53 protein-coding genes (2 of these 53 cut by a window edge) are annotated in these 57,019 nt (G+C 72.8%); 21 read left to right on the top strand and 32 right to left on the bottom strand.

Annotation, left to right across the window (positions count from 1 at the left end):
- From OG440_RS17775 to OG440_RS17760, 4 genes are all read left to right on the top strand, one after another.
- Positions 1 to 304: the 3' portion of a lysyl oxidase family protein gene (locus OG440_RS17775; protein WP_406007805.1), read on the top strand. It extends 1,409 nt beyond the left edge of the window; only the last 304 of its 1,713 coding nucleotides appear in the window; the start codon falls outside the window, past its left edge; it ends in the stop codon at positions 302 to 304.
- Positions 305 to 860: 556 nt separating this feature from the next.
- Positions 861 to 2,153 (top strand): LCP family protein, encoded by a 1,293-nt coding sequence (locus tag OG440_RS17770; RefSeq protein WP_406007804.1) that lies wholly within the window; start codon positions 861 to 863, stop codon positions 2,151 to 2,153.
- A 426-nt stretch (positions 2,154 to 2,579) separates the two neighbouring features.
- Positions 2,580 to 2,948, top strand: coding sequence for a DoxX family protein (locus OG440_RS17765; RefSeq protein WP_406007803.1), 369 nt, complete (start codon positions 2,580 to 2,582; stop codon positions 2,946 to 2,948).
- A gap of 30 nt (positions 2,949 to 2,978) precedes the next feature.
- Positions 2,979 to 3,902, top strand: a complete 924-nt coding sequence (locus OG440_RS17760) for an RNA polymerase sigma-70 factor (protein ID WP_406007802.1) — start codon at positions 2,979 to 2,981, stop codon at positions 3,900 to 3,902.
- An 81-nt stretch (positions 3,903 to 3,983) separates the two neighbouring features.
- Here OG440_RS17760 and OG440_RS17755 read toward each other — a convergent pair whose 3' ends face one another.
- The 9 genes from OG440_RS17755 to OG440_RS17715 form a co-directional block, all read right to left on the bottom strand.
- Positions 3,984 to 4,568, bottom strand: a complete 585-nt coding sequence (locus tag OG440_RS17755; protein ID WP_406007801.1) for a hypothetical protein — start codon at positions 4,566 to 4,568, stop codon at positions 3,984 to 3,986.
- Positions 4,569 to 4,880: 312 nt separating this feature from the next.
- Positions 4,881 to 6,536, bottom strand: coding sequence for an NADase-type glycan-binding domain-containing protein (locus OG440_RS17750; RefSeq protein ID WP_406007800.1), 1,656 nt, complete (start codon positions 6,534 to 6,536; stop codon positions 4,881 to 4,883).
- Positions 6,533 to 7,102: a phage tail protein gene (locus OG440_RS17745; RefSeq protein WP_406007799.1), complete on the bottom strand. Its 570-nt coding sequence runs from the start codon at positions 7,100 to 7,102 to the stop codon at positions 6,533 to 6,535. The genes OG440_RS17750 and OG440_RS17745 overlap by 4 nt, the downstream gene beginning before the upstream one ends.
- 31 nt (positions 7,103 to 7,133) lie before the next feature.
- Positions 7,134 to 9,092, bottom strand: coding sequence for a putative baseplate assembly protein (locus tag OG440_RS17740; protein ID WP_406007798.1), 1,959 nt, complete (start codon positions 9,090 to 9,092; stop codon positions 7,134 to 7,136).
- Positions 9,092 to 9,535 (bottom strand): GPW/gp25 family protein, encoded by a 444-nt coding sequence (locus tag OG440_RS17735; RefSeq protein ID WP_020132881.1) that lies wholly within the window; start codon positions 9,533 to 9,535, stop codon positions 9,092 to 9,094. Before OG440_RS17735 ends, OG440_RS17740 begins: the two co-directional genes overlap by 1 nt.
- A 49-nt stretch (positions 9,536 to 9,584) precedes the next feature.
- Positions 9,585 to 11,486: a VgrG-related protein gene (locus OG440_RS17730; protein WP_406007797.1), complete on the bottom strand. Its 1,902-nt coding sequence runs from the start codon at positions 11,484 to 11,486 to the stop codon at positions 9,585 to 9,587.
- Entirely contained in the window at positions 11,486 to 12,211 is a 726-nt protein-coding gene (locus OG440_RS17725; RefSeq protein WP_362530467.1) for a peptidase M23, read from the bottom strand. Before OG440_RS17725 ends, OG440_RS17730 begins: the two co-directional genes overlap by 1 nt.
- 50 nt (positions 12,212 to 12,261) lie before the next feature.
- Entirely contained in the window at positions 12,262 to 12,687 is a 426-nt protein-coding gene (locus tag OG440_RS17720; RefSeq protein ID WP_020132884.1) for a phage tail protein, read from the bottom strand.
- Positions 12,688 to 12,755: 68 nt separating this feature from the next.
- On the bottom strand, positions 12,756 to 13,838 hold the full coding sequence (locus tag OG440_RS17715) for a hypothetical protein (protein ID WP_406007796.1): 1,083 nt from the start codon (positions 13,836 to 13,838) through the stop codon (positions 12,756 to 12,758).
- Between the two features lie 1,999 nt (positions 13,839 to 15,837).
- Here OG440_RS17715 and OG440_RS17710 point away from each other — a divergent pair.
- Positions 15,838 to 16,179 carry a hypothetical protein gene (locus OG440_RS17710; RefSeq protein ID WP_406007795.1) on the top strand — a complete coding sequence of 114 codons (342 nt, stop codon included), beginning with the start codon at positions 15,838 to 15,840 and terminating at the stop codon, positions 16,177 to 16,179.
- 407 nt (positions 16,180 to 16,586) lie between these two features.
- On the opposite strand, the gene OG440_RS17705 is transcribed toward OG440_RS17710, so the two are convergent.
- The 4 genes from OG440_RS17705 to OG440_RS17690 all read right to left on the bottom strand — a co-directional run bounded on the left by OG440_RS17705 (position 16,587) and on the right by OG440_RS17690 (position 19,383).
- Positions 16,587 to 16,745: a DUF6760 family protein gene (locus OG440_RS17705; protein ID WP_020132885.1), complete on the bottom strand. Its 159-nt coding sequence runs from the start codon at positions 16,743 to 16,745 to the stop codon at positions 16,587 to 16,589.
- Positions 16,742 to 17,281, bottom strand: coding sequence for a hypothetical protein (locus tag OG440_RS17700; protein WP_406007794.1), 540 nt, complete (start codon positions 17,279 to 17,281; stop codon positions 16,742 to 16,744). Before OG440_RS17700 ends, OG440_RS17705 begins: the two co-directional genes overlap by 4 nt.
- On the bottom strand, positions 17,281 to 17,724 hold the full coding sequence (locus OG440_RS17695; protein ID WP_020132887.1) for a phage tail protein: 444 nt from the start codon (positions 17,722 to 17,724) through the stop codon (positions 17,281 to 17,283). Before OG440_RS17695 ends, OG440_RS17700 begins: the two co-directional genes overlap by 1 nt.
- 66 nt (positions 17,725 to 17,790) lie before the next feature.
- Entirely contained in the window at positions 17,791 to 19,383 is a 1,593-nt protein-coding gene (locus OG440_RS17690) for a phage tail sheath family protein (RefSeq protein WP_406007793.1), read from the bottom strand.
- Positions 19,384 to 19,694: 311 nt separating this feature from the next.
- On the opposite strand from OG440_RS17690, the gene OG440_RS17685 reads away from it, so the two are divergent.
- Both OG440_RS17685 and OG440_RS17680 read left to right on the top strand, forming a co-directional pair.
- A complete protein-coding gene (locus OG440_RS17685) occupies positions 19,695 to 21,104 on the top strand; it encodes a hydrolase (protein WP_406007792.1) in 1,410 nt (469 codons plus the stop codon).
- 109 nt (positions 21,105 to 21,213) lie between these two features.
- Entirely contained in the window at positions 21,214 to 22,593 is a 1,380-nt protein-coding gene (locus OG440_RS17680; protein ID WP_406007791.1) for a ricin-type beta-trefoil lectin domain protein, read from the top strand.
- An 84-nt stretch (positions 22,594 to 22,677) separates the two neighbouring features.
- Here the strand turns inward: OG440_RS17680 and OG440_RS17675 are convergent, their stop codons facing one another.
- The 3 genes from OG440_RS17675 to OG440_RS17665 all read right to left on the bottom strand — a co-directional run bounded on the left by OG440_RS17675 (position 22,678) and on the right by OG440_RS17665 (position 26,388).
- Positions 22,678 to 24,879, bottom strand: coding sequence for an ATP-binding protein (locus OG440_RS17675; RefSeq protein ID WP_406007790.1), 2,202 nt, complete (start codon positions 24,877 to 24,879; stop codon positions 22,678 to 22,680).
- Positions 24,876 to 25,547: a DUF4255 domain-containing protein gene (locus OG440_RS17670; protein ID WP_406007789.1), complete on the bottom strand. Its 672-nt coding sequence runs from the start codon at positions 25,545 to 25,547 to the stop codon at positions 24,876 to 24,878. The genes OG440_RS17675 and OG440_RS17670 overlap by 4 nt, the downstream gene beginning before the upstream one ends.
- A gap of 139 nt (positions 25,548 to 25,686) precedes the next feature.
- Entirely contained in the window at positions 25,687 to 26,388 is a 702-nt protein-coding gene (locus tag OG440_RS17665) for a LuxR C-terminal-related transcriptional regulator (protein ID WP_406007788.1), read from the bottom strand.
- A 297-nt stretch (positions 26,389 to 26,685) separates the two neighbouring features.
- Here OG440_RS17665 and OG440_RS17660 point away from each other — a divergent pair, with 297 nt between their 5' ends.
- Positions 26,686 to 29,700 (top strand): AAA family ATPase, encoded by a 3,015-nt coding sequence (locus OG440_RS17660; protein ID WP_406007787.1) that lies wholly within the window; start codon positions 26,686 to 26,688, stop codon positions 29,698 to 29,700.
- A 55-nt stretch (positions 29,701 to 29,755) separates the two neighbouring features.
- Positions 29,756 to 30,097, top strand: coding sequence for a VOC family protein (locus OG440_RS17655; protein WP_406007786.1), 342 nt, complete (start codon positions 29,756 to 29,758; stop codon positions 30,095 to 30,097).
- An 84-nt stretch (positions 30,098 to 30,181) separates the two neighbouring features.
- On the opposite strand, the gene OG440_RS17650 is transcribed toward OG440_RS17655, so the two are convergent.
- Complete coding sequence (locus OG440_RS17650) at positions 30,182 to 31,693, bottom strand: DEAD/DEAH box helicase (protein WP_406007785.1); 1,512 nt, start codon at positions 31,691 to 31,693, stop codon at positions 30,182 to 30,184.
- Between the two features lie 130 nt (positions 31,694 to 31,823).
- Entirely contained in the window at positions 31,824 to 32,027 is a 204-nt protein-coding gene (locus OG440_RS17645; protein WP_020133270.1) for a cold-shock protein, read from the bottom strand.
- A 336-nt stretch (positions 32,028 to 32,363) separates the two neighbouring features.
- Here OG440_RS17645 and OG440_RS17640 point away from each other — a divergent pair, with 336 nt between their 5' ends.
- Positions 32,364 to 32,726 (top strand): DUF952 domain-containing protein, encoded by a 363-nt coding sequence (locus tag OG440_RS17640; RefSeq protein WP_406007784.1) that lies wholly within the window; start codon positions 32,364 to 32,366, stop codon positions 32,724 to 32,726.
- A gap of 69 nt (positions 32,727 to 32,795) precedes the next feature.
- On the opposite strand, the gene OG440_RS17635 is transcribed toward OG440_RS17640, so the two are convergent.
- Entirely contained in the window at positions 32,796 to 33,251 is a 456-nt protein-coding gene (locus tag OG440_RS17635; RefSeq protein ID WP_406007783.1) for a tellurite resistance TerB family protein, read from the bottom strand.
- 53 nt (positions 33,252 to 33,304) lie between these two features.
- Between OG440_RS17635 and OG440_RS17630 the strand changes: the two genes are divergently transcribed.
- Together OG440_RS17630 and OG440_RS17625 are read left to right on the top strand one after the other, a co-directional pair.
- The gene (locus OG440_RS17630) at positions 33,305 to 34,228 is read left to right on the top strand and encodes a hypothetical protein (RefSeq protein WP_406007782.1); all 924 of its coding nucleotides are present in this window, start codon (positions 33,305 to 33,307) and stop codon (positions 34,226 to 34,228) included.
- A 327-nt stretch (positions 34,229 to 34,555) separates the two neighbouring features.
- Complete coding sequence (locus OG440_RS17625; RefSeq protein ID WP_406007781.1) at positions 34,556 to 36,139, top strand: carbohydrate-binding protein; 1,584 nt, start codon at positions 34,556 to 34,558, stop codon at positions 36,137 to 36,139.
- A gap of 115 nt (positions 36,140 to 36,254) precedes the next feature.
- Here OG440_RS17625 and OG440_RS17620 read toward each other — a convergent pair whose 3' ends face one another.
- Entirely contained in the window at positions 36,255 to 36,713 is a 459-nt protein-coding gene (locus tag OG440_RS17620; protein ID WP_406007780.1) for a pyridoxamine 5'-phosphate oxidase family protein, read from the bottom strand.
- 64 nt (positions 36,714 to 36,777) lie between these two features.
- The gene (locus OG440_RS17615; protein WP_406007779.1) at positions 36,778 to 37,449 is read right to left on the bottom strand and encodes a TetR/AcrR family transcriptional regulator; all 672 of its coding nucleotides are present in this window, start codon (positions 37,447 to 37,449) and stop codon (positions 36,778 to 36,780) included.
- A gap of 182 nt (positions 37,450 to 37,631) precedes the next feature.
- Here OG440_RS17615 and OG440_RS17610 point away from each other — a divergent pair, with 182 nt between their 5' ends.
- The 7 genes from OG440_RS17610 to OG440_RS17580 all read left to right on the top strand — a co-directional run bounded on the left by OG440_RS17610 (position 37,632) and on the right by OG440_RS17580 (position 45,017).
- The gene (locus OG440_RS17610; RefSeq protein WP_406007778.1) at positions 37,632 to 38,663 is read left to right on the top strand and encodes a medium chain dehydrogenase/reductase family protein; all 1,032 of its coding nucleotides are present in this window, start codon (positions 37,632 to 37,634) and stop codon (positions 38,661 to 38,663) included.
- 95 nt (positions 38,664 to 38,758) lie between these two features.
- Entirely contained in the window at positions 38,759 to 39,400 is a 642-nt protein-coding gene (locus OG440_RS17605; protein ID WP_406007777.1) for an SRPBCC family protein, read from the top strand.
- A 111-nt stretch (positions 39,401 to 39,511) separates the two neighbouring features.
- Positions 39,512 to 40,246, top strand: a complete 735-nt coding sequence (locus OG440_RS17600; protein WP_406007776.1) for an RNA polymerase sigma factor — start codon at positions 39,512 to 39,514, stop codon at positions 40,244 to 40,246.
- A complete protein-coding gene (locus tag OG440_RS17595; RefSeq protein WP_406007775.1) occupies positions 40,243 to 41,337 on the top strand; it encodes a CU044_5270 family protein in 1,095 nt (364 codons plus the stop codon). The genes OG440_RS17600 and OG440_RS17595 overlap by 4 nt, the downstream gene beginning before the upstream one ends.
- A gap of 192 nt (positions 41,338 to 41,529) precedes the next feature.
- Positions 41,530 to 43,881 (top strand): histidine kinase, encoded by a 2,352-nt coding sequence (locus OG440_RS17590; RefSeq protein WP_406007774.1) that lies wholly within the window; start codon positions 41,530 to 41,532, stop codon positions 43,879 to 43,881.
- Positions 43,878 to 44,561 carry a response regulator gene (locus tag OG440_RS17585; protein ID WP_406007773.1) on the top strand — a complete coding sequence of 228 codons (684 nt, stop codon included), beginning with the start codon at positions 43,878 to 43,880 and terminating at the stop codon, positions 44,559 to 44,561. The genes OG440_RS17590 and OG440_RS17585 overlap by 4 nt, the downstream gene beginning before the upstream one ends.
- Positions 44,562 to 44,666: 105 nt before the next feature.
- On the top strand, positions 44,667 to 45,017 hold the full coding sequence (locus OG440_RS17580; protein WP_406007772.1) for an SCO4225 family membrane protein: 351 nt from the start codon (positions 44,667 to 44,669) through the stop codon (positions 45,015 to 45,017).
- 3 nt (positions 45,018 to 45,020) lie between these two features.
- Here the strand turns inward: OG440_RS17580 and OG440_RS17575 are convergent, their stop codons facing one another.
- From OG440_RS17575 to OG440_RS17530, 10 genes are all read right to left on the bottom strand, one after another.
- On the bottom strand, positions 45,021 to 45,362 hold the full coding sequence (locus tag OG440_RS17575) for a MerR family transcriptional regulator (RefSeq protein ID WP_406007771.1): 342 nt from the start codon (positions 45,360 to 45,362) through the stop codon (positions 45,021 to 45,023).
- Positions 45,363 to 45,815: 453 nt separating this feature from the next.
- Complete coding sequence (locus tag OG440_RS17570) at positions 45,816 to 46,127, bottom strand: SCO5918 family protein (RefSeq protein WP_406007770.1); 312 nt, start codon at positions 46,125 to 46,127, stop codon at positions 45,816 to 45,818.
- Positions 46,128 to 46,177: 50 nt separating this feature from the next.
- Positions 46,178 to 47,659 carry a DEAD/DEAH box helicase gene (locus tag OG440_RS17565; RefSeq protein WP_406007769.1) on the bottom strand — a complete coding sequence of 494 codons (1,482 nt, stop codon included), beginning with the start codon at positions 47,657 to 47,659 and terminating at the stop codon, positions 46,178 to 46,180.
- Between the two features lie 218 nt (positions 47,660 to 47,877).
- Entirely contained in the window at positions 47,878 to 48,081 is a 204-nt protein-coding gene (locus tag OG440_RS17560) for a cold-shock protein (RefSeq protein WP_031141049.1), read from the bottom strand.
- A gap of 311 nt (positions 48,082 to 48,392) precedes the next feature.
- Positions 48,393 to 49,385, bottom strand: a complete 993-nt coding sequence (locus OG440_RS17555; RefSeq protein WP_406007768.1) for a polysaccharide deacetylase family protein — start codon at positions 49,383 to 49,385, stop codon at positions 48,393 to 48,395.
- Positions 49,386 to 49,421: 36 nt separating this feature from the next.
- Complete coding sequence (locus OG440_RS17550) at positions 49,422 to 50,402, bottom strand: glycoside hydrolase family 11 protein (RefSeq protein WP_406007767.1); 981 nt, start codon at positions 50,400 to 50,402, stop codon at positions 49,422 to 49,424.
- A gap of 302 nt (positions 50,403 to 50,704) precedes the next feature.
- The gene (locus OG440_RS17545; RefSeq protein WP_406007766.1) at positions 50,705 to 52,081 is read right to left on the bottom strand and encodes a sugar ABC transporter permease; all 1,377 of its coding nucleotides are present in this window, start codon (positions 52,079 to 52,081) and stop codon (positions 50,705 to 50,707) included.
- Positions 52,072 to 52,851: an ATP-binding cassette domain-containing protein gene (locus tag OG440_RS17540; RefSeq protein ID WP_406007765.1), complete on the bottom strand. Its 780-nt coding sequence runs from the start codon at positions 52,849 to 52,851 to the stop codon at positions 52,072 to 52,074. Before OG440_RS17540 ends, OG440_RS17545 begins: the two co-directional genes overlap by 10 nt.
- A 30-nt stretch (positions 52,852 to 52,881) precedes the next feature.
- On the bottom strand, positions 52,882 to 54,000 hold the full coding sequence (locus OG440_RS17535; protein WP_406007764.1) for a sugar ABC transporter substrate-binding protein: 1,119 nt from the start codon (positions 53,998 to 54,000) through the stop codon (positions 52,882 to 52,884).
- A 73-nt stretch (positions 54,001 to 54,073) separates the two neighbouring features.
- Positions 54,074 to 54,541 carry a DUF5990 family protein gene (locus tag OG440_RS17530; RefSeq protein WP_406007763.1) on the bottom strand — a complete coding sequence of 156 codons (468 nt, stop codon included), beginning with the start codon at positions 54,539 to 54,541 and terminating at the stop codon, positions 54,074 to 54,076.
- Positions 54,542 to 54,672: 131 nt separating this feature from the next.
- On the opposite strand from OG440_RS17530, the gene OG440_RS17525 reads away from it, so the two are divergent.
- A complete protein-coding gene (locus OG440_RS17525) occupies positions 54,673 to 55,527 on the top strand; it encodes a polysaccharide deacetylase family protein (protein WP_406007762.1) in 855 nt (284 codons plus the stop codon).
- A gap of 446 nt (positions 55,528 to 55,973) precedes the next feature.
- Entirely contained in the window at positions 55,974 to 56,510 is a 537-nt protein-coding gene (locus tag OG440_RS17520) for a lamin tail domain-containing protein (protein WP_406007761.1), read from the top strand.
- Positions 56,511 to 56,638: 128 nt separating this feature from the next.
- Here the strand turns inward: OG440_RS17520 and OG440_RS17515 are convergent, their stop codons facing one another.
- A protein-coding gene (locus OG440_RS17515) for a CotH kinase family protein (protein WP_406007760.1) crosses the window boundary here: on the bottom strand, positions 56,639 to 57,019 show its 3' portion. 1,287 nt of this gene lie beyond the right edge of the window; the window shows 381 of its 1,668 coding nt (coding positions 1,288-1,668); its start codon lies off the right edge, out of view; the stop codon is at positions 56,639 to 56,641.

Genomic DNA, 57,019 nt, shown 5'->3' with positions numbered 1-57,019 from the left:
CAACTGGCACCCGAACAACACCGACCTGTCGACCGCCTGCGGTCAGCAGAACTCGATCTCCGTGCGGGAGGTCCTCGACGTCGGTTCCGGTGACACGTACACCCAGTACCGTCCCGGCCAGTCCTTCGACATCACCGGCCTGCCGAACGGCACCTACTACATCCAGGTCGTCGCCAACCCGGCGAACCGCCTCCAGGAGACCAACACCAAGAACAACGTCTCGCTGCGCAAGGTCGTCCTGGGCGGCACCGAGGGCGCCCGCACGGTGTCCGTCCCGCCGGTGGACCTGGTCAACGCCCCCTGATCGAACGGAGCGTTGGCGGCTCGCCTGCCGGGTTGAAGGGTGTCATGCGGCCCTTCACCACGCTCCCGGGTGCCGCCGCCGACGCCCATGACCGGCCGCCGTACCGCGTCCCCCTGCCCCGGCCCGCCCGAGCGGGCCGGGCGCGTGGGTGGTCGACGTACTGCTGCCCTGGTCCGCGCCGAGGCCGGAGGCCGAACGGACGGCGGGATCGCCCGCGCCGACGTTCGGGCGGCCCCCGTGTCCTCGGGGGCAACCCTGAGGCGGCTCTGTGAGTCTCCTGAGTCATCTGTGCTTTCGGGACGTATTCCTGCACGCGTGTAGGGTTCCGACGTTCGGCGGCGACCAACGCCGACGATCCGAGCACGGTGTACGGGGTGAAACAGCCGAGGCGGAGGGGCGAGCGCCGGTGAGCGGGACGAGGAGGCGCGGACGTACTCCGGTGGAGGCGGCCGGCCACGGCGGCACGGGCAGGACGGGCGGACCCGTCGGCAGGACGGGCGGGGCCGGCAGGACGCGGCTCACTCGGCGGGGGCGGATCCTCGTGTGGGGCGCGGGCGTGACGTCCGTGGTCGTCCTCGGGGTGGGCGGTGTCGGGGCCTGGGTCTACAACGACCTGAACAACAACATCAACTCCGCCGACGTGGACGACAAGCTGGGCGAGAACCGGCCCGAGAACCTCAGCCCCGGCTCGAAGAACATCATGATCGTCGGATCCGACAGCCGTGACGGCGCCAACGCCAAGTACGGCAAGGACCTGACCACCATGCAGTCCGACACGCTGATGGTGCTGCACATCCCGGCCGACCGTGAATGGGCCACGGTGGTGTCCTTCCCGCGCGATTCGTGGGTGGAGATACCCAGCTGTCAGAAGGGCGACGGCAGTTCGTCCTCCCCCCACCACTTCAAGATCAACGAAGCCTTCGCGCTCGGCGGCAGCAACGGCAAGGTCGGCGAGGCCGCCGCGTGCAGCATCAAGACCGTCGAGGCCAACACCGGTCTGCGCATCGACCACTTCATGTCGGTCGACTTCTCCGGCTTCAAGGGCATGGTCGACGCGCTGGAAGGCATCGAGGTCTGCCCCAAGGAGGCCATCCACGACGAGAAGGCCCACCTGGACCTGGACGCCGGCTGTCAGACCGTCAAGGGCGAGAAGGCGCTCGGCTACGTGCGGGCCCGCTACGCCGTCGGGGACGGTTCCGACATCGGACGCATCGGACGCCAGCAGGAGTTCATGGACGCCTTGGCCAAGAAAGCCAAGTCCAAGCTCACCAGCGCCGACGCGATGTACGGCTTCCTCCAGTCGATCACCAAGTCGCTCACCACCGACCCCGACATGGCGGGCATCAAGCCCCTCTACGGGCTCGCCGACGAGCTCAAGGGGATACCGAGCGACCGGCTGAGTTTCCTCACCGTGCCCAACTACGGGCGGGAGGCGGACCAGCCCACCGACAAGGCCAACGTGGTCTGGCAGTACCCGCAGGCAGCCGACCTGTTCACCTCCCTGGCCAAGGACAAGGAGGTCACCAAGCCGCAGTTGGAGGCGGCGAAGAAGAACGTGGTGTACGCCTCCACCGTGCGGGTCCAGGTCCTCAACGGCACCGGGGTCTCCGGACGCGCCGCCGCCGTCGCGGAGAAGCTGAAGGACGCCGGCTACACCGTCACCGGCACGGGCAACGCCCCCGCGACGGTGACCAGGACGACCGTCACCTATCCGACGGGCCTCGACAGTCAGGCCGCCGTCCTCGCCTCCCGGTTGCCGGGCCGCAAGGCCACCGCCGACGCCTCGGCCGCCCCGGGCGTCGTCACCCTCGTCGTCGGACCGGAACTGAAGGTCGGCGACGTCGCCTGACGCGGCGTCCGGCCTGACGATGTACACGGTCAAGAACACCCCGGAGATGGGGTAGGCTGGATCTTGAGCCGGTCACCGGGAAAGCGAAACGGTGAACGTCCTCTGCGTTGGTCGTCCAAGGAAAGATGCCCCGCTTCCTGCGGGGAGATGCAGGTGCAAGGCCTGCCCGGCGCTCCATGCGAAAGAGTCCCATCCCGTGTCACACGGGGTGGGACTCTTTCGTTCTCCGCGCCGGGGCATGAGCCTCGCCCTCGCCGACCGGGCGCCGGACGACCTGCGTCGGCTCGCCCCCCGGTCCACCGCCTCGTCGACGACTTCGTCACGCACGCGGAGTCGTACGTTCGCCGGGCGCGGATGTCACAGGCGCAGGCCCCTGTCTCGTCCCAGGAAGCACGGGAAGGACAAGCCTCGATCAAGGAGTGCACGATGGACCTCGCGCTGTGGATCACCGCCGGGCTGCTGGCCGCCCTGGCCCTGGCCGGTGGCGTCACCAAGACGTTCGTGCGCAAGGAGACGCCGGCCGCGTTCCACGGCGGGGGATGGACCGCCGACGTCGGCGCCCCCTTCGTCAAGACCCTCGGCATCCTGGAGCTGCTGGCCGCGGCCGGCCTGATCCTGCCCGCCGCGCTCGGTATCGCGCCGATTCCGGTGCCGGTGACCACCGTCTGCTGGATCTTGCTCATGGCCGGCGCGATGATGGCACACGGCCGCCTGGGCGAGTACGGACTGGTGGTGCTCAACCTGGTCTATCTCGCCTGCGCGGCCTTCGTCGCCGTCGGCCGTTTCGGCCGCTGACCGCGCGGATGACGTCAAGGAGGAGTCGGCATGGGCAGGACCGAGGAGTTCCAGGAACTGCGACCGCTGCTGTTCTCGATCGCCTACCGGATCCTCGGCAGTGTCGGCGAGGCCGAGGACGCCGTCCAGGAGACCTGGCTGCGCTTCGAGACCTCCCCCACCTCACCCGTGTCGACCAAGGCCTACCTCTCGGCCGTGGTGACCCGGCTCTCCATCGACGTGCTGCGCTCGGCCCGCGTCCGGCGGGAGCAGTACGTCGGGCAGTGGCTCCCCGAACCGCTGCTCAGCGACCCCTACCAGGATCCGGCCCGGTCGGCGGAGCTGGCGGACTCGGTGTCGGTGGCGGCGCTGCTGCTGCTCGAACGGCTCAGCCCGCTCGAGCGGGCGGTCTTCGTGCTGCGGGAGGTGTTCGCGTTCGGGTTCCCCGAGGTCGCGGCGGCCGTGGGGCGTTCGGAGGCGGCGTGCCGCCAGCTCGCGGTGCGGGCCCGGCGCCACATGGCCGAGGGCCGGCCCCGCTTCGCGGCGGACCGCCGAGAGCGGGAGGAGCTGGCGTCCGGGTTCTTCGACGCGCTTCGCGAAGGCGACGTCGCCGGCCTCCAGAAACTGCTCGCCGCCGACGTGGCGATGGTCGGCGACGGCGGCGGCAAGGCCCCGCAGCTGGCCAGGGCCGTCGTGGGCGCCGGGAACGTGGCCCGCGTGCTTGCCGCCGCCTCCGTCCTGGTGACCCGGATCGACGTGACGTTCGAGCCGCACGAGATCAACGGCCAGCCCGGCGCGATCTACCGGGACCGGGACGGCAAGGTCCTCCAGACCCTGGTGCTCGACGTGGTCGACGGGCGTATCCAGGCGGTCCGCCTGGTGCTCAACCCCGACAAGCTCGGGCACCTGGGCCCGCTGGCGGACGTCTGGGCGGTCGACCGCGAGGCGAGGGAGGCGCGCCGGTCCGCGCGGTGAGGACAGGGCCCGGGCCACGGTCGGCCCGATCCGCTCGGGCGGGTCGGGGCCTCGGTCGGCCCGGGCGGACCCGGGCCACGGTCAGCTCGGGCTGAGGGCCGCCGTCAGGCGTGCGGCGGGGGCAGGGGTGGGGGCGGTGCTCCGCCGGGGACGGGCGATCGTCGTCGCCCTGATCGGGCTGATGGGGCTGATCGGACTGGCCGCCTTGGCCGCCTTGGCCGCCTTGGTCGTGCCGGTCGTGCCGGGCGTCTTCGGCGTCGCCGTCCCGTGGGCGGCGCCGGTCGCCGCGAAGACGAAGACGCGCAGGATCACGAAGCGGCCTGTGCCCGCGAGGCCCGACGCCGAGAGGTAGACGAGCTGCTCGGTGAGCATGCCGGGGGCGGACACGATCGCGTGCAGGGCGAGCACCGCCCCGGAGGTCGCCGCGTAGGCGGCCGCCGCCGAACCCGCCGACTGCCAGTGCCGGCGCAAGCCCGCGCGGCCGCCGGTGCGGAAGGTGTACCGGGCGTGCAGCTCGGTGCACAGCACGGTCGAGGCGAGGGTGATCAGCGCGTTCGACAGGGCCCACGGCATCAGCGCCGCCAGCAGCGGGACGGCGAGGCTGGAGAGGACTCCGGTGCCGCCGCCGAAGGCCACGAAGCGGGCGAAGGAGGTCAGCGACTTCACGGCGGTTCCCTTCCACGGCGTCCACAGCGGTGAACTAGTTTGCTTAACTCAGGCAACTATAAATAGCTTGCTTGACTTACGCAAGTACATGTCCGAGAGGAAGGGCCCCAGGTGATCGAGGAGGCGTCCCTCCCGATCACCCAGGGCCCTGAAACCACCGGGTCAGGCCACTGGACCGTCAGCCGTGAGCCGTCAGCCGTCAGCCGTCAGCCGTCAGCCGTCAGCCGTCAGCCGTCAGCCGTCAGCCGTGCGTGACGGCAGGCCGTCAGCCGCAGGGCCGTCAGGCCGTCAGGCCGTCAGGCCGTCACGTCATCACGTCGCGTTCGCGCTGGACGGACCGAAGAACTCGATCTCCGCTATCGACACCTGCTTGCTCCCGGAGGCCATGTACGACGACTCGATCGTGAAGCGGACCTTCGTGACCTCGCCCACGCGGAAGGCACGTCGCTGGCCCCCCGCGCTCTGGTCCAGGGTGATCTCCCTGGTCGTCGTCTTGCCGTCCTTCAAGGTGATCGTCGCCTTGATGCGGTGCGGGAGGGCCGACTGGTTGAGCTGGTCGGGGCGGACCGACGTGCCCGAGGTGATGATCAGGTCGAGCAGGCGGGTCGGCTCGTCGAAGCGGGCCTCGATCCACTCGCCCTCGCCCGACTGGGAGACACCGGGACCCCACCAGCTGTTGTTGATCTTGTCGAAGGCCAGCTCCGGCTTGTGGCCCGGGTAGGAGCGCGAGGCCGCGAACGAGTCGGGGGCGACCGGGGCCCGCTTGGCGAAGTGGTCGCGGGTGGCCTGGATCGCGGCCGGTGTGTTCACCCCCGCGATGATCAGCAGGGTGAGGACGAGCGCCGCCACCACCCAGCTGAGGATGCGGTCGAACGTGCGGCGCAGACGCGGGCGGTCGCCTGCCCAGGGGGTCGCGCCGTTGCGGTTGAACAGGCGGCGCCACCAGGGGAGGCGGAGGGAGGAGCGGTCCTCCAGCGTCATCGGCATCGCGCAGCGGACGCAGAAGTGCCGGTCGGGGTTGGTGGGCGTGGCGCACCAGGGGCAGGCGACGCCGAACGGCTCGCCCTGGACCTGACCGGGCGCGCGTACCTGCGGCCGGTCCGCGACCGGCCTGCCCGGCAGGACCGGGGCCACGGACGGGGGCGCGGCGGGGCGGGGCTCCGCGTCGGCGACGGGGACCAGGAGGGAGCGGGCCCGGGCGGCCATCGTGTCGCCGAGGGCGGGAGCGGGGGCGTGCGCCGCCGGTACGGGGGTGGTGGGGGCGGTCCCGTCGGCTACGGGTGCGTGCGCGGGGGTCGGTGCCGTGCCCGACGGAGCGGCGGTGCCGTCTTCCGGCGGGATGACCGGCAGGGGAGTTTCCGTGGTGTCCTCGTCGTCCGGGTCGTGGTCGTCGGTGGCCGGCGCGGCGGCCTGGGGTGTGGTCTCGGGCGTGGCGCGGGGCGCGGCGGGTGCCGGCGCGCTCGCCACCGCCGTACCGGAGGCGGCGGGTGTGGGGGCGGGGACGGGTGCGGGAGCGGAGGGAGCGGTGGTGGCCGGACGGGAGACCGCGACCGCTTCCGGCCCCGCGGCGCCCGACGGCTCCCGCGCACCCTCCGCGGAGCGGTACCCGGCCCCGGAGTCGGCACCCCCGGCCCCGGCCCCGGCGCCGGCCGCCGCCCCGGACGGGTAAGGGGATCCGGCCCCGGAACCGGACCCGGAGCCCGTTCCCGGGCCGATGCCGGAGCCCGCAGCGGACCCGGAGTCCGACCCGGACCCGGTACCGGGGGTCGACCCCGAGCCCGAACCCGCCCCGGAGGCAGGGCCTGCCCCGGCGCCCTCGCTCGACCCGGAGCCCGAGCCCGGGGCGGTGCCCGTGGCGGGGCGGGCCGGGGGGCGGTCCGTCCAGCTCAGTACGGCGCCGCAGGCGTCGCAGAACGACTGGCCGGGCTCGGCCCGCGTGCCGCACTCGGCGCAGTTCTGGGTGGTCATCTCTCCGGGGTCCTTTCGGCGGCGGTCAGGGCGGCGGTCACCTTGACCGTGTACGGCATGTGGGCGGGGCGGGCGGCGGCCACCAGGGTGTCCAGGCGGTGCTCGTCCGACGGGCCGGGGTCGGGCAGGCGGACCGTGACGTGCAGGTGCGGCCGGGGGTCGCCGGGGACCGGGCCGAGCGGCCGGGCGCTCCAGTCGGCGCCGCCGCTCTCGGAGATCTCCGGCTCCACACCGAAGGCCAGCCGGACCGTCTCCGACAGGCCGCGCCGGGTGCCGCGCACCCGGTGCAGGTAGGCGGCCGCCGCGACCGCGGCCCGCAGCCTCGCGTCCGGTTCCGTGCCGTCGGTCTCCGCGCCGACCCAGCCCGCCAGCCAGCGCGTGAAGTCGACCGGGGCGAGTGCCGGGTCGAAGTACGCGGGCAGGCAGTCGAGGACGTTGAGGATGGGGGCCATCACCTCGTCCAGACCCCCCACGAAGCGCTGTGCCAGGTCGTCGTCGGCGAAGACGGCCGGAAGCATCGCGCCGATCGGCACGGAGGAGCCGAGTCCGTCCACAGAGCCCCTCAACGCCCCGCTCCCTTCCGTGCGTTCGCGCCGCTCATGCGCCGTCCCCGATCACGCGCACCCGGTGGTCGTAGGAGAACACCAGGGCCGGGGCCGCCAGGTCGATGCGGTCGGTCGCCTCGCCGCGCTTGCCCGTCAGCGGGTCGGCGGGGTGCAGCATCACCTGGTCGACCAGCTCCACCCCCGGAACGCGTTGCAGGACGGCGAAGACCTCGCCCGACTGCACCGGGCGGCCGAAGGGCCAGCCCTTGCCGTCCGCGCCGCCGATCAGCGGGTCGAGATGCCGGTAGAGGGCGTCGTGGGCCTGCCGGCGGACGCGGTCGGTGTCGACGCCCCGGAACGCGTGGACCGTCGCCACCACCGTCACCCCCTGGTAGTACGGCGGGCCGACGGCCAGCCTGGTGCCGATCAGGCGGCGCTCGTCGAGATGGCGGGTGATGCGGTCCAGCAGGGAGTCCCCGGGCACCAGTTGCTCGAAGCGGAGCCGTCCGCCGGGATCCGGTACGGCCTGCGGGACCACCAGCACCCGCACCGCGTAGGAGCCGTGCTCGTCGGGCTGTCCTTCCAGGCAGGTGATGCGGGCGGTCTCGGGCGCGGCACGGCGGGCGAGTTCCTCGTAGTCGCGCAGGGTCACGGCCCGCTCCTGGGCGCGCAGGGTGATCGGCGCGCGGAGTTTCGCCTCCTCCACCGTCTCGCCGTCGACGCCGCCGCGCGCGGCCTCCCGGTTGACGACCTCCGAGACGTACGGGACGGAGGTGCGCAGGACCTGGACCGCGCCCCTGGCCACGTTGCCGGCGCGGCCGCCGCCGGTGCGGTAGCGGCGGGCTCGGATGACCGAGCCCTTGGGGGCGACGGCGCCGTACTGGCGGAGGGTGCCGTCGGGTTCGCGGACGGACGGGCCGAAGGCGATCTCGCCGGTGGCCGCGTCGAGGGTGACGTGGCGGTCGTCGGGGCCGGAGGCGGCGAAGTGCGGGACGACCTGCCAGTCGGACCAGCCCTCGTGCTCGGCGGTCTGGAGCAGCAGCGGCGGGTCGTCGCCGACGACGGGCGCGTGCGCGAGGGCGAGGTGCTGGCCGGGCAGACCCGTGGACTCGCCGAGGGCCTCGTCGTAGACGGTCTCGGCGTGCACGGCGGGGGCGGTGCCGCCGACCGTGAACACCTCGGCCGAGCGCACGGTCGGCGAGGTCGTGTAGAACGGCTGGCCGGGGAGGGGCTCGGTGACGCGGCAGCGCAGCCAGCCGGCCTCCTGGCCGCCGGAGCGGGACAGGACGTGGGCGCCGGTGATGTGCAGGACGACCTCGCCGGGGCGGTTGAGGCCGCCGGTGCCGTCGCGGTCGATCTCGCACTCCTGCCAGCCGTCCTCGGTCCACGCCTCCCAGACCAGCGGCGGCTGGCGCGGGTCGACGCCGACGCCGTCGACGCGGCTGTCCAGTTCCAGGACCACCGCGCAGTGCGGGACGGCCGCGCTCAGGCCGAACAGCATGCAGTCGCCGGGCTGCGGCGCCTCGGCGAAGCAGAGCAGGTCCTTGCCCTCGGTGAGGTCGCTGGTCCGGTCGGTGACCGGCTCGCCCCGGTGCTGCACCACGAGGTGGCTCAACCGGCTGGGCACGACGTCGAGTTCGCGTTCCGTCGCGAAGACGACCGCTTCCTCGCTCTCCGTGCGGACCGTCGCCACCTCGGTGCCCACCGGCAGGAGCACCGGCTCGTCCTGCGGCGCGGACAGCCAGAAGGTGACCTCGGTGCGGGCGGCGGACGGCGGGAAGAGGCGGATGCCGACCAGGTCCAGGAAGGCGAGGTGGTTCTTGTCGGGGACGCGGTTGAGGCGGTAGACGATCTGGTCGGCCATGTGGGCGACCGTCTCGACGAGCGTCACGCCCGGGTCGGAGACGTTGTGGTCGGTCCACTCCGGTGCGCGCTGCTGGATGTAGCGCTTGGCGTCGTCGACGAACTGCTGGAAACGGCGGTCGTCCAGGTTCGGGGAGGGCAGGGCCATCAGCGGTCGCTTTCGGAAGCCGTACCGGACGGACCGGGAAGACCCGGCTCGTCATGGGACGGAATGACGTAGAAGGGGAAGACGAGACTGCGCGGATTGTTGGTGCCGCGGATCGCGTACTGGACGTCGATGAACAGCACGCCCTGTTCGGCGCCGGCGGTGACCTCGACGTCGGTGACCTCGATGCGCGGCTCCCAGCGGTCCAGGCTGGTGTACACCTCGTGCTGGATCCGCCCGGCGGTCGCCTCGTTGACCGGGGCGAAGACCAGGTCGTGGATGGCGCAGCCGTACTCCGGGCGCATCGGGCGTTCGCCCGGCGCGGTGGCGAGGATCAGCCGGATGGCCTCCTCGATCTCGCGCTCCCCGCTGACCAGGGCGATGCCCCCGGTCGGGCCGATGCGGAGCGGGAACGCCCAGCCCGATCCGACGAATTGCTCGGCCATCAGAGGGCCACCTGCCTTCTTCTGAAACTCTGGAAGAACTGTCTGGCTGTCACGGCAGCGGGTACGGCTTGCTGTTGACCATCACCACGCCCTGGAGCATGAGGGTGGCGGCCCTGATGCCCACGTTGGCGGTTGCGTTGACCTGGACGGTGGCGCCCGAGCTGACGATCGCGGCGCCGAGCGACTTGAGGCTGAGCAGACCGGCCGAGTCCACGGACAGCACCCCCGCCATCGACTTCACGTTGACCGAGCTGCCGCGGATGGTGAGGAGGGCGCCGCTCTTGATGGTGAGGTTGCGGCGGGCGCTCAGCGTGAGGTCGGTGCCGGCCTCGACCGACACCGCCCGGCTGCCCTTGATGCTGACCGTGCCCTTGCTGTCGATGGTGATCTCGGTCTTCGTCCGGTCCAGGTTGATGACGAGCCTGTCGTCGCCGGACGTCACCCGCACGCCCTGCTTCCGGCCGCCGGTCGTCTGGCTGAGCAGGTCGACGCGGTTGCCGTCCCGGTCGGACAGGGTGTGGCGGACGGCACGGCGGCGCGCCCCGTCGTGCAGGGGCACGTCCTTGACCGGGGTCGGCTTGTCCTTGCCGTTGTAGAGGCCGCCGATGACGTACGGGTGGTCGAGGGCGCCCCGGTCGAAGGCGACCAGCACCTCGTCGCCGACGTCCAGCGGGAAGATGGACCCGCCGGCCTTGCCGCCCCACTGCACGACCCGCGTCCAGTCGCTGATGTAGGTGTCGTCGAGCCAGGGGAACTGGAGCTTCACCCGGCCCTGCTTGAGAGGGTCCTGCACGTCGGTGACCAGGGCGTTGGTGGTGCCGGGGAGGTTCAGCCCGTTGGTGCCGCCACCGCCGGAGGAGAGCCCGTACAGGGACCGCCACTGCCGTCCGCTGACCGTGACCCAGGCCTCGTAGTGCTTGCCGTCGCCGAAGACGTGCCGTACGGAGGTGGCGGTGTACTTGCCCTCGAAGGGAGCGCCGACGTCCGCGAGGGTGACGGGCAGCCCGGGGCGGAGCTTCGGCGTGCCGCGCGCGATGACCTCCAGCTCGGCGAAGGAGCCGGTGACGTCGTCGGCCAGGGCCTCGGCGGCGAACTTCACCTCCGACTGGCGGTCGTACGGCGTCTGCGCGTCGACCAGCTTGGCCGGCTTGAACTTGGCGGCGGCCTCACCGGGGGTCGTGCCGATGCTGATGCCGGCGTTGGTCTTGGCGGGCGCGGTCGCGGTGAGCTTCTTCTTCGTCGTCACGTCCCAGCCGCGCGCCTCGACGGTCGCGACCTGCTCGGCGGCGGTGACGGCGGCCCGCAGCCGGAGGATGTCGGTGCCGGCCTCCAGGACGAACGGGCTCTTGTCGCCGGGGGTGGAGGTGGGCGGCGCACCGGACGCCGGGTCGGGCTTGACGAACTGGAACTTGCCCTTGGCGTCCACCGACATGACCATCTCGTTCTCGTCGGCCAGCCGGGCGAGGAAGTCCCAGTCGGTGACGTTGGCCTGGCTGATGAACTCGTAGACGGTCTTGGTGGACTGGATCTTCCCGACCGGGACGCCGTCCTGGGCGGCCAGTTTGCGCGCGATGTCGGAGGCGCTCTGGTTGCGGTAGGCGGCGACGCGGCGCTGGCGCATCAGCCGGTGCCCGAAGTCGTAGCCGCGGATGACGGTGAAGGTGCCGGTGCCGTCGTAGTCCGCCTCCAGACCGCAGACCTCACCGGTGAGAAGCGGGTCGGAGGCGCCCTTGCCGTCGGCGATCGGGGCGAGGACGACGGGGGTGCCGAACCTGACGCCCAGCTTGCCCAGGACCTGCCGGCCGGGGTCGCGGAAGGTGAGCCGGAACGCGGCCGGCACCCCGAGCCCCTGGTCGACCCAGCCGTCGACGAGGAGCGGCGCGATGTCGACGGGGAGGGGGCCGCCACCGAGGGTGACCTGGATGACGCTGGAGAACGCGGACTGGACCACTAGTGGCGCACCTCCTCGGCGGAGGGCAGCACGAGCTCGATGCCGGTCGGCAGGCGGGAGGGGTCGTCGATGCCGTTGGCCTCGGCGATGGACCGCCAGGCGGAGGCGTCACCGTACTCGCGCCAGGCCAGCGACTGGAGGGAGTCACCGGCGACGACCCGGTGCACGCGCTGCGCGGTCAGGGCGCCGGAGGTCGGGTTCTGGCCCTTCGTCTTGCTGGGGATCTCGTTCAGGCGCACCTGGCAGGTGGCGCGGATCGGGACGCCGGTCGTGCCGAAGAGCGAGTACGTGACGTCGATGCTGCTGACGTAGGCGGTGAAACGGGCCGTGGAGAAGGAACCCCACTGGAACACCACCCACGGCGGCGAGGGCTGCTTGGCGGCGATGCTCTTGGTGGTGACCTCGCAGCACTCCAGCAGCGACTCGACCTTCTTCAGGACGGTGTTGCTGCCGGGCTGGTCCGAGGTGTCGAGGAAGATCTCGACGGTCATCTCGCGGGGCTCCGGGCCCATGAACTCCGGTACGGAGCCGTCCCGGACGGCCGCCGTCGGGGTGACCTTCCACTGGGCCCGGCGGCCGAGCTGGAGCTGTGCCGGGTTGAAGTCGAACCCGAAGGATTTGATCAGCCCGCCGGGGGTCGTGCTCGTGCCCACCGGCGGTTCGTGGATCGCGAGGGTGGCACGGACCAGGCTCTTGCCGGCGCCGCCTTTGCTTCCCTTGGCCATGGCTTGTACTCCCTGCCTAGTCCTGGCTGTTCCCGTCCCGGTCCCGCCGCTCAGTCCGTGAAGCCGTGGTGGGTGATCTCCAGGACCTCCGTGGCCACCCCCGGGCTGTCCGGACTGAGGGACGGCCCCTGCCAGCTGACCGGCAGTACGTCGATGAGCCCCCACCGGGCGACCTCCGAACCGTCCGCGCGCAGCGCCGCGATCTGCGCGGTCGGCCGGGTCACCCCCGTGGTGACCGACGAGATCCACTTGGCGACCTTGGTGGTGTCCGGGGTGAGGGGACGGGTCAGCCGGATCGTGGAGAACGTGACCCGGGAGGGCAGCTGCCAGACGAAGCCGTTGTTGCCGCCCTCCTGGCGGTGCTCGATCTCCACCTGGGACGAGAGCCCCTCACACCCGTTGAAGAACCCGAGGCTCTCGCCGTCGATGGTCAGGGTGAAGAAGATGGTGGAGCCCGGGTCGAGATCGGAGGGCATCGGGGCCTGGCCTTTCCGTGAGAGGGGGCGTCGGGAACGCCGGAGGTCGGTGGCGGGTCGGTGGCGGGTCAGTGACGGGGGTCGCGGAGTCTGCCGATGCGCTCACGGTCGAGCCGCAGTTCGGTGCGCAGCAGCCGGGTGATGCGGCCGGTCAGGCGGTGCGTCAGCTCGTCGAGCTGGAAGTCGGTGAGCGCGCGGGGATCGAACCCGGGATGCGCCCGCGCGGGGGCGGGAGCCGGGTCGCCCGCGTCCCGGCTGGCGCCGGACGCCGTTCCGGCGGCGGCGCGCGTGGGGGGCGGCGGGGCGGTACGCCGCTGGACCACCGGGGTGGGTGGCGCGGGAGGCGCGGGCAGCGGCCGGGGGGCGGGTGCCGGGACCGGCACGGACGCCGGCTTCGGGAGAGGCGACGCCTGCCCCGACGGCACGGGCGGTGCGGCGGGGCGTACGGGGGCGGGCAGCGCTCGGCGCTGTACGGCGGGGGCCGGCGGGGCCGAGGGCATGGGCGTGGGCATGGGCATGGACGAGGGCATGTCCGCAGGCAGGGGCGAGGGCGAGGGAGTGGGCGGAAGGCCGGACGTGGGGTACGGGCGGGCCACGGGCCGGCCCACGGCCGCGCCGGGCGCGGTACGGCGCAACGGCACGGGCGCGTTGACGGCGCGGCGCTGCACGGGCGCCGGGGACGCCGGAAGCCCGCCGGTGACGGAGACGGATGCGGAGGCGGGCTGTGCGGGGTGGTGCTGTCCGGCCGTCGCAGGGGGACGGACCGTAGGGGGGAGGGCACCCGCGGGGGCGCTGGGGGCGGTGAGCTGCGGCAGCGGGGCCGGACGATGCGTCGGTGTGCCGGTGCCGGTGCTGATGCCGTGGGTGGACGCGGACGGGGCTGAAGACAACGGGAGTTCGGCGGTGCCGGACGTGCCGGTGCTGCGCTGTACGACGGGGGGCGTGAACGGGGGCAGCGCCGAGGAGACGGCTTCGGGACCGGCCCCCGCACGGGAGGAGCCGCCCCGGGACGCGACGGGAATGCCGCTCGAAGCGTTCAGCGGAGCGGCGTGGGCGGGGCGGGCGGAGAGAGGGGCACCCAGCGCGGGCCGCGCGGACGCCGGGCGCGAGGGCTGCGCGGTGGCCTCGACCGGCAGGGCGGCGCGCTGCACGGGAGCGCCGAGAGGGGTGGCGCGCCGAGGCGGGGGAAGCGGCTCGCTCCGTACGACCGGGTTGCCGGCGGCGGGGGCGGACGCGGCGGCGGGTGACGTGTCGAGGGGGGGCGGCGTCGCGGGAGGCGTCGGCGACGCTGCGGTCGGGCCGAGCGGCGTCGCCGGATGCGGTCGGCCCGTAGGCAGGCTCGTGGGCGCGCCGAGGCCCGCGCGACGCCGGGAGGCGGGCGCACCGGAGGCGGCCCGCTGAACGCTCGTCGCGGAGGGGGGCGCGGGTGCGGCTACCGGCGTGGGCGCGGGAACGGAACCCGTGGTCGGCGCCGGGGAGTTCGTGGCAGAGCGTGCCGGAAGCGCGGGCCCGGCCTGCGTCGGCACCGCACCGCTCGCATCGGCCCGCGCGGGCGGGGCGACCGGGACGGGGGCTGATACGTCACGCCGCCCTGGCCCGTCGGTGGATGCCGTACGAGGACCGCCGGGCGTGGGCGCGGAGGTCGCCGTCGGCCGGGAGGGCGTCGAGGCCGGTGCCGGTGTTGTCGACGTCGCGGCGCGTTGCACGGGGGAGGGGGAGACGCGTGCGGGGCCTGACCGGGGGCCGGTGGCCGAGGCCGGTGCCGTCGCGGCGCGCTGCCCGCTCGGGGTCGACGCACGGTCACCACCGTGCGCGGACGCGGTGGGACGGGCCGCCGGGGCGGACCCCGAACCGGCGGCGCCCCTCGACCCCGCACCGGAACCGGGAACGGAAACCGGGTGGGGTGCCGCCTGTGTCGCGGCGCGCTGCACGCTCGGGGCCGACGGGCGGTCGCTGCCGTGCGTGGACGCGGTGGGGCGGGCCGCCGGGGCGGATCCCGAACCGGCGGCCACGCTCGAATCGGAACCCGAACGGGAACCGGCAGCCGAACCGGGATGGGGCGTCGCGGCGCGCTGCACGCTCGGGGTCGACGGGCGGCCACCGTCGCGCGAGGACGCGATGGGCCCTGACGTCGGGGCGGGGGCGGTCGCGGCGCGTTGCACCTGGGGGGCCGGCGTACGACCACCGTCACCGGAGGCCGAGCCGACCCGTGTGGCGGAACCGGAATCAGCACCGGAACCACGGGGCGCCGACGACCCGGTGGGGGCGTCGGCGGGAGGAGGGCTGCTCGCGTCGGCGGCGGGGCGGCTGCTCACGGGGACCGGCGCGGCCGCGCCCGGACGCGGGGTGCTCGGGGCGGCCGTCGTGGCGGCGGACGGACCCGGCGTGGACGTCGGCGACCCGCCACGTTCCGCGCCGACCGGCCGAGCAGCGGCGGGGCCGCTGCCCGGGGAGCGCATGCCGGTGCCCCCGGGAGACCCGCCGGGGGAGGCGGACGGTGCCGTACGCGCGGGAACGGCACGCTGCACACTGTGTCCGGTGCTCGCCGAAGGAGACGCGGTGCCGGCGGCGCCGGCCGTCGGAGTCGCCGCCCCCGCAGCACCCGGGGACGCCGAACCAGCGGACGGGGCAGTCGACTTGGCCGACGAGGGCAGCGCCGAGCCGGTCGGTACGGCAGGCGTGCCCCCACTCACCGCCGGCGGACCGGAGATCGCCGACCGACCGGGACCCGCCGGACCGGAGACCGTCGGACCCGATACCGCCGGACCGGCGTCACCGGTGCCCGGCACCGCGCGCTGTACTCGCACCGGGACGCCACCGGGCGCCGAACCCCCGTGCGGGGGCATCGCTCGCCGGAGCCCGACGGGCGGGAGCGCTGCTGCCGTACGGGAGTTCCCGGAAGGGGCGCCGCTTCCCGCCGCCGGTGCACTCGGGGCAGCGGCCGGCCGCGGACCCGGCGCGGGTTCCTTGCCGGTCGCCGCGCCTCCGCCGTCGGTGCCCGCATCCCGGCCGGCCGCCTGAGCCGATCCGCTGCCCGAGGACGAGGACGAGGACGGGGACGAGGACGGGGCCGGGGCGGGTGCCGCGGCCGGGGCCGGGGACGCGGACACCGGCCGGGCGGGCAGGCTGCGCCGCTGTACCGGCGCCGACTTGGACCTCGTCAACGGGACCGGGCCCGTCGAAGGGGTCGGGCCGGCCGGGGACACCCGGATGCCCCGCGCCGGGAAGGCGGCGGGAGCGGACGGTTCCGCCGGTCGGGACGGCACCACGGGCACCGCCGCGGGGACCGGCGCCGTGGGCGGCGCGGAGGCCGCCGGATTCGGATACGCGGGAGCCGCCGACCCGGACGGGCGCGCTACCGCACCCGAAGCCGTGGCCCCGGAAGGACTCGTGGCACCCGAACGACCCGTGACGCCCGGACCGGCCGTGGAGCCTGGACCGGCCGGGGTCGGGCGGGGCGCGATCGCCGGGGACGCGGGAACCGCGCGCTGAAGGGGCGTCGGCCGGGGCGGCGCGGCCACCCGCTCGGGTTCGGCGACCGGTGGAGCCGCCCGCAGGCTGCTCATCAGGCCGCCCGGTGCCGCGTCCAGTACCGCGCGGAAGCCGGTGCCGGTGAAGGAGGGGTTCTGCCAGGTGGCCAGCCGCCCGCCGAAACCGGCGTCCGCGACGCCCGAGGGCGCGCCGGCCGCCGCCCGCTGGATGGGCGGAAGCTTCGGCCAGCCGGCCGCGACGACGCGTGGCACCGCACCGGCGTCGCTCACCGCGGCGGTACCGCCGCGGCTCGCGTCCGGCGCACCGGTGCCGGTGCCGCCGTCGGCAGCGGTGGCCGGTGACACGCCCGACCCGTCCACGCGGCCGCTGCCGCGGCCACCCCGGAAGCGTTCCAGGAACCCCATGCGTCAGCCCTCCGCCCCGCCCCGGGTCACCAGGGACGCGATCTGGTCGGCGTAGCGGCGCCGGTCGTGGTGTTCCAGGTCGAGGATCTCGTCCTGGCCCCAGTGGAAGTGGTAGGCGACGTACGCGATCTCCTCGTGCAGCCGGTCGGTCGCGTACGTCACGATTCCCCCAGGCGGCTCCCGCCGAGTTCCACCTCGAAGGGCTCCGAGCAATGGGGGCACTGCACCGAGGCGCGGGTGTGCCCCTCGGCGTTGACCTGGCGGTAGAAGTCCTGGAGGAACGCCAGGTCGGAGGCGAACATGTTCTCCACGACGCCGTCGTGGACCAGCGGCAGGCTGCCGAGCCGGGTGATGACCCGGCCCAGCAGCACGACCGACAGGTACGCCGGGTTCTCCTGGACGCGGATGTCGCGGAGCGGGACCAGTTCGTCCCGCGCCGTCGCCAGCCGCATCACGCCGTCGCGGTGGACCGTGCCCGCCTCGTCGACGTAACCGCGCGGCAGTTCGAAGGGGAACTCCGTCTGGAGCCGGTACGGCGCCGGCGCCGGGGCGGTGGCTCCCCCCGGCGCGGCGAACGCGGACCCGGACCCGGAACCGGGCCCGGAGACGGACGGGGATGCGGACTCGGGCACGGCGGTGGCCGGGAGCGCCTCCTGCGGCTCCCCGCCCGCCGCCGCCCGGACAGCCGTGCGCCGCATTACTCGATGACCAGTTCTTCGAACGTGATCGTCACGGTCTCGGTCAGCGCGGAGGCCTCGCCGGCCTTCACCGAGCTGGTGTCGATCTTGCTGCACCAGGCGTTGCGCATGTTGTACCGCTTGACCGGGTTGTTCTGGTAGTCCATCACCATGATCGTGGCGTTCTTGCGGGCGGTGCCCATCACGCCGTTGATCGACTCGGTGATCCACTGGTTGAACGCCGCGGACTGCGTCATACCGCGCACGACCGTGCAGGTGCCCGCCTTCTTCACACCGGGCAGCTTCTTGGTGACGGGCTTGCCCTGCGCGGAGACCTGCTGGTACTCGATGACGTCCTGTTCGAGGCTGAGGCCGCTGACCTCGGCGAGGTACTCGACCATCACGCCGTCGATCTGGAGGCCGAAATTGTGTGAAGTGAGGGCGTCACCCGGCTGGAGACTCATCTGGCTTTCCTTCTAGGTGTGGTGCGGAGGGCGATTCGAGGGCGGAGCGGAAGGCCTGCTCCGGGCCTACTCCTCCAGCTCTCCGTTGCCGCTGGAGAACTGGGCCAGCCGGAAGATCACGAACTCGGCGGGCTTGACCGGCGCGATGCCGATCTCGCAGATCACGCGGCCGAGGTCCACCGACTCCGGCGGGTTGGACTCCTCGTCACACTTGACGTAGAACGCCTCTTCGGGGCGGGCGCCGAACAGTGCGCCCCCGCGCCACTCGTTGACGAGGAACGCCGAGACGTTGCGCCGGATCCGGGCCCACAGGGCGTGGTCGTTCGGCTCGAACACCACCCACTGGGTGCCGATCAGGATCGACTCCTCCAGGTAGTTGAAGTACCGGCGGACGTTCAGGTAGCGCCAGGCCGGGTCGGAGGAGAGGGTGCGGGCGCCCCAGATGCGGATGCCCCGGCCCGGGAACGCCCGGATGCAGTTCACGCCGATCGGGTTCAGCAGGTCCTGCTCGCCCCGGGTGATCTGGATCTCCAGGTCCACCGCGCCGCGCACGACCTCGTTCGCGGGGGCCTTGTGGACACCGCGCTCGGAGTCGTTGCGGGCCCACACGCCGGCCACGTGGCCGCTCGGCGGGATCAGCCGGGCCTTGCCTGCGGACGGGTCGAAGGACTTGATCCACGGGTAGTACAGGGCGGCGTACTTGGAGTCGTAGCCGGCCGTCTCCTGCCGCCACACCCGGATCTGACGGGCGTTCAGGCCGGGCGGCGGGTCGATGATGGCGACGCGGTCGCCCATCAGCTCGCAGTGCGCGATCAGGCCCAGCTGGACGGCCTTGACCGACTCCAGGTCGATCGCGCCGCGCTGGTAGGCGGCCATCAGGTCGGGCACCGCGACCATGGACACCTCGTCGACGGCCTCCAGGCCGCCGAAGCCGGTGCGGTCGGAGCTGTCGCCCAGGTACTGCGCGGGGCCGACGGGCTGCGCCGCCTCGACCGCGCCGGCCGGCGAGCCGGCGGGCGGCGCGACCAGCGCGACCGTCTGGTTGTCCGGGCGGGCCAGCTGCGCGGCGGGCGCGGCCTCGGCCACGGTGATGAGCTTGGAGCGCTCCTTGACCTGGGTGACGACGTAGGAGCGGTTGCCCTTCTTCGCCGACACGTCGAACGTCTCGACGGCCTTGTCGCCGTCCTTGACGATCAGCTTGAAGCGTTCGGCGGGGCCCTCGCCCTCGGCGTCCGCGACCTCCACGCTCAGCGGGCCGCCGTTCTCGCCCGGCGCCACGGCCGTCACGGTGAACGTGCCGAGCTGCTTGGGCTCACCGGCCGGCAGGGCGGCGGGCGCGGCGCCGGAACCGGTCACCGCGGCGGGCGACGCGGCGTCTCCGGCGGCACCCGCCGGGGAACCGCCGACGCGGACGACGTACGCCGCCGAGCCGCCGTTGTTGAAGAAGCCGTAGACGGAGTGCGCCAGGTAGTAGCCGTCGGTGAAGTCACCGAACGCGGCCACGTACTGGGTCCAGTTGGTCACCAGCGTCGACTCGTTGAGGGGGCCGGTCGGGGCGAGCCCGACGAAGGCCGCCACCGAGGTGCCCACCCCTTCGATCGGGCGGGAGCCGCTGGCCACCTCCTCGACGTATACGCCGGGCGACAGGTAGGACGGCATGCTGTGCTCTCCTCGGGGTACGCGTCAGGACGTCTTTCACCGTCACGCGCGAAGCGCGTCCATCGAAACGGCTTCCGGTGCATGGTCCGGGGCACGGCTGTTGCCCTCGGGGGCAGCACAGGACGCCGTGACCCGCCCGCGTCGCCCCCGCCGCCGCCGCTGCGACGGGATCCCCGGCGCGCGCACGGGCCGGACCCGGCGGCGGCGCCGGTCGTGAGGTCCCCTCGGGCAGCCGGTCGCGGCCCGTCGGGGCACGCACCCTGCCCCGTCGCCTCTGACGCCGCCCGCCGTCCTCCCCGTAGCGTCGGCGCGTGAGCCTGTGGACTTCCCTCGAACCCGCCTCCGTCACCGTCGACCCCGGCAGCCGGGCGACCGTCCGGCTGCGGGTGCGCAACACCGGTGACGTCGTCGACGAGTACCGCTTCGAACCGGTGGGCGCGGTGGCGCCCTGGACGGTGGTGGAGCCGCAGACGCTGCGCCTCTTCCCCGGGACGACGGGCACGGTCGAGCTGACCTTCACCCCGCCGCGCACCCCGGACGCGGCGGCCGGCCCGAACCCCTACGCGGTGCGCATCACGCCGACCGAGCATCCGGAGGCGGTGACCGTCCCCGAGGGCAACCTGACGATCACGCCGTTCACCGAGGTGCGGGCCGAACTGGTGCCGCCGACGGTGAAGGGCCGGTTCAAGGGGCGGCCGCGCCTCGCGATCGACAACATCGGCAACACCAAGCTCACCGCCTCGCTGAGCGGCAGTGACAACGGTGACCGGCTTTCGTACGAGCTCCAGCCGGCCAATGTGCAGATCGAGCCGGGACGCGCGGTGTTCGTGAACACGACGCTGCGCCCGCGCCAGATCATCTGGTTCGGCTCGAAGGAGGAGCAGCGCTACAGCCTGGCCGTGCGCCGGTCGGGCGCGCAGGCGCTGGAGGTGGAGGGCACCTTCGTGCAGCGCGGGTTCCTGCCGCGCTGGCTGGCGACGGCCCTCAGTCTGACGCTGGCTCTGGCGATCGCGTTCGTCATGATCTGGCTGGCGTACAAGCCGCGCGTCGTCACGAGCGCCAACGAGAAGCTCGCGGAGGCCGGTGTCAGCACCCTGGCGCCCAGCCCCTCGGCCGAGCCCAGCGCCCCGGCCCTGGTACCCACGCCGACCGCGCCCGCCGTGGTCGAGGCCCCCGCCGTCACCCCGACCCCGCAGAGCGGCGGCGGCGGGGACGGCGGCGGCAGCGAGTCGAAGGCCCCCGCGAAGCCCAAGCAGGAGACGGCGGCCGACGCCGTGAACAAGCTCGCGGCACGCAGCGACGGGCGGCACATCTGCTACCGCGCCTACATCGAGGACAAGGGCTGGCAGGACCCGGTCTGCGACGGCGCGATCGCCGGCACGACCGGCAAGAACCTGGCCATCAAGGCCCTCAACATCGCCACCGCGCGGACGGGCGGTGTGACGGGCAACGCCGCCCATGTGGACGGCGGTTGGCTGACCGGCGACAAGTGGTCGAAGGCGACCGACGGCGTCAACATGTGGATGGGCTCCAGCAAGCCGGCGGTCGCCGTGATGGAAGGGTTCACGATCAAGACCCTCGAGGGTTCCGTCTGCCAGAACGCGCACGTCAAGGACCGTGGCTGGCTGGGCAACGGCTGCACCAAGGCGGCCGACTGGATCTACGGCGGCAGTCCCATGGAACAGAAGCTCCAGCTGGAGGCGGTCCGTTTCACGGTCTGACGCGCGGTCCGCGACCGTGCGCGGGGGCACCGGCGCTCGTCCCTTTCGGGCAGCGGCAGTGCCCCACGGCCTCCTGACGGGCCCTCGTCGCGCGGCATAGCGTCGACAGGTGACTCTGTGGACTTCTCTGGAACCGGCCGCGGCGACCGTGGATCCCGGCGGCACTACGACCGTACGGCTGCGGGTGCGCAACACCGGTGACGTCGTCGACGAGTACCGCTTCGAGGCGGTGGGCGCGGTGGCGCCCTGGACGGTGGTGGAGCCGCAGATCCTGCGGTTGTACCCGGGGACGACGGGCACGGTCGAGCTGACCTTCGCCCCGCCGCGCACCCCGGACGCGGCGGCCGGCCCGAACCCCTACGCGGTGCGCATCACGCCGACCGAGCATCCGGAGGCGGTGACCGTCCCGGAGGGGAATCTGACGATCACGCCGTTCACCGAGGTGCGGGCCGAACTGGTGCCGCCGACGGTGAAGGGCCGGTTCCGGGGGCGGCCGCGCCTCGCGATCGACAACATCGGCAACACCCGCCTGACGGCGTCCGTCTCGGGCACCGACATGGGCGACCACCTCGGCTACGAGTTCCGGCCGGCCAATGTGCAGGTCGAGCCGGGACGGGCGGTGTTCGTCGACACGACGCTGCGCCCCCGTCAGATCATCTGGTTCGGCTCCAAGGAACTGCGCCCGTACGCGCTGAGCGTGCAGCGGTCGGGCGCGGTGCCGCTCTCAGTGGACGGCACGTTCGTGCAGCGCGGGTTCCTGCCGCGCTGGCTGGCGACGGCCCTCAGCCTCACGGTGGCCCTGGCGATCGCGTTCGTGATGATCTGGCTCGCGTACAAGCCGCAGGTCACCACCAGTGCCGCCGAGAAGCTCGCGGAGGCCGGCAGTACCGCGTTGCCCAGCCCGTCGGTGTCGGCGCCGTCCGCGCCGAAGGCGGACGCCTCCGCCGCACCGCTGCCCGAGCAGCAGACGCCCTCCGCTCCGGCCGCGGAGGAGGACGACGGCGGCGGCTCCGGATCCACCGGCTCCTCGGGGTCGGGCAGCGGCGGCGGGAGCGGGTCCGGCGGTTCGGGCGGCACGAAGACGACGGCCCCGGTGCCCGGCGCCGTGATCATCGGCCAGGCCTCGGACCGGTGCATCGACATCACCGACGCCCAGAACGGCAAGGGCAAGGACGGCACCCCGCTCCAGCTGTGGGACTGCGCCGGGTCGGCGAATCAGAAGTGGGTGTTCAAGAGCGACGGCACGGTGCGCGCGCTCGGCCTGTGCATGGACGTCGCCTGGGGGTCGAAGGACGACGGCGCGGTCATCCAGGTGGCGAACTGCTCCGGCAACCCCGCCCAGCAGTGGGTGCTGAGCCAGTACGGCGACCTGGTCAACCCGCAGGCCGACAAGTGCATCGACGCCAAGGACAACGGCACCGGCAACGGCACCAGGCTCCAGCTGTGGACGTGCTCGGGGACGCCCAACCAGAAGTGGCGCGCGGAGTAGCCCCGGCGGGTGGGTGAGCCCCGCCCGGGGCTCGCCGGCCCGGGCTCACGGGTAGGGGCTCACCGGCCGAAGCTCACCGGTCGGTCACCAGTTGGCTTCGCCCGGCACCAGGCGGCCCGCCTTGCGGTACTCGCGGCGGGCCCCCTCCAGCAGGTCGCCGTCGCCGACCCGCTCGTCGCGCCCGGCGGCGAGGTAGGCGGCGGTGACGACCGCGCTGCGGATCGAACCGCCGGCCAGTTCGAAGTCCTTGGCCAGCGGCCCGGGATCGACGTCGGCGGCGCACGGCACGTGACGCAGCCCGTGCCGCCACAGCGCGAGCCGTTGTCCGGCGTCGGGGAACGGGAAGTCGACCACCAGGTCCAGGCGCCGGGTGAACGCCTCGTCGATGTTGGCGCGCAGGTTGGTGGTGAGCAGCGCGATGCCGTCGAAGGACTCCAGCCGCTGGAGCAGGTAGGCGCTCTCCATGTTGGCGTACTTGTCGTGCGCGTCCTTGACCTCCGACCGCTTCCCGAAGACGGCGTCGGCCTCGTCGAAGAGCAGCACGGCGTCGGTGCGGTCGGCCTCGGAGAAGATGCGCTCCAGGTTCTTCTCGGTCTCGCCGACGTACTTGTCGACGACCGAGGAGAGCTGGACGACGTACATGTCGAGGCCGAGTTCGGCGGCGACGACCTCGGCGGAGAGTGTCTTGCCGGTGCCGGACTCGCCCGCGAACAGGCCGAGCACCCCGCGGCCGCGCCCGCCGCCCGCGCTGAGCCGCCAGTCGCCCAGCACCCGGTCGCGGTGCCGGGCACGCAGGGCGAGTTCGCGCAGCTGGGTCAACGGCCGCTCGGGCAGCACGAGGTCCTCCCAGCCGACGTCCGGCCGGATCCGCCGCGCGTGCCGCTCCAGCCCGGACGCCGACTGCTGCCGTGCGGCCAGCCGCACATGGTCGGCGGTCAGCGGGCCGCCCTCGAATGCGGCCAGGACGGAGGCGGCCCGTGCGGCCCGGGCGACCCGCTCGCCGCCGAGCCGGTAGGGGGCGACGGTGGCGGCGAGGTCGAAGTCGGGGGCGGTGGCGGGGGCGTCGGCGGAGTCCAGCACGGCGGCCCAGGCGGCCGTGCCTCCCGCCCGGCGGCGTGGTGCCTCCAGGACCAGCGGGTCGTGCGTGGACCAGTGCGGGTCGTAGGGGCGCGGGTCCGTGAGGAGGACGGTGACGTCGGGTGCGTCGGCCAGCGCGGCGATCAGCGGCCCCGGCTGGTCCGGCAGCCCGGACAGCACGATCGCCCGGCCGCCGAGCCGGGCCTCGCGCAGCAGGCCGGGCACGCGGTCGTCGGGTCCGGTGAAGCGGAGGGCGCCGACTCCGGCGGCGCGCAGGGCCGACGTGATCGCGGCGAGGCCGTCGCCCTCGCGGTGCTCGCGCAGATAGGCGGTGAGCGGACCACCCTCCCGTATCCGGTGCGCCAGCCGCCGGACGAAGGTCTCGTCGTCGGCGGGCAGCGGCGGGGGCAGCGGGTGCAGGTGTCCGTGCAGGGCGGCGTCCGGGGTGTCGTCGCCGAGCAGGTGGGCGAGCACCCGGTCCGGCACGCGCAACGAGCGGGATAGGAAGGGCCGTTCGGGTTCCTCGACGTCCAGCAGCCCGTAGGCGCGCAGGGGCGCCGAGGAGTGGAAGCGGGCGCGGGCGGCGGCCCGGTGGGCGGGCGCCCCGCACAGTTCGAGGGCGAGCCCCACGGTGGCCCGCCGCCTGCTCACGTCGTCGTTGAGATAGCCGTAGAGCGGCTCGAAGGCGCGGTCCAGATCGGGCGCGAGGGCGATGAGGAGGATCGCGGCGTCGAGCTCGGTGAGCCGGAGCCGGGTGGCGAGCGCGGCGAGCGGGTCGGCACCGGCGGAGTCGCCGGGTGCCGGGCCGTCGGCCGCGGGGCCGCCGGCCGCGGGGTCGGCCGGTGCGGCGCCGGAGTGGGTGACGTCGGCGGGGGCGGCGGCGATGTGGTCGGCGGTGGAGTGCGGGCCGTCGGGAGGTGTGCCGGGTCCGCCGTCGAGCAGGTGGCGTACCGCTTCCTCGGAGAGGTACAGGCCGCGCAGCGGATCGGCGGCCGTGGGATCGACGGCCGCCCGCCGGTCGACGAGCGCGGCGACCCGGTCGCGCAGCGCGCCGAGCCGGACGAGCAGTCCGGCGGCCTCGCCCCGCGGAGCCCGCGCACCGGTCGCGGCCGTCCGGTGTTCGGCCGGGGCGGGTGCGTCACCGACGGCGGCGGGAACCGCGGCGTCCCGGGTCTCGAGGGCGTCGGGCCCGGTGTACGCGCCGCTCACCGCTGGTCCGGGCGACGGGCGGCCTCGCGGGCCTCGCGGGCCGCGGCCACCTGGTGCGGCCGGTGGGCGCGTTCGCCGGACTCCGGGGGGTCGCCGTCCATCCCGCGCAGGCGGACCGCCGCGCCCTCCGTGACCGGCGGCCCGGCGTCGTACTCGGGGTATGCCGGGAAGGGCGCCGTCACCACCAGGTCCAGGGACGGCTTGAGCTCACCGCCCAGGGCGGACCAGATCTCGGCGAGGGAACGCGACTCGGTCTGGATGCCGGCCACCGTCACCGGCATCGCCAGGCCCAACGCACCGAGCGAGCCGGGCAGTTCGGCGGCCGTCAGGATCTCGCGCGGCAGCAGTGTCGCCAACACGGCCGACAGCAGGCGGTGTTCGTCCTGCGGGGTCCGCGTCCAGGCGGTCACCAGATACGACAGCCGGAACCAGCGCGGCGGTTGACGCCGCTTCACTACGACGTCCCGCTCGTCCCGCACCGCCACCTGGCCGCGCTGCCGGCGGGCCACGTCCTCACGGATGTCGTACAAGTAGGTGTTGATCACCGGGGCGTTGCGCCGCGCGGCCCAGTCCCGGGTCGGCGCCTCGAAGGAGACGTCGATGCCGGAGCCCGCCAGCGCGCCGCTCCCGAGCAGCTCTTTGAGGACCTCGTCCACCTCGTGGATCACCGTCGTGCTCCTCAACTTGCCTTGCCGCACCCGCTGTCCGCCGATCGTGCCCCGGACGGCCCCGGATCCGCAGGCGCGACAGGGTCGGCGGCCGGGCAGGGCATGCTGCCCGCGTGTCCGCCTTCGATTGCCCGTTCGGTCAGATGTAGCCTTCTCGGAGGGCATATGCCACCGCGTGCGCCCGGTTGCGCAGATGCAACCGCGTCGTGAGTCCGTGCATGACGTTCTTGACGGTTCGTTCGGAGTAGGACAGCTTGCTGGCGATCTCTCCGGTGTCCAGGCCCTCGGCGACCAGCCGCAGGACGTCCACCTCCCGTGGCGCGAGTCCCAGGGAGGGGGCGCCGGGCCGGCCCGCCGCACCGCGGTGCAGCGTGCCCACCTGGCTGATGAGTCTGCCGAGCAGGTCGGCGGGCAGGTCGCCGTCGCCGCGGTGGGCGGCCACCACCGCCTGCACCAGCCGGTGCGCGGTGGCCTCGCGGCGCCAGACGATGGCCCCGACCCCGCACTCGATGACGTCCAGGAGTTCCGTTTCGCGAATCGTGCCCACGACGAGCACCGCCCGCGCGCCCTCGCTGCGCACGATCCGCCGCAGCCGGCCCAGCGCCGCCTCGTCGAGGGTGTCCTCGATCAGCAGCGCCACCGTGCCGGCGGCCGAGACCTCGTCGCGGACCTCGACCTCGGGGCGTCCGCGCAACTGGCTGACGGCGCCTTCGCGCGAGATCGGGTCCGGTGCCTGGACGGCCACGGGGATCCGCCGCCGGGTGCCGATGCCGGGCACGGCGCCGCTCGGCGCGGCGATACCCGCGACGCCGGTCTCTGGTGTCCGTGATGAGCTGAGCAACCGTTTCCCCCAAGTTCACAGACCCGCCGTCCGGAAGGGACCGGTGACGGGTGGGTCCGGTCCAGACTTCTGGGACCTCCGGGGCACGCGCAATCGTGGAGCACCACGAGGCGGACCACGAGAGCAAGCCCTCCAGTACCACGGTTCACCTTCATCGTCGCAGGTCAGAGCCGTTTCAGCCGCGGTGCGCCGCGCCACCGTGAGCCTCGCCACAAAGGTTGGGCGGACCCGTACCGAACCGCACGACCTCTACGTGTACATGGACAAGTCCGATGTGCCCGACACCAGGAGGCAGGGATGACCGGACCGTTGCGGGAACGCGAGGACGCGCACGCGCTGCTCACGGCCGAGGCGGAACGGGCCCGGGCCGGCGGCGGCCGTCTCGTCCTGCTGCGCGGGGCCACCGGCACCGGCAGGTCCGCCGTCCTGGAAGCCGCCACCGCGCACGCCACCCACCTCGGCCTGCGGGTGCTGCGCGCCCGCTGCTCGCCCGACGACACCGCGCTGCCGTTCTCCTCGGTGCTCCATCTCCTGGGATCCGTGCCGGAGTTCGCGGACGTCGGACCGGGCGACGACGACCGGGGGAGCGCGGCGCGGCTGTGGCGGCTGCTGCGGTCGTACGCCGACGAGACGCCGCTCATGGTGGCCGTGGACGACGTCCACCTCGCCGACGAGGCCTCGCGCCGCTGGTTCGTGGAGGCGGCCCGCCGTATCGACCGATTACCGGTACTCCTGGTGGCCACCGAGCGCAGTCAGTACGACATCGACCCGAGGCCCACCGGTCTCACCCACGCCCTGTCGCCGTCCGTGGTCCGCACCCACACCCTCGCGCCGCTCACCGACCACGCCTCGGCCGAGCTGGTCAGGGCCGTCTTCCCGACGGCCTCCGACCGGTGGACCGCGGACTGTGTGCGGGCCGGCGGGGGCAACCCGCTGCTGCTGCACGCCCTCCTCGACGACCTCGACGGCGCCCCGCCGCCGACGGCCGTCCCGAGGACGTGCGCCGCGCTGTACCCGGGGTCCTACCCGGCGGCCGTCTCCTGGTGGCTGGACAGCGCGGGCCCGGCGACGGCGGAGGTGGCCCGGACCCTCGCCGCCCTGGAACAGGCGGAGCGGACGGACCGTGCGGAGCGCCCCGAAGCCGCCGAGCGCACGGAACCGGCCGAGCGGACGGCACCGGCCGAGCGGACCGGGCGACCCGCGGGCGCCGAACGGGCGGAGGGTGCCGAGGGGACGACGGACGCCGATGCCCGCCACGCGGCCCGCCCCACCCCCGGCTCCCCTCACGAAGCCCTGACCACCACCGGAACCGGAGCCGCAACGGCCACCGCCACCGCAATCTCCACCGAAACCGCCGACGACACCGCAGCCGGGGCCGAAACAGCCGCCGAAGCCGCCACCGACACCCTCGCCGCCCTCGTCGCCGACGCCTCCGGCGCCGACCCGGCCCGGGTCTCCGGCTGGTTCACCGCGATGACGCGGCTCGGCGTGCTGCGCCCCGACCGGGCCGGCCGCCCCCGCTACGCGCACCCGCTCTTGCGGGACGCCGTCCTCGGCGGCTGGTCCACCGCCCGTCGCCAGGACGCGCACCGGGCGCTCGCCCAGGCGATGCTGCGCCGGGGCGACCACCTCGACGCCGTGGCACGGCAGTTGCTGGGCAGCGCGCCCACCGGCCTGACCTGGGCGCTGCGCGTGCTGCGCGACGCCGCCACCGTGGCCGCGCGCGACGCCCGCCCCGGCGACGCCGTCCGCTATCTGCGCCGGGCCCTGCGGGAGCCGCTGCCCGACGACCTGCGCCAGCGGCTGCTCACCGAACTCGGCTCCCTGGAGTACGCCTCCGCGGACACCCCGGCGGGCATCCCCCGGCTGGCCGAGGCGCTCGACCTGCCCGCCGAACCCCGTGACCAGGTCCGTACGGCCATCGCGCTGGGCACCGCGCTCGTGGGCCGGGGGGAGGTCCGTACGGCGGTGGAGGTGCTGCGCCGGCTGGAGTCCCGGCTGGCCGGCCACCCCGACCTGGCGCGTGCCCTGCAGACGGCGTCCGCGCTGCTCTCCGACCAGGACCAGACGGTCCGCCGGGAGGCCTACCGCTGGCTCACCGACACCGCCGAACGTTCCCCGGAACTCGTCGGCGCCTCCGGCCAGGCCCTGTTGGTGCGGTACGCGGCGACCGCCGGCGACCTCCCGGCGCGGGAGGCGATGCGACGGCTGCGCACCCTCCTGACGGAACCCGCCGACCCCCTGGCCGAGCCGTTCCTGCTGGGCACGGCCGCGGCGGTGGCCCAGTGGGCCGACGAACTCGACGAGGCGGAACGCCTGGTCGAACGTGGTCTGGCGGGCCAGCGTCCGACCCTGCTGCACCCGATGGAACAGGCCCTGCTGGACACCAGGTGGGACATCGCGGCGGCGCGGGGCGCGTACGGCACGCTGCTCGCCGCCCTCCCCGACACGGCCCGCGCCCGGCGCACCGGCGGCGGCCCGGTCAACGCCGACGCGCACACCCTGCTCGCGCTGGTCGAGACGGGCCGTACGCCGCAGGCCCGCCGGCTCGCCGACACCTTCGACCTCCGTGACACCCCGGACTCATGGGAGCTGAACCGGTTCCTGTACGCCCGGGGCGTCCTGCGCTTCACCGAGGGGGATGTCGCGGGCGCCCTGCACGACTTCCTGGAGTGCGGCCGCCGGCAGTCCGCCCGTGCCGTGCACAGTCCGGTCGTCACGCCGTGGCGGACGGCGGCCGCGGAGTGCCGGCTGGCGCTGGGCAACCCCCAGGAGGCGCTGGCCCTGGCGACGGAGGAACTGCGACTGGCCCGGGTCTGGAACACCCCGCGCACGACGGGACGGGCGCTGCGGGTCCTGGGCCGGGCGACCCGGGGCCGGCGGGGCCTGGAACTGGGCGCGGAGGCGGTGGCCGTCCTGCGGGACTCCCCGGCCGAGGCGGAGCTCGTGGCCTCGCTCCTGGCACACGGTTGGCAGTTGACCGCCGCCGGCGAACGCGGGCGGGGCCGCGACCATCTGCGCGAGGGCGCCGAACGCGCCGAACGGCTGGGCAGCGTCCGTCTCCTGACCTACGCGGAACAGGCCCTGCGCACCGCGGGCGGCCGCCGCACCACACCCGCCCACACCGGCTCCGGGGCTCTCACCGGCAGTGAACGCCGCATCGCGGAACTCGCGGCGGAAGGCCGCACCAACACCGAGATAGCCGACCTCCTGCATGTGGCGCGCCGTACCGTGGAAACCCACCTGACCAGCACTTACCGCAAGTTGGGGATCCGGCGCAGGGGCGAGTTGCGGGGCGTTCTGGACGACTGAGGCGGGTGCGCGGCAGCGGGTCGCCGTGCGCCGTCGGACCTACGATGATGAGGGCATGGCCGTCGATCTCTTCGCAGGCATCCCCGTCAACGACTACGCAGCGGCCCTCGCCTGGTACGAGCGGCTGCTCGGCGCCCCGCCGGCGTTCCTTCCGAACGACACGGAGGCCGTCTGGGAGCTCGCCGAGCACCGCTACCTCTACATCGAGCTCCGCCCGGGACGCGCGGGCCACGCCCTGCACACCCTCTTCGTCGACGACCTCGACACCCGGGTCACCGCCATGGCCGACCGGGGTCTGACCCCGACCCGCCGTGAGACCTACTCCAACGGCGTACGCAAGGTCACCTATCACGACCCGGACGGCAACGAGATCGGCTTCGGCGGAGCCCCCGTCTGAGACCCGCCGAAACCGCCGGTCGTGCACCCACCGGCGGAGTACGCCGAGGCGCGACCGAGCCCAGCCGGGCCCGGAGGCCCGGCCTCAGCGGCCGTTCGCGGTGTTGCCGTTGCCCTTGGCGGGAGCACGGCGACGGCCCTGGGAGGTGGGTCGTCCGCCCTGGGCGGTGGGACGGCCGCCGCCTTGGCCCGCGGGACGGCCGCGGCGCGAGCGCGCGGTGGACGCCGAGCGCGCGGGACGCTCCTCGGCGGCCGGCGGCGGAGTGAGGACGACGGGCACGCCGGACGGCGCCTGGGCGCCGGTGATGCGGCTCAGCTCGGCCTCGCCGGAGCGGACCCGGGTGGTCCGCGGGGTGATGCCGGCGTCCGCCATCAGACGCGTCATCTCCCGGCGCTGGTGGGGCAGGACCAGCGTGACGACCGTGCCGGACTCGCCGGCGCGTGCCGTACGGCCGCCGCGGTGCAGGTAGTCCTTGTGGTCGCCGGGCGGGTCGACGTTGACGACCAGGTCGAGGTTGTCCACGTGGATGCCGCGGGCCGCGACGTTGGTCGCCACCAGCACCGTGACATGCCCGTCCTTGAACTGGGCCAGGGTCCGGGTCCGCTGGTTCTGGGACTTGCCGCCGTGCAGGGACGCGGCGCGCACCCCGACCGCCAGCAGCTTCTTCGCCAGCCGGTCCGCCGCGTGCTTGGTGTCGAGGAACATGATCACGCGTCCGTCGCGGGCGGCGATCTCCGTCGTCGTGGCGTGCTTGTCCTCGTCCTCCACGTGCAGCACGTGGTGCTCCATCGTGGTGACGGCGCCCGCCGACGGGTCGACCGAGTGCACGACCGGGTCGTGCAGGTAGTTCCGCACCAGCCGGTCGACGTTACGGTCCAGGGTCGCCGAGAACAGCATGCGCTGCCCGCCGGGACGCACCTGGTCGAGCAGCTGCGTGACCTGCGGCATGAAGCCCATGTCGGCCATCTGGTCGGCCTCGTCGAGGACGGTGATGGCGACCCGGTCCAGACGGCAGTCGGCCCGGTCGATGAGGTCCTTGAGGCGGCCGGGCGTGGCCACGACGACCTCGGCGCCGCCGCGCAGGGCACTCGCCTGCCGGCCGATCGACAGACCGCCGACCACCGTGGCGAGCCGCAGCCGCAGCGCGCGGGCGTACGGGGTGAGGGCGTCGGTGACCTGCTGGGCCAGTTCCCGGGTGGGGACGAGGACCAGGGCCAGCGGCTGCCGGGGCTCGGCACGCTGCCCGGCCGTACGGGCCAGCAGCGCGAGGCCGAAGGCGAGGGTCTTGCCGGAACCCGTGCGGCCACGGCCCAGGACGTCCCGGCCGGCCAGCGAGTTCGGCAGCGTCGCGGCCTGGATGGGGAACGGGGTGGTCACACCCTCGGCGGCGAGGGCCGCCAACAGGGGCTCGGGCATGTCGAGTTCGGCGAACGACCCGGCCACCGGCAGACCCGGGGTGAGGGTGACGGGCAGAGCGAATTCACCGCCGGACGCGGCGGGACGACTCCCGCGCCCACTCCGCCCGGGCTTGGCCGAACGGGAGGGGGCGCCCTGGCGCCGATCCGTACGGGAGCCGACGGAGCTGTTGCGGTTCATCCGATACCTTCCTCGAAAGGGCAAAATGCCATGGGCCGGGGCCCGCACTCAGGAGTGCGGGCCCCGGCCACTAGTCCGCGTGATGCGCAGCCGATCGCGTCAGCGTCAGCGTCAGGCGGCGTCAGGCGGTTCAGGCGGGCTGGATGTTCTCCGCCTGCGGGCCCTTCTGGCCCTGAGTGACGTCGAAGGTAACCTTCTGGCCTTCCTGAAGCTCACGGAAGCCGGACGTGGCGATGTTCGAGTAGTGGGCGAACACGTCAGCGCCGCCACCATCCTGCTCGATGAAGCCGAAGCCCTTTTCCGAGTTGAACCACTTCACGGTGCCAGATGCCATGTTGAATCTCCCTATGGGGCAATGCCCGGACTCCGCACCTTGCGGACCCGGGTGCGGCAGGCTCGGGAAAGCCCCAGAAACGAAAAAAGTGCCCGTCGACGGAAGGTCGAAGAGCACTCAAAAGTCTCTGGTAACCGAAACTGCCACTTTTATCACGGTAGCACAGGTCCGGATGCGCGGCCCGGGAGCCGGCGAGCAGGACGCACGTGTGTCGCGGATCTCGTCCCAGGTACAGGCATACCCGTACGCGAGCGGAATACTCCTGCCACCCGCGAGGTGATCGCACCACCGGTCCGGCCGTCGAGCCGGTCGGCCGGTCCGTTGTATAACCGGATCATGATTTACCACGTCGTACCGCTCGACGACTGGAACACCGCCCCCGAGCGGCCCTACGCCCCCGCGTCGCTCGCCGAGGACGGGTTCGTGCACTGCTCGCCCGACGAGGGGACCACCCTCGCCGTCGTCAACGCGTTCTACCGGACCGGCCCCCGGCCGCTGCTCGCGCTCGTGCTCGACGAGAAGCGGCTCACCGCGGCCTGCGCGTGGGAGGCGGCCGCGCCCGCCCCGCCGCCGGGGGTCTCCGAAGACACCCTGTTCCCGCATGTGTGCGGACCGATCGACCGCGACGCCGTGACCCGGGTCCTGGAGGTCCGCTGGGACGAGAGCGGCACGGCGACCGGCCTGACGGACATCGGCTGACGCGGACCCGAGCGGGCGGTGGTCGCGCGGCGAGCGCGGTCCGGCCGCGTCACCGCGCCCACCCCCGGCTCAGATGTCGAACTCGTGCGGCGGCAGGTCGAGGGTGAAGCACGCCTCCCGTACGACGGCCTGCTCGGTCTTGTCGAAGTCGCCGTCGGCGCCGCCGATCACGATGCCGATCTGGATGACGGCCCGTGCCTCGGCCGGCTTCTTCTTCGCCTTGGCGATCTCCTGGAGAACGCTGACCTTGCCGAAGTCGAAGTCGGCGGTCAGCTTGTCGAGGTTGGCGTCGAAGCGCCGCTGGAGATCCGTGGCGTCGAAGTTCTGCAGCACCTCGTTGGAGGCGATCAGCTGCGCCACCCGGCGCCGCTCCGCCGGGTCGATGCTGCCGTCCGCCGCCGCGACCAGGGCGCACATCGCCATGCTCGCGTCGCGGAAGGCGCCGCTCTTGAGGTCGTTCTTCTTCGACACGAGCTGGGTCTGCATCGTCGACGCGGACTCCTTGACGCGGTCCCACAGGGCCATGAGAACTCCAGAAGGTCGGGCGGAGCAAAGGTCTGCACAAGATCTACAGCACCGTGGAAACTCACGACCGCCCCGATAAGTTCCCTCAGCTCAGGCAGATCAGGCCCAGCAGGCAGACGTCCGAAGGCGAGGTCCCCGCGGGCGCGGTGCTCGTCGAGGACGACGACGAAGAGGACGAGGACGTCGAGGAGGACGACGAAGACGAGGAATTCGACGTGGAGTTCGAGGTCGAGTTCCCGTTGGAGGAGTCCGAGCCGGTGCCGGCGGCGGAAGTGGAGGACTGCTGCTCGCTCGTGCCCGCCGTGCCGCTCGTACCGGCCGTGCCCGTCGACCCGGCAAGGCCGGTCGGAGCGGTGACCTTCCCCTCGGAGGACGAGGACGAGGAAGAGGACCCGGTTCGCTGTCGGGGGACCGACGGCGCCGTGGCGGGCGAGGAGGCGAGCGAGTCGGGGTGGGTGTCCGCCGAGGGCCGCGAGGGGGCCCCGGGCGAGGGCGAGGTCCGGTGCGCGTCGGAGCGGCTCACCGTCGGACGGGTGTGCTCCAGAGTCGGTTCCTCGCCGCCCGCCGCGGTCGGCGTCTCCGGCACCGCGGCCGCCTGGGCCCGGTCGCCGGACTGCCGGTCCAGCGCGGCGAAGGTCAGGCCGCCGCCGACGAGGGCGACGGCCGTCGCGACCACGGCCTTGCGCTGGTTCTTCTTCCAGCGGGCCAGTTGCCGTCGCCGGGCAGCCCGCCCCTGCGGCGCGTACGGAACGGACGGCGCGGAGGACTCGCTCCCGGTGCCGGGCGACGGGTCGGCCGGCGGCGCGGTGTCCGCGGACGACGTCGGCGCGGGCGTGGCCATGGGCAGGGGCACGGACATCGACAACGGCGTCGACATCGACGCCGACGGTGTCGGCATCGATCCGGGCAGGGATGTCGCGACCCGGGCCGGGGCGATGCCGCGGTCGACCGTGACGGGCGCGATGTCCGGTGCGTAGGCGCCGCATCCAGGGCACACCAGGGCGCCGTTGAGATGCCGGCGACACGTGGAGCAGTAGTCCATCTGCGGTCTTCCTACGCGGGGGTCCGATGGCGGGCAACGCTAACGACTCGTTCGAAAGACTGTGTGCAGTCTGTGTGACGCTCCTGCACGGATCCCTTGAGGGGATGGAGTGCACGCGGGTACACACACGCGGCGCGTCCATAGATGTGAACGATAAACAGGTACGCGTCTCTTGACGCGGTCACGCCACGCCCCTAACTTCCGGGAGAAAGCGCTTTCTGGTTCGGCCGACCCGCACGCGTCCCGTTCCTGGAGATGAATCATGCAGCTGAGATCCGTCATGGCCTGTATCAGCCTGGTGGCAGGCGCGCTCGTCGCACTGTCCGGCACCACCGCCCAGGCCGCCACCACCACCCGCTACGAGGCCGAGACCTCCCCGGCGGTCTGCGCCGGCACCATCGACTCCGACTGGACCGGCTACTCCGGCAGCGGATTCTGCAACGGCACCAACGCGACCAGCGGTTACGCCCAGTTCACCGTGAACGCGGCCACCGCGGGCACGGCGACGCTGAACGTCCGCTTCGCCAACGGCACCACCGCGGCCCGCCCGGCCTCCCTGGCCGTCAACGGCACGACCGTGCAGACGCCGTCCTTCGAGGCCACCGGCGCCTGGTCGACCTGGGTCACCAAGACGCTCACGGTGACGCTCAACGCGGGCAGCAACACCGTCCGGCTCACCCCCACCGCCGCGGCCGGCCTGCCCAACGTCGACTATCTGGAGGCGACGACGGCCGACAGCACCACACCCCCGGCCGGCGGCGCGCTCTACGTCTCACCGAGCGGCACGGACGGCGCGGCCGGCACCCAGTCGGCCCCGACCACCCTCACCTCGGCGATCAGCCGGGTCACCGCGGGCGGCACGATCTACCTGCGCGGCGGGACCTACGCCCAGGCGTCGACGGTCACCGTCCCGGCGACCAGCAGCGGCACGGCCGGCGCCCTCACCACCCTGTCCGCCTACCCGGGTGAGACGCCGGTCCTCAACTTCTCCGCGCAGAGCGAGAGTTCGTCGAACCGCGGGCTCCAGCTGTTCGGCTCGTACTGGCATGTCTACGGGGTCGTCGTCGAACACGCCGGTGACAACGGGATCTACGTCGGCGGCAGCCACAACGTCATCGAGCGCACCGTCACCCGCTACAACCACGACACCGGGCTCCAGCTCGGCCGCATCGCCTCGACCACGCCGACCGCGCAGTGGCCGTCCGACAACCTGATCCTCTCCGCCGAGTCGCACGACAACGCCGACTCCGACGGCGAGGACGCCGACGGCTTCGCCGCGAAGCTCACCACCGGAACCGGCAACGTCTTCCGCTACGCCGTCTCGCACAACAACATCGACGACGGCTGGGACCTCTACACCAAGACCGACACCGGAGCCATCGGCCCGGTGACCGTCGAGGACTCCCTCTCCTACAACAACGGCACCCTCTCCGACGGCACCGTGAACACCAACGGCGACCGCAACGGCTACAAGCTCGGCGGCGACGACATCGCCGTCAACCACGTCGTACGGCGCAGCATCGCCTACCGCAACGGCCATCACGGGTTCACCTACAACAGCAACCCGGGCTCGATGACCGTGTCGAACAACCTCAGCATCGACAACGCCGAGCGCAACTACTCGTGGGACGCGGGGACCTCGGTGTTCCGCACCAACACGTCCTGCCGGTACAACGTCAGCGGCTCCAACGACAAGACCGTCGGTGACGCCGACGGCACCAACCAGTTCTGGACGGGGACCAACGGCTCCCGGTGCGCCTCCTCCTACGGCGGCGCGCTCGCCTGGTCCTTCGCCTCGAACGGCCAGTTGGTCGTGACCCTGGGCGGCAGCAGGGTGACGCTGTAACAGCGGCCGGTACGGGTACGGGTGCGGGGTCCGCCCTCGCACCCGTACCCGTACCGGCGGGTGCACCGGTACCTGGACCGGCAGGTGTACCGGCCCGCATCCGTACCCGAGGTGTCTAGCCGTCGATGTCGAGCGCCGTCCCGTACAGCCGGTCGACCTTCAGCCGGACGACCACCCGCCGCTCGGCGACCAGCTGTTCCAGGAAAGCGTCCTCGTCCTCGGGCCGTGCGTCCGCCGGGATCATCCCGAGCAGCTCCCGGCCGACGGCGTCGCCGGGGACGGCCGTGACCCCGGAGACCTCGGCTTCGCCCTCGGCGACCGCGAACGTCCACACGTCGTCGCCCGGTACGTGCAGGGCGGCGTGCGGGTCGCGGCGCAGCTGCCGGACCTTGATGCGGTCGGCCGTCGTGGAGAACCGCGCGATCCTGGCGTCGGCGTCCCAGCTGTAGATCATCGTGGTCAGGTGCGGGTGGCCGGTACGCCTGACGGTGGCGAGCGTGCCGAACCGCTGTCGGCCGAGCAGCTCGGAGAGTGCTTCGTCGGACAGCGTGCGAGGTGCGGGACCTTGAGTCATGCTGCGATCAACTCCCCGGCGCCCACAGGTATTTCGGCCTGCGGTCCGACGCGCCGGCCAGGGGTCACCGCGCCGGTCGGGGCGTCGACGCGCCGGTCAGGGAGTCGAGTTCGGCGGCGAAGAGCAGGGCGGGGTCGAAGCCCATTCCGGTGAAGTGGCCCGCGAGTTCCAGGGACAGGACGCCGTGCAGACGGGTCCAGCAGGTCAGGGCCCGCCCGAGGGCGGCCGATGAGGCGGCGGGCCGGTCCGCCCACCGGCCGCCGAGGCCTTCGAGATCCGCGGCGAGCGGGCTCGGCGGACCGTCGGCGGGCAGGTCGGCGCAGGCGTCGAGCAGCGCCGTCATGATCTGCGACGCGAGCGTGGTGACGTCGTCGGGCGCGTGGTAGCCGGGGACGGGCGTGCCGTAGACGAGGAAGTACCGCTGGGGATCCTCCAGGGCCCAGCCGCGCAGGGTGTGGGCCAGGCCGGTCAGGCCGCCGCCGTCGGCCGAGGTGGCCCGGAAGGCGTCGGCGAGGCTCCGGTACGCGTCCCGGACGAGCTCGGTGATCAGTTCGTCGCGGCCGGCGAAGTACCGGTACAGCGCGGGCCCGCTCATCCCCATCTGCTTGGCGATCGCGTTGAGGGAGAGCGCGGACGCCCCCGCCGTGGCGATCTGCTCCCACGCACGCTCCTTGACCTCCGCCCGCACCTGGGCGCGGTAGCGCTCGCGCGGGGTCGTCGTGCCCGTCTCCGCCATGGCCTGCCGCCACCTCTCCGCTCTCACGTCTCACGCACGCGCGTCCTCAGGTAGTCACGCACGGGCGTCTACATGTTCAAGATTCAGTTAGAGGCTATCACGAACGTTATTGACACCCCCCTTGGATATGCGTTACAACTTCTAACGAACGCAAGCGCAAGTAACGCTCACTGGAGGTCGTCATGAACGCCGAGGGACTCGTCGAGGTCGTGCTGCCGGGCAAGGTCGAGCCGGAAGGGCTGCGGATCCGGCACGGAGCCGTCCCCACCCCGGGCGCCGGGCAGGTGCTGATCCGGATGGAGGCGACCGGGGTCTCCTTCGCCGAGCAGCAGATGCGCCGCGGCCGCTACTACGACCAGCCGCCGTTCCCCTTCGTCCCCGGCTACGACCTGGTCGGCACGGTGCTGACGACCGGCGAGGGCGTCGAGCCCGGCCTGGACGGCACCCGGGTGGCCGCCCTGCTCAAGGTCGGCGGCTGGGCCAGCCATGTGCTCGTCGACGCCGCCGACGTGGTGCCGGTGCCCGCCGGGATCGACGCGGCGGAGGCGGAGACCCTGGTGGTCAACGGCATCACCGCCTGGCAGATGCTGCACCGCAAGGCCCGGATCCGCTCGGGCGGGATCATCGTCGTGCACGGCGCCAACGGTGGCGTCGGCTCGGTCCTGGTCCAGCTGGCCCGGGCCGCGGGCGTCCGGGTGATCGGCACGGCGTCCACCCGCCACCACGACGCCCTGCGCCAGGAGGGGGTCACCCCCGTCGACTACCGCGCCGGCGACCTCGCCGCGCGGATCCGCGAACTCGCCCCCGGTGGCGTGGACGCCGTCTTCGACCACGTCGGCGGCCGGGGCATCGTCGACTCCTGGCGGCTCCTCGCCCCCGGCGGCACGCTCGTCTCGTACGGCACCGCCTCCACGCGGGACGACGAGGGGTCCAAGCAGTGGCCCGTGCTGAAGCTGCTCGGCCGGCTGTGGCTGTGGAACGCGCTGCCCAACCGCCGCCGCGCCTACTTCTTCAACGTCTGGGCCGGCCGCGCCCTGGCCAAGGACCGCTTCCGGGCCCGTCTGCGGTCCGACCTCACCGAGGTCTTCGCCGCCCTCCAGCGGGGTGACGTGACGCCCCGGATCGCGGCCCGGCTTCCGCTCGCCGATATCGCCGACGCCCTGCGGCTGGCCGAGTCCGGAACGGTCGCCGGCAAGGTCGTCCTCCACCCGTAGCCGAGGCGCTCCTCGCCCTCCGGCATCCCGCCCGCCAAGCGCCACCAAGCCACCGGATCACCCGCTCACCCGCTCACCGGATCAAGGGACATCGCATGCCCAGCACCAGGTCACTGACGCTCGCACTCCCGCTCGCCCTCGCCTTCGCCGGGTCTGTCGCCACCGGAGCCCTGGCCGCCCCGGCCGCCCCGGCGGCGTCCGTCCCGACCGCGGCCCACCACAGCCGCCCGGCCCAGTGCCGAGGGCAGGGGGTGGACGCCGCGGCACGCATCCGCTACAGCGCCGACGTGGTGATCAAGGCACCGCTGAGCGCCGTCTGGAAGCTCCAGACCGACGTGGCGCGCTGGCCCTCCTGGCAGCCGCCCGTCCTCAGCGCCGAACGCCTCGACGCCGGCCGGCTCACCAAGGGCTCGCGGTTCCGCTGGACCACCCCGGCACCCGCCACGCCGGCCACCCCCGCCACCACCCTCGAGATCACCTCCACCGTGCGGCAACTCCGGCACGGGACCTGCGTGCTGTGGAGCGGGCCCGCGATCGGCCGCGGCCTGCGTGTCGACGAGGGCGTCCACCTGTGGACGTTCACCGAGGTAGGGGGCGGCGTCCGCGTCCACACCGAGGAGACCTGGACCGGCGCCCAGGTCGAGGCCGACGTCCCCACCGCGACCGCGGCGCTCGGCGCCGGTCTCGAAGCCTGGCTCCACGACCTGAAGAGCACCGCCGAACACCACCGGAAGTAGCGGCGGCCGCGTGCGACCCTCTACGCCGGAGCCGCGCGAGGCGGGGGCGAGGGGGGTCGGTGTGACGCAGGTCACGGGAAGCCGGTGTGCGGTGCCGGACAGCTCATTGAGGTGAGCACTCATCTGCGTACCCGGGTACGGGCCGGGGAGCCGAGCGCGTTCGCGGAGTTGTTCGACGACTACGCCCGCGCCGTCTACAACCATGCGTTCCGACTGACCGCCGACTGGTCGACGGCCGAGGACGTGATGGCCGCGACCTTCCTGGAGGCGTGGCGGCTGCGCGACCGGGTCGACCCCGAGGGCGGCTCCCTGAGACCCTGGCTGCTGGGCATCGCCACCAACACCGCCCGCAACCAGCATCGCGGCAACCGGCGGTACCGGGCGGCGGCCGGCGCCGCCGCCGCGGCCGCGGCGTCCGTGCCCGACCACGCCGACGAGGTCGCCGACCGGATCGACGACCGGCGCCGGCTCGCGACGGCCCTCACCGCCCTGGCCACGCTGCGCAGACCGGAGCGCGAGGTCGTGGCGCTCTGCCTGGGGGAGGGTCTGGACTACGAGGCCGCGGCCGAAGCCCTCGGCATCCCGGTCGGCACCGTCGCCTCCCGCCTCTCCCGGGCCCGCGGGAAACTGCGGGCGCTCGCCAAGGACGCCGAAGCGCCCCGCCGCCAGGCACCCGACCGGACTTCCGCCCGCACGTCCGACCGGACCACCAACCGGCCTCCCGACCGGGATTCCGACCGGGATTCCGAGAAAGTCCGCGGAAATCGGGAAGGCGGCCGCACCGGCCGACAGGTAAGAGGCGATCACACCAACGTGGTCCGGCCCGCGCAGGGAGGAAACCGATGAACGCGAACACGTCCCGGCAGAGTCCGGCCGAGGGGGAGGAGAGCGCACAGCTCTTCACCCGGACGGCGCGTGACCTGCCGACGGGCCGTCACCAGTTCCACAAGGAGCGTCTGATGGCCCAGATCCACGAAGCGCGACAGGACGAGCGCACGGCGGCGGCCCCGACCGGAACCCGGCGGCTGCGGCTGCCGCGCCCGGCGATCACCTTGCCCGTGCTGGCCGCCGCGCTGGCAGGGGTGGTCGTCGCCGGGGTCGCGACGACCGGGGGAGGCGGGGTCAGGGACGGCGGTGTCGCCACCGGACCGGGCCTGACCACGACCGTCGGCGTCGCCACCACCAAGGGCCTGCCCCAGCTGCTCGACCAGATCTCGCTGGCGGCCGCCGAGGACGACCATCCGGTGGTCGGCCCCGGTCAGTACATCTACATCGAGTCCAAGTCGGCCGACACGTTCCTGAAGACCGTCGACGACAAGACCACCCTGGCCAGTCACCAGCTGCACACCCGTCAGCTGTGGGACTCCCCGGACGGAACCAAGGGCTGGCTGATCGACCCCGCCGTCAACGACAGCCCCGAGGGCGAGACCCTGAGCCTCCCCGACGAGCAGGGCAACACCCCGAAGGCACACCTGGGCGCCCCGTCGTACGACTACCTGACCAAGCTGACCACCGACCCCGACGAGCTGCTCGCCAAGATCTACAAGGAGACCGAAGGCCAGGGGAACTCCCCGGACCAGCAGGCCTTCACCACCATCGGCGACCTGGTGAGCGAGAGCTATCCGCCGGCGGAGCTCTACTCGGCGCTGTTCAAGGCCGCCGCGAAGATCCCCGGTGTCGTGGTCGTGGACGACGCGGTCGACGCCATAGGCCGGCACGGGGTGGCGGTCGCCCGGCTGGACGAGACCAGCGGGCAGCGCGAAGAGTGGATCTTCAACGCGAAGACCCATGTGTTCCTCGGCGAGCGCTCCGTCCAGGTGAGGCGGCTCAGCGGGACGGACGCTCTGATCAAGCCCGGCACGGTCACCTACACCAGCGCCATCCTGCGCCGGGCGATCGTCGACGGCATCAAGCAGACGCCGTCCCAGGCCGGCTGACCCGGCCGGCCGAACCGGCCGACCGGCCCGCGACCCATTCGTGTGCCGGTCGCCGGTCGCCGCTGCCGGTCGGCCGGCCGGTGAGGTCGAAGACGGTGGCGCGGGACAGGGAACTGCACCCCAGGTAAGAGAACGAAATCCGCCTTCAGCGGGAGGGGGGCCCGCCCACCCGCGGCCTAGCCTGGACCGGCCATGAACCGAACCGACGACCGGCTGCTCCCGGTCCTGCTGATCTGCGCCCAGGCCACCGTGTGGCCGGGCGCGGAGCTGGTGCGCGGGGTCCTTCCGCCCGCGTCCGCCCTGTTGGTGGCGGCCCTGGTGGCCGGTCCGGTCACGGCGGCACTCGCCCTGCGGCGCAGCCGCCCGGTCACGGCCCTCGTCGTGGTCGCCGCGGCCTGCGCGCTGGGCGCGGGGCCGCTGCCCGTCGGGGCGATGGCGGTACTCGGCACGGCCGGGGTCGCGCTGGCCCTGTTCACCGTGGCGACCGAACGCGACACCTTCACCGCCGTGCTGTGCGGGTCGTCGCTCGCCGCCTGGCAACTGCTCCAGAACATCAGCCTGCACGGGTTGAGCGACCGCGACGGACTCGACCTCGTCCTGACCGCGCTGCTGTACGCGGCCGCGTGCGGCGCCGGCCTGCTGGTGCGGCGGACCCGACGCGCACGCCGTGCGGCCGAACGGACGCTGAAGCGGGCCGAGGCCGAACGCCACCGGCTGCCGGAGGCTGAACGCCGCCGCATGGAACGGGAGTTGCACGACGTCAGCGCCCACCATCTGACGGCCGTCGTGGTCACGGCGGGTGCGGCGCTCGGGCTGCGCGACAGCCGCCCCGAACTCACCTACGAGGCACTGGAGTTCGCCGCCGGGACCGGCCGGGAGGTCAGCCGGGCACTCGGCGCGGTGCGAGCGCCGACGCCCGCCCGGGAGGAACTGCCCTCACCCGAGGAGCGGTTGCGCGCTCTGGTGGAGGGGTTCGGCCGACTGGGCCGGCCGGTGGACTGCGAGATCGACGCCCTGCCGGACGGCGTGGTCGCGGACGCCGTGTTCGGCATCGTGCGCGAGGCGCTGACCAACGTGGCACGGCACGCCCCTGGAGCGCACACGACCCTGCGGTGCCGGTACGGCGACACCCGCACGGAGGTCGTGGTCACGAGCGCGGCGCCGCCGGCCGGTTCGGCGGCGCACGGGGCGGACCTGGGCGGTGGCCGCGGCCAGGGTTTCCTGCGCTCCAGGGCCCGGGAGGCGGGTGGCAGGCTGACCAGCGGCCCGACGCCGGACGGTGGCTGGGAGGTGCGTGCCGTCCTGCCCGGCCGGACGGCCGCCCCGGCCGAGCGGGCCGTACCGCGCAACCACCGGCCCGCCCGGCTGGCGGCCGCCGCCGGCCTGGTCGTCCAGCCGCTGTTGCCCGCCCTGGTCGTCCACGCGCAGCCCACGTCGAACGGCACGCGGGTGTCCGCCGGTGTGCTCTTCGCCCTGCTGGCGGCGGCACAGGCGGTCGCGCTGCTGTGGCTGCGCCGGGCGCCGCGCACCGCCCGGGGCGTCCTGCTCGGGCTGGCCGCGCTCTGGCCGGTGGCGATGGCGGAAGGCGACTACACCGGTCCGGTCGCCCTGCCACCCGCCCTGAGCATCCTCGCCACCTGCGCGGCGCTCGCGGTGGACGCGTCCCGGTCCGGCCCCGGTGTGTCCCCGGCGGGCGGGGCTTCCCACGCCGCGGGGGAGCATCGTCACGTGGCCCGGCTCTGGTTGTTTCCCCTGGTGGCCGTGGTCGTGCACACGGCGGCGGTACTGGCCGCCGTGCTGGGCAGGGGGACGGCGGTCCCTCCCTGGGCGGTGGTCGGGTGGGCCACGGCCGGGGTGTCCCTGGCGCTCGGTGCGGCGTGTCGGGGCGGGGCTCTGAGGGGGCGGCGCGCCCGGGCCGTCCGGGGTGCCCGGGACGAACGTCTCGCCGCCTGGACCGAGGAGGCCGTCCGGGACGCGTGGGCCGAACGCCGTCGGATCGCGGCCGGACTGGAGACCACCGTGCTGGCGCGTACCGCCGACATGGTCGCGGAGGCGGAGGCGGGCCGGCTCGACGCGACCGCCGAACGCGCCCGGGAGGCCCTGGCCGCGATGCGCGCCCTGCTCGACACGGTCCGGCAGGGGCGGACCGCCCCCGAACTGCGGCCACAACCCACCCTCCAGGCGCTCGACCTGCTCGCCCGCCAGTGCCGGGCCACCGGCCGCGAGGTCGAGATACGGCTGTCCGACCGGGTGCCGGAGCGGCTGCCCACGGTGGTCGACCTGGCCGCCTACCATGCCGCCGAGACGGTGCTTGCGGCCGGCGGCGAGGAGCCCGCGGTGCTCGAACTCGACGCGGACGGCGCCACGTTGACCCTCGTGGCCACCGGTGTGCCGCGCGCCGCGCGCCCCGCCGTACGGGAACGGCTGGCGGCGCGGGTCGCGGCGCTCGGCGGCACACTGATCACCGGACGGCCGGACACGGTCGCTCTCCGGCTGCCGCTGGCGCCGGTTCCGCAGCGGGGCGACGAGGAGGGGGAGCGATGAGCCTCAGCGTGCTGGTCGTGGACGACCAGGGCATCGTACGGGCGGGGTTCGCCGCGGTGATCGACGCCGAGGAGGATCTGACGGTCGTCGGCGAGGCCGCCGACGGCGTCGCCGCGGTGCGCCTCGCCGAGGAGCTGGCACCCGACGTGGTCCTGATGGACGTCCGGATGCCCGAACTGGACGGCATCGCCGCCACCCGGATCATCACGGGCCGGGAGAACGCGCCCCGGGTCCTGGTGCTGACCACCTTCGACCTCGACGCGTACGTCTTCGACGCGCTGCGCGCGGGCGCCTCCGGTTTCCTGCTCAAGGACGTGCATCCCGCCGAGCTGCTCCACGGCATCCGGGTGGTGGCGGCAGGCGAGAGCGTGCTCGCTCCTTCCGCGACCCGCCGGCTCATCGGCCACTACGCGTCAGGAGCGGGCCCCGGGCAACGGCCGGGAGGCGGCTTCCGCGAGCTGGACGGTCTGACCGCCCGCGAACGGTACGTGCTGACGCTGATCGCGACGGGACTCACCAACGCGGAGGTCGCCGAGGAGCTCGGGATCACCGTCGGGACCGTCAAATCCCATGTGAACGCGCTCCTGCGCAAGCTGGGTCTGCGCGACCGCGTCCAGGCGACGATCCTCGCGTACGACCTCGGCCTCGCCCGTCCGAACCCGCCGGGCGGTCACCGCTGACGGCAGGCACCGCACCGGGACGCCACGCCCCCGGCCGCCCCACGACCCCGACCGCCCCACGCGCCCGACCATCGTGACGATCACCGCAACCGAGGAGTCCACCCCGTGACCGATACCGGATCCGGCCGAACCTTTCCCCGACGCCCGGGTCACCGGCTGCGTCACTTTCTGGGCCACGCCCTCGGTGACGTCTTCGCCCGTGTCTACCTGGCGCTCTGCGCGGGCCTGCTGGTGTGGGCGACCGCCGTGACCGTCGGCGACGCCTCGGACGAGTCCATGGGGGGCGTCGTCCCGCTGCTCGCCACCGCCCCGGCCTCCTTCGTCTTCCTCGCGCTGCCGGACGGTGCCGCGACGTTCTTCGTCGCCGTCGTGTTCGGCGCGCTGGTCAACGCCACGGTGATCGGCTGGTGTGCCCGCGCCCTGCGCCGCGGCGAGCACCCGGACCCGACGCTCTGAGGCTCAGCCGGAGCTGTCGGACGTCCCGTTCGCGGCGTGGCGGCGGTACTCGGCGTTGATGCGCTGGGCTTCCTCGAGCTGGTCCTCGAGGATGACGATGCGGCACGCGGCCTCGATCGGAGTGCCCTTGTCGACGAGCTCGCGGGCGCGGGCGGCGATCCGTAGCTGGTAGCGGGAGTACCGGCGATGTCCGCCCTCCGAGCGGAGGGGCGTGATCAGCCGGGCCTCGCCGATGGCTCGGAGGAAGCCGGGAGTGGTGCCGAGCATCTCTGCTGCCCGGCCCATCGTGTACGCGGGATAGTCGTCGTCTTCCAGACGACCACCGAGCGGGGTATCCGCTGTCATTTCACCTCGTTAGTGCAACGCGTCGAGGGGCCCTGGTGCCGTACGGCACCAGGGCCCCGAGGGAAATTCAACACCATCGGTCGACTGTCCTGCTGTGCCGACCTTCTGTTTTCGCTACCCGGGCCCGTCGTAGGGGCGGGGGCGCGTGGATCGCGACTGCGTGACCGGGGACCACCTTCCAATCCATGGCCTTGCGGTACCCGGACCCGGAAGCTTCCTCGGGCCGGGCGATCCTGATGGCGTATGTGTTTCCTTCCTTCCTCTGAACCGACCACTGCCTGGTCGTGCGTACACGAGAAACGTTACCCAAGCCGTATGCCAATGTCTACTGTGGCAAGGATAGATTTCGCATCTCCGGGAGGTCAGATCCCTCTTCGGGTCGCACCACGCGGTGAGGGCCCCGCCGACGTGTGTCGGCGGGGCCCTCACAGTGCTTCTCGGGTCTTCGGCCCGTCAGGCCTCGTACGTCCCGGGGACGCCGAGCATCGCCGAAGCGCTCTGGAGCGGCGTCAGGCCCTGTACGGGCGTGTCGGGGTGCTCGTGGCAGGTGAAGCCGAGGCGGACCATGGCCCGGACGACCTCGCCGCCGGTGAAGTCGCGGCGGTCCTGGCGGGTGATGATCTCCCCCACCTGCTTGACCGGGTAGCGGCGGCGGCCGATGGTCACGGACTCACCCGTGACGGGCTCGGGTGTGATGCCCTTCATCGAGGCCACGACGCCGTCCTTGGTGAAGTCGAACGGGTACCGGGCGATGACACAGCGCATGTGGTGCCTCCTGCGAAGAATGAGTGAGCCGTTCAGCCGTACGTCCGGCCTCAGGCGGCCGGGTTGACGGCGGGCCGGCTGCCCGAACGGCCGCGGCGGCCACGGTACGAGGAAGACCGGGACGCGGAGGACGAGGACGCCGACGACGAGGTGCGGCGGCGGGGCGTGGCCGCGACCGGCGCGGTGATGACGACCGGCACACCGGACGGCAGGCGGGCACCCGTGACGCGGCTCAGCTCCGCCTCGCCCGAGCGGACCTGGGTGATCTGCGGGGTGATGCCGGCCGAGGACATCAGCCGGCTCATGCCGCGCCGCTGGTCGGGGGTGACCAGGGTCACGACGCTGCCGGACTCGCCGGCCCGTGCGGTACGGCCGCCGCGGTGCAGATAGTCCTTGGGGTCGCTCGGCGGATCCACGTTGACGACCATGTCGAGGTTGTCGACGTGGATGCCGCGGGCCGCGACGTTGGTCGCCACCAGCACGGTGACGTGGCCGTCCTTGAACTGGGCCAGGGTCCGGGTGCGCTGCGGCTGGGACTTGCCGCCGTGCAGGGACGCGGCGCGGACGCCGTTGTGCAGCAGGTGCCTGGTCAGCTGGTCCACCGCGTGCTTGGTGTCCAGGAACATGATCACCCGGCCGTCCCGGGCGGCGATCTCGGTCGTCGTCTGCTGCTTGTCCGTGCCGTGCACGTGGAGGACGTGGTGTTCCATCGTGGTGACGGCGCCCGCGACCGGGTCGACGGAGTGGACCACCGGGTCGACCAGGTAGCGGCGGACCAGCAGGTCCACGTTGCGGTCGAGGGTGGCGGAGAACAGCATTCGCTGGCCGTCCGCCCGCACCTGGTCGAGCAGCGCGGTGACCTGGGGCATGAAGCCCATGTCGGCCATCTGGTCGGCCTCGTCGAGGACCGTGATGTCGACGGCGTCCAGTCGGCAGGCGCCCCGGTCGATCAGGTCCTTGAGCCGCCCCGGCGTGGCCACGACGACCTCCGCGCCGTTGCGCAGCGCGCCGGCCTGCCTGCCGATCGACATCCCGCCGACCACGGTCGCCATGCGCAGCCCCACGGAGCGGGCGTACGGCGTGAGCGCGTCGGTGACCTGCTGGGCGAGTTCACGGGTGGGAACGAGGACGAGCGCGAGCGGCTGTCGCGGCTCGGCGCGCCGGCCCGCCGTACGGGCCAGGACCGGGAGGCCGAAGGCGAGGGTCTTGCCCGAGCCGGTGCGGCCGCGGCCGAGTACGTCGCGTCCCGCGAGCGAGTTCGGCAGGGTCGCCGCCTGGATCGGGAACGGTATGGCCACGCCCGCCTGACCCAGTGCGGCCAGCAGCCGGTCCGGCATGTCCAGTTCGGCGAACGCCTCGACGGCGGGCAGTGCGGGGGTGATCGTCTTCGGCGGCGCGAACTCGCCCTGGGGCGAGATCCGTCGGCGTCCGCCGCCGTCGTTGCCGCGGCGCGGGGCGCCGGAGCGGTCGGGCCGGGAGCGGTGATCCGTGTAGCGGTCGTTCCTGCGGGCGTGCGGGCGTGCGTGGTTCATAGGAACCTTCCTTGATGCGTCGGCGCGTATCAAGGAATTCCCGCGGCACAGGGCGGCGCTGAGAATCGCGAGAACGGGCCAAAGGCGATGCCGTCGAATCAGGTCGACGGCGAAGAATGCGTCGCGGGTTTTACCCGCGGGAATGCAGCGAGCTGGGGCCCGCACCCCAAGGTGCGGGCCCCAGCTGCGAAACTATTGTGTCCGCGTCTGCGGGAGCATCAGGCGGGAACGATGTTCTCGGCCGTCGGGCCCTTCTGGCCCTGGGCGATGTCGAAGTTCACCTTCTGGCCTTCCTGCAGCTCGCGGAAGCCCTGGGCGGCGATGTTCGAGTAGTGGGCGAAGACGTCGGGGCCGCCGCCGTCCTGCTCGATGAAGCCGAAGCCCTTTTCCGCGTTGAACCACTTCACGGTACCAGCAGCCATTTTGAATCTCCTTCGGGAAACGGTGTTCGGAATCCACCCTGTGCGGATCCCGGTCGCCGTGATGATCACCCCGTCGGAAAGAACCTTCTGGAGACCACAACTGCAACTGCTAAAGACAGTAGCATGCCGCGATCGACGGTGCGTGACCGTTAATTACGCTCCGTCGGTCGGCCGAGAAATACTCATCGCGCGTTCCGTCCATTTCTCACTTCGCGACCACAGATAATGCCTCACGGGCGTCGTCGGGCCCTGATGTGGCGCGGCGACCGCGGGTCGCCGCGCCACGGGTGCGGTGTCGCGGGAACGCGGGGTCAGCTCGCGGTGCAGGAGACCGTCGGCCAGGTCCAGGAGCCGTTGGTCTGGATCGTGACGCCGAAGGTGTTGCCGCTGCCGTTGGGCTTGGCGGTGAGTACCTGGGCGCTGGGGTAGGTGGCGGTGGTGTTCCAGGTGGCGATGATCTTCTCGGGGGAGGGGACGTTCATCGTCACGGTCCAGTTGGCGGAGCCGGTGACCGCGACGTTGAGGTTGTACCGGTCGCTCCACTGCGTGCCGGCGGACAGGGTGGCGGTGCAGCCGCCCGTGCCGCCACCACCACCGCTGTCGTCGGGGGCCACGGCCCGGCCGGTCTGCGCGGAGATCCGGCCGGCGCACAGGCCGCGCGCGGACAGGCCCTGCGCGATGCGCGGGATCGCGGCGAGGGTGTTGGCGGGCCAGTCGTGCATGAGGATGACCTGGCCGTTGGTGAGCCGGCCGGCGGCCTGCACGATCGCGTCGGTGCTCGCGTTGTTCCAGTCCTGCGAGTCGACGTCCCAGATGATCTCGGTCAGTCCGTACTTGGCCTCGACCGCCTTCACGGTCGCGTTGGTCTCGCCGTACGGCGGGCGGAACAGCACCGGGGTGCCGCCGCCCGCGGCGGCGACGGCCTGCTGGGTCCGGGAGATCTCGGAGTCGATCTGCGACTGGCCGAGCTGGGTCAGATGCGGGTGGGTGTAGCTGTGGTTGCCGACCCACATACCGGCGTTCACCTGGGCCCGGACCAGGGAGGGGTTGGCGGCGGCGTACTGGCCCTGGTTGAACATCGTGGCCCGCAGCCCGTTCTGCGTGAGGGCGTTGAGCAGGGCTGTCGTGGTGCCGCCCGGGCCGTCGTCGAAGGTGAGCCCGACGTACCCGTTGCAGGTGGCGGCCTGGGCCGGGGCGGCGGCCTGGACGGTGAGGGTGCACGCGGCGGCCGTCGCGACGACGGCCAGCCTGGTGACCAGACCGCGTAAGGAGAGACGTGGTCCGGTGCTCGGGGTGGTGCTCATGGGGAGGGTCCTCCAGCCTGGGGCGGGGTGCGGGGGTCAGCTCGCGGTGCAGGAGACCGTCGGCCAGGTCCAGTTGCCGTTGGGCTGGATGGTGACGCCGAAGGTGTTGCCGCTGCCGTTGGGCTTGGCGGTGAGTACCTGGGCGCTGGGGTAGGTGGCGGTGGTGTTCCAGGTGGAGAGGACCTTCGCCGGGGAGGGGACGTTCATCGTCACGGTCCAGTTGGCGGAGCCGGTGACCGCGACGTTGAGGTTGTACCGGTCGCTCCACTGCGTGCCCGCGGACAGGGTCGCGGCGCAGCCGCCGCTGCCGCCTCCGCCGGTACCGCCGCCCGAACCGGTGCCGTCCACCGTGATGTTCGAGTTGCCGCTGCTCTGGTATCCCTCGGTGGCGAGGATCATGTAGTAGCTGAAACTGCCCAGGGGCATTCCGGCGCGGGCCCAGGCGTCGAAGTGGTTGCCGGTGGTGATGGTGCCGCCCGTCCGCTTCGACTGCCGGACGCTCCAGTACTGGTCGAAGGTGCGTGTGCCCTCGACGGACGGGGCGTTGACCCGGGTCGTCTTGTAGATGTCGTACGTGCCGCCGTCGCTGGTGACGGTGCCCTTGTACGTGCCCGTGGGCCGGTAGGTGCCCCAGTTGTCGACGATGTAGTACTCGACGAGCGGGTTCGACGTCCAGCCGTAGAGGGCCAGGTAGGCGTTGCCGGACGGGTTGAAGGTGCCCGAGTAGGTGACGCTCCGGCGCCCGCCGTTGCTCCAGCCCTTGCCGGCGACGAAGTTCCCGGTGTTGCTCCACGACGTGCCGTAGGTGCCGCCGGAGCCCAGGTTCATGGAGACCGTGCCCTGCGAGTCGGTCCAGAACGAGTAGTAGTAGCCGTTGTTCGTGCCGGTCTGGTTCGTGGTGACGACCGTGTCGGCGTGCGCCGTGCCGGGCAGGGTGAGCGCGGCCACGGCGACCAGCAGCATGGTGCAGACACCGCTGATGAGCAGCCTGAGTCGCTGTGCGGGTGCGGTTCTCATGTGCGTGCTTCCTCCTCGTCCTCTTGCGGCCGATGACGGCGCCAGTGTTGGCCGGGGCACGACAACTGTCAATACTTTCGGTTGTTGCTTCGAAACATTCGAAGCGGACGAAAGGGGTGTGGGGTGTTGTCTTTGCTGCTCATAGGCTGTGCCGACTCGAATGGGTAATTCACCGGACCAAGATCGGCAAAGGCAAGATCAAATACTCGGTCTCGCCGTCTTCGAATGTTTCGAAACTCCACCGATCTTTCTCGGTGCCGGGCGTCCTCTCGGTACCGGGCGCCTCTCGGCGGCGGTGTCTCTCAGACCCGTCCGCGCGACTCCGCGGAGCGCCGGGTCAGCGAGTCGACGACCACCGCGATGAACAGCACCCCACCCGTGATCATGAACTGGGCCGGGGGTTCGACACCCAGCAGTGCCATGCCCGAGCCGATGGACTGGATGATGAGCACCCCCAGCAGCGCCGACCAGGTCGAGCCGCGTCCGCCGAACAGACTGGTGCCGCCGATCACGGCGGCGGCAATGGCGTTGATCAGCAGCACGCCGGAGCCGGAGATCTGGCTCGCCGAGGTGAGCCGCGACACGATGAACAGGCCGCCGACCGCGGCCAGCGTGCCCGACACCATGAACACCGAGATCCGCACGCGCGCCACGTCGACACCGGACCGCCGGGCCGCCTCCGCCCCGCCGCCCAGCGCGAGGAACTGCCGGCCGTAGGGCGTGCGGCGCAGCAGGAGGTCCGAGACGACGATGACCGCCAGGAGGATCAGGAGCGCCAGCGGGAGTCCCTCGAACCGGCTCAGCACATGGACGACCGAGAACGCGACCAGCGCGAGCAGGGCCGTACGCGCCCAGATCGCGCCCTTCGGACGGCAGGGCATGCCGGCGGCGGCACGGCGCCTGCGGTCGTGGAGGGAGACGAGGAGGTAGGCGGCCGTGCAGAGGGCCGGCAGCCCGAGGACGACGACGGCGGAGTCGAAGTAGCGGCTGGTCAGCGAGGCGACCAGGCCGTCCTCGCTGAAGTTGATGGAGCTGTCGGGGCCCAGCAGGTAGAGCGACACGCCGTTCCAGACCAGCAGTCCGGCGAGGGTCACGACGAACGCGGGTACGCCGATCCTGGCGAAGGAGAAGCCGTGCACGGCCCCGGCGGCCGCGCCGCACAGCACCGCGACGAGCACGGCGAGCCACTCCGGCATCCCGAGGTTCACGTTCAGCGCCGCGAACACGGCTCCCGCCAGGCCGGCGAGCGAGCCCACCGACAGGTCGATCTCGCCGATCAGCAGGACGAACACGATGCCGACGGCGACCATGCCGGTGCCGACGATGTCCACGCTGAGGACGGACAGGTTGCGCGGCGAGAGGAAGTGGTCGTTGAGGGCCTGGAAGACGACGCAGGTCACGGCGAGGGCGAGCAGGACCGGGACGGGCCCGAGCCCGCCCTCGCGCAGCCTGCGGCGCATCGCGTCGGCGGGGGCGCCGAGCGGTCCGGCAGGCGCCTTGAGACGTCCGGCGTAGTCACCCAGACGTCCGGCGTACGTCCCGAGGCGTCCGGTGTGCCCCCGGCGACCGTCGTCCTCCGGGTCGGTTTCGGGCGCGTTCTCGGGGGCCGGAGTGGCTTCGGCCGCGGCCGGGGTGGCGTCGGGGGTGTGGTTCCGGTTCCTCCTCCCCCTCAGGGCCATGCTTCCTCCGGGCGACTCGTGCGGTGCGCCACGGCGTTGTCCGACGCACCGGTGATGGAGGAGATGATCTGTTCCTGCGAGGTGGTGGTCACGTCGAAGAAGCCGTTGTTGCGGCCGAGGCGCAGGACGGCGACCCGGTCGGCGACGGCCTTGATGTCCCCCATGTTGTGGCTGATCAGGAGCACTCCGAGGCCCCGGTCGCGCAGCTCCTCGATGAGGTCGAGGAGCTGGCTGGTCTGCTCGATGCCCAGGGAGGCGGTGGGTTCGTCGAGCAGCACGAGCCGGGGCTCGCCGAGGAACGAGCGGGTGATCGCGACGACCTGTCGCTGGCCGCCGGACAGCGTGGCGAGCGGTACGCGCACGTCGGGGATGCGGATGGACAGGGTCGTGAGCAGCTCGCGGGTGCGGCGCTCCATCTCCACCTCGTCGAGGATGCCGAGCCGGTGGATCTCCCGGCCGAGGAAGAGGTTGGCGACGACATCGAGGTTGCCGCACATCGCGAGGTCCTGGTAGACGGTCGCGATCCCCAGTACCTGGGCGTCCTGGGGACGCCTGATCTGGACGGCGCTGCCCTGCCACTCGATGACACCCTTGTCGGCGGGACCCACCCCCGAGATCACCTTGACCAGGGTGGACTTGCCGGCGGCGTTGTCACCCATCAGGGCGACGACCTCCCCGGCCCTGATCTCCAGCTCGACGTCCGCCAGTGCCTGGACGGCGGCGAACCGCTTGGAGACGCCGCGCAACGCCAGCAGGGGCTGACCCGGCACGGGACCACCTCCTTCCGCCTCGGGGAAAACTCATCGGGTGAGTCCGGCCTTGTCGCAGGCGGACCTGAGCGCAGGGGTGCATATCTGGTCGATCGTGTACATACCGTCCTTGACCAGAGTGTCCTTGATGGTGCCGACGGTCACCGGGACCGACGGGAGCAGGACCGCCGGGATGTCCTCGGTGGTGGCGTTGTCGACGGTGCCCGTGGCGAGGGAGCCCACCGACTCGCCGCGTCCCAAAGCGACGGCCATCTTCGCGGCGGCGGCGGCCGCGGGCTCGTACGGCTTGTAGACGGTCATGTACTGGTCGCCCCGGACGATGCGCCGCACGCCCGCGAGGTCGGCGTCCTGGCCGGTGATCGGGGGCAGCGGCCTGACCTCGGCGGCGTTGAGGGCCGCGACCACGGCGCCGGCGAGGCTGTCGTTGGCGGCCAGTACGCCGTCGATGGCGCCCGCGCCCAGGGCGGCGATGGCGTTCGTCATGTTGGCGAAGGCGTTCTCCGGGCGCCAGCCGACGGTGTCGTAGGACTTGCCGACGTCGACCTTGCCGTCGAGGGCGGCGAGCGCGCCGCGCTTGAACCAGCCGGCGTTGGGGTCGGTCGTGGCGCCGTTCATCATGACGATCTGCTCGCCGCGCGCGTCGGCGCCCATGGCCGTCAGGAGCGCCTCGCCCTGGAGCCTGCCGACCGTCGCGCCGTCGAAGGTGACGTACCCGGAGATCGGTCCCTCGGCGAGCCGGTCGTAGGCGACGATCGGGATGCCCGCCCGGTGCGCGGCCTCGACCGACGGGCGCAGCAGCTGGGGGTCGACGGCGGCGAGGATCAGGACGTCCACCTGCCGGGTGATCATGGACTCGATCTGCTGCCGCTGGACGGCCGGGTCGGACGTGGCGGCGACGGTCGGTGCCGGGCAGTCCGGGCAGAGCCGCTCCAGCTGCTGTTCGAGCAGCGGCTTGTCGAACTGCCCGAAGCGTGAGGACCCGCCCCCCGGCAGCAGCACTCCGACGGTGAGGTCGCCGTCACCCTCGCCGTCGCCGTCACCTCCGCCGCAGGCGCCGGTCAGGACGAGACCGGCGGCGACCGCGACCGCCACGGACACGCGGGTGAGGGACCTGCGTTTCACGGCCGGAAGGCCGGCACCGAGACCCATCTTCGGTTCCTTAGGACATTTGTCCGCCATTGCCCCGCAATAGGCGCTTGATGCCAAGCGTAGCCAAGCCGCTCTAGTCGGCGCGTTCTGCGCTCCACGAGATGCGCGGAGGCTCGACGCGTGCGCAGAGGGGGCCGCCCTGTGCGTCGGTCAGGCCGAGACGTCCGACCAGCAGCCCGTCCCGTGCGGCGGCGGCGAGCACGTCGGCGGGGACGGCGTCGAGCATGAGCTTGGCGCGGCGGAACATCGTGAAGACACCGGACTCGTCGACCGTGCCCCACGACAGATAGACGAACCGCCTGCCCAGGCGGTCCTGGACGTAAGGCCCCCGGACCTCGGTGCCGGTCGCCGAGGCGCTCGTCGTGCACTCCAGGGTCCAGGTCGCGGACGGCGCGTCGCCGGGCTGCGGCGCGAGCAGTTCGGCCGGACGGTCGCGGCGCTGCACGGCGACGTGCAGGTTGCCGTAGGCGGGGACCCTGCCGTCGGCGGAGGCCGGTCCGGTACGGCCGGGCAGGTCGACGGCGTCGATGCGGATGCGCATACCGGCCATCATCCCGCTCCGCCCGCGCCGGGCGGACACGGGCCCGGTCCGCTCCGTGCGGAACCTCGGACGTCCGTTCGACATCAAGCAGTGGACAGCTCGGGGCGTACGGACGACATGGGGTGCACGCGATGGACAGGCGGATCAGAGGGGCGGCGCTGGCCTGCGTCCTTCTCGCGACGGGTGTCGCGACGGGCTGCACGGCAAAGTCCCCGGCGGAGTCCCGCCGTCCGGCCGCACCGTCCCACTCCGCATCCCCCACCCCGTCGCCGCGCGGCGAGGCGGGCGCCCGTGCGGGCGTCGAGGCCGCCTACGCGAAGTGGGGCCTCGAGCCGCTGGCCGCCCCGCCCGCCCCGCCGAACGCCAAGCCGATCGCGCTGCCGGCCGCCGGCGGCCGGGTGCCGGTGATCAGCGAGATACCCACCCAGCAGAAGGTCGTCTTTCTCACCTTCGACGACGGGGCGGAGAAGGACCCGGAGTTCGTGACGATGATGCGGGAGTTGAAGGTCCCCTTCACGATGTTCCTCACGGACTCCGCCATCAGCGCCGACTACGGCTACTTCGGCGGACTCCAGGCCCTCGGCGGCGGCGTCCAGAACCACACGCTGACCCACCCGAACCTTCGCACCCTGGGCGCGGCCGCGCAGAAGCAGGAGATCTGCGGCCAGCAGACCAAGCTGAAGAATCGATACGGCACCCTGCCACGGCTGTTCCGTCCGCCCTACGGCAACTGGAACGAGGACACCCGGGCCGCCGCCGCGTCCTGTGGCGTCGAGGCGATCGTCCTGTGGCGCGAGTCCATGCAGATCAAGAACATGCAGTACCAGCGCGGCGACAAGAAGCTGCACCCCGGGGACATCGTGCTGGCGCACTTCCGAGGGCCGTCCGAACTCAAGGGCACGACCATGACCGAGATGACGGCCAACCTGCTGCGGCACATCCGGGAACAGGGCTTCACGGTCGCCCGCCTCGAGGACTACCTCTAGCCGGCATCGAGCCGGGTGCCCTTCCGCCGGAAACGGCCGGGTGCCATACGGCCGAAACGCCACCACTCCCCGTCGGGTCCGGTCGTTGACGCGCCGAGAGGGCGACGGCGGCGGCGGGGACGGCCGTTACTCACTTTCGGGTGACGGCTCGTTTTCGGGTGGGGTGGCGTGACGTGGCGTTCGGACGTCGGAGGCCAACTCCCCCATGGGGTCACACGCTGTCGGAACGTCAACTTTGGTACTTATTCACTTAAATGGACGTTGCAGCCGAGAGTCACAGAGATATGGACAACAGGTAACACACGCCACGTTTCCTACCCATCTCCCGCACTCCGTGGACAGAGTGTGTCTGCGGCCAGCCGACCGCACCCGCACATCGCACCAACCCCCACGGCGTCCGCGAAGGCCGCTGTGGGGAAGGTGCCCGCACATCCCAGGGGAACTCTTTGTCCACTTCCGCTTCTGTCACCGCCCGTCGTCTGACCGCCGCCGCCCTCACGGCCGGCGCCCTGGTCGGCGCGATGGCACTGCCGGCGTCCGCGTCCGACCACGCTCGTCCCCACCTCCCGGAGGTACGGATCAGCGCGGTCCAGTACGACGCCCCGGGACGTGACGACCGCTCCCGGAGCTCGCTGAACAGGGAGTGGGTGGAACTCACCAACACCACGCGCCACACGATCAACCTCGACGGCTGGACCCTCAAGAACGAGGACGGCCGCACCTACACCTTCCACCACTACCGCCTGGAGGGCCGCTCCACGGTCCGCGTCCACACCGGTGAGGGCCGCGACACCCGCCGCGACCTCTTCCAGGACCGCAACCGGGAGGTGTGGGACAACCGCTCCGACACCGCCACCCTGCGCAACGACCACGGCCGCTTCGTCGACGACGAGTCCTGGGGCCGCAACCGTCACCACGACGGCGGCCACGACCGTAACCACGGCGGCAACCACGACCGTGACCACCGCGGCGACCGCCACTGACCGACCCACACCCCGGTGAGCCGATGAGCACCTGACTCGGTACACCGGCGCGCGACAGGCGGCGCGCCCGGCCTCCAAGGCCCGGGCGCGCCGCTCGCATGTGTGGCCCTCCAGGCCACGGGCTGCCGTCAGCCGGTGATCACCTCGTTCTTCGCGAGACTCACGGTCCGGGAGGTGACCGTCGCGCCCAGCGACTTCGCGGTGGCGGCGACCCCGGACGCGTCGGCGCCCGCCCGCTTCGCCTGCGCGGCGAGGGAGTCGAGGGCGTCGAGCGCGTACCCCGAGGCGAAGAACTCCTGGTACAGCTTCTTGTAGGCCGCGTGATACGCGTCGTCGAAGGCGTCCGCCGCCAGGAACCGCTCCTTGAGGAGGTTGCCGCCCATGCCGCCCCCTCCGCCACCGCCCGGCCCGCCGGCCTCGGCCGTGTCCCCGTCGCCGCCCTGCCGGGTGTCCTGCCCACCGTTCCCCGGGGCCTGCGGCATCCCGGACGGCATCCCGGCCGGTGTGTC

The organism is Streptomyces sp. NBC_00637 (assembly GCF_045161545.1).
Taxonomy (GTDB): domain Bacteria; phylum Actinomycetota; class Actinomycetes; order Streptomycetales; family Streptomycetaceae; genus Streptomyces.
The sequence above is the reverse complement of the archived record's forward strand: the minus strand, read 5'-3'. Positions and strand labels throughout refer to the sequence as shown.

Bases quoted from the DNA above. Each gene is read 5' to 3' on its own strand.
- OG440_RS17765 (WP_406007803.1), top strand. From the start codon at position 2,580: ATGGACCTCGCGCTGTGGATCACCGCCGGGCTGCTGGCCGCCCTGGCC.
- OG440_RS17760 (WP_406007802.1), top strand. From the start codon at position 2,979: ATGGGCAGGACCGAGGAGTTCCAGGAACTGCGACCGCTGCTGTTCTCG.
- OG440_RS17750 (WP_406007800.1), bottom strand. From the start codon at position 6,536: ATGACCACCCAGAACTGCGCCGAGTGCGGCACGCGGGCCGAGCCCGGC.
- OG440_RS17740 (WP_406007798.1), bottom strand. From the start codon at position 9,092: ATGGCCCTGCCCTCCCCGAACCTGGACGACCGCCGTTTCCAGCAGTTC.
- OG440_RS17735 (WP_020132881.1), bottom strand. From the start codon at position 9,535: ATGGCCGAGCAATTCGTCGGATCGGGCTGGGCGTTCCCGCTCCGCATC.
- OG440_RS17725 (WP_362530467.1), bottom strand. From the start codon at position 12,211: ATGGCCAAGGGAAGCAAAGGCGGCGCCGGCAAGAGCCTGGTCCGTGCC.
- OG440_RS17720 (WP_020132884.1), bottom strand. From the start codon at position 12,687: ATGCCCTCCGATCTCGACCCGGGCTCCACCATCTTCTTCACCCTGACC.
- OG440_RS17700 (WP_406007794.1), bottom strand. From the start codon at position 17,281: ATGCGGCGCACGGCTGTCCGGGCGGCGGCGGGCGGGGAGCCGCAGGAG.
- OG440_RS17695 (WP_020132887.1), bottom strand. From the start codon at position 17,724: ATGAGTCTCCAGCCGGGTGACGCCCTCACTTCACACAATTTCGGCCTC.
- OG440_RS17690 (WP_406007793.1), bottom strand. From the start codon at position 19,383: ATGCCGTCCTACCTGTCGCCCGGCGTATACGTCGAGGAGGTGGCCAGC.
- OG440_RS17660 (WP_406007787.1), top strand. From the start codon at position 26,686: ATGACCGGACCGTTGCGGGAACGCGAGGACGCGCACGCGCTGCTCACG.
- OG440_RS17655 (WP_406007786.1), top strand. From the start codon at position 29,756: ATGGCCGTCGATCTCTTCGCAGGCATCCCCGTCAACGACTACGCAGCG.
- OG440_RS17650 (WP_406007785.1), bottom strand. From the start codon at position 31,693: ATGAACCGCAACAGCTCCGTCGGCTCCCGTACGGATCGGCGCCAGGGC.
- OG440_RS17645 (WP_020133270.1), bottom strand. From the start codon at position 32,027: ATGGCATCTGGCACCGTGAAGTGGTTCAACTCGGAAAAGGGCTTCGGC.
- OG440_RS17640 (WP_406007784.1), top strand. From the start codon at position 32,364: ATGATTTACCACGTCGTACCGCTCGACGACTGGAACACCGCCCCCGAG.
- OG440_RS17635 (WP_406007783.1), bottom strand. From the start codon at position 33,251: ATGGCCCTGTGGGACCGCGTCAAGGAGTCCGCGTCGACGATGCAGACC.
- OG440_RS17625 (WP_406007781.1), top strand. From the start codon at position 34,556: ATGCAGCTGAGATCCGTCATGGCCTGTATCAGCCTGGTGGCAGGCGCG.
- OG440_RS17620 (WP_406007780.1), bottom strand. From the start codon at position 36,713: ATGACTCAAGGTCCCGCACCTCGCACGCTGTCCGACGAAGCACTCTCC.
- OG440_RS17615 (WP_406007779.1), bottom strand. From the start codon at position 37,449: ATGGCGGAGACGGGCACGACGACCCCGCGCGAGCGCTACCGCGCCCAG.
- OG440_RS17610 (WP_406007778.1), top strand. From the start codon at position 37,632: ATGAACGCCGAGGGACTCGTCGAGGTCGTGCTGCCGGGCAAGGTCGAG.
- OG440_RS17605 (WP_406007777.1), top strand. From the start codon at position 38,759: ATGCCCAGCACCAGGTCACTGACGCTCGCACTCCCGCTCGCCCTCGCC.
- OG440_RS17595 (WP_406007775.1), top strand. From the start codon at position 40,243: ATGAACGCGAACACGTCCCGGCAGAGTCCGGCCGAGGGGGAGGAGAGC.
- OG440_RS17590 (WP_406007774.1), top strand. From the start codon at position 41,530: ATGAACCGAACCGACGACCGGCTGCTCCCGGTCCTGCTGATCTGCGCC.
- OG440_RS17585 (WP_406007773.1), top strand. From the start codon at position 43,878: ATGAGCCTCAGCGTGCTGGTCGTGGACGACCAGGGCATCGTACGGGCG.
- OG440_RS17575 (WP_406007771.1), bottom strand. From the start codon at position 45,362: ATGACAGCGGATACCCCGCTCGGTGGTCGTCTGGAAGACGACGACTAT.
- OG440_RS17570 (WP_406007770.1), bottom strand. From the start codon at position 46,127: ATGCGCTGTGTCATCGCCCGGTACCCGTTCGACTTCACCAAGGACGGC.
- OG440_RS17565 (WP_406007769.1), bottom strand. From the start codon at position 47,659: ATGAACCACGCACGCCCGCACGCCCGCAGGAACGACCGCTACACGGAT.
- OG440_RS17560 (WP_031141049.1), bottom strand. From the start codon at position 48,081: ATGGCTGCTGGTACCGTGAAGTGGTTCAACGCGGAAAAGGGCTTCGGC.
- OG440_RS17555 (WP_406007768.1), bottom strand. From the start codon at position 49,385: ATGAGCACCACCCCGAGCACCGGACCACGTCTCTCCTTACGCGGTCTG.
- OG440_RS17550 (WP_406007767.1), bottom strand. From the start codon at position 50,402: ATGAGAACCGCACCCGCACAGCGACTCAGGCTGCTCATCAGCGGTGTC.
- OG440_RS17545 (WP_406007766.1), bottom strand. From the start codon at position 52,081: ATGGCCCTGAGGGGGAGGAGGAACCGGAACCACACCCCCGACGCCACC.
- OG440_RS17535 (WP_406007764.1), bottom strand. From the start codon at position 54,000: ATGGGTCTCGGTGCCGGCCTTCCGGCCGTGAAACGCAGGTCCCTCACC.
- OG440_RS17530 (WP_406007763.1), bottom strand. From the start codon at position 54,541: ATGCGCATCCGCATCGACGCCGTCGACCTGCCCGGCCGTACCGGACCG.
- OG440_RS17525 (WP_406007762.1), top strand. From the start codon at position 54,673: ATGGACAGGCGGATCAGAGGGGCGGCGCTGGCCTGCGTCCTTCTCGCG.